Origin of the sequence: Caballeronia sp. GAFFF1 (assembly GCF_023630705.1) — a bacterium.
GTDB lineage: Bacteria > Pseudomonadota > Gammaproteobacteria > Burkholderiales > Burkholderiaceae > Caballeronia.
Genome location: NZ_JALQEM010000036.1, coordinates 115,344 through 172,491 on the forward strand (window position 1 = coordinate 115,344; position 57,148 = coordinate 172,491).

Genomic DNA, 57,148 nt, shown 5'->3' on the forward strand with positions numbered 1-57,148 from the left:
GAGCCGCTCAAGATAGGCGTGATCAGCGAGGAATCGTCGGTGGCGGGCGCGTCGATCAGCAAGTCCGCGCAGATGGCCGCCGACGAGATCAACGCGCACGGCGGCGTGGATGGCCGCAAGATCGAGATCGTCGCCTACGACGACCACTCTTCCGCGTCCGACGGCGTGCGCGCGTTCCAGCGCGCGGCGAATCAGGACAAGGTGGTCGCGATCATCGGCAGCTATATCAGCGAAGTGGCGCTCGCCATGGAGCCGTGGTCTGCGCGCCTCAAGATGCCGTTCATCACGCCGGGAGCGGCGAGCAACGAGATATCGAAGCACGTCCACGACGACTACGAGCACTACAAGTACACATTCCACGGCTGGATGACCTCCGCGTTCATCGCGCAATCCATCTGCGACTTCTCGCACGATATCCTCGTCGGCCAGTTCAAGATGAAGACGACCGTGGTGATGAGCGAAGACGCCGCGTGGACCAAGCCGCTCGACGAACGCTATCTGGAGTGTCTGCCGAAGGCGGGGCTTCAGGTGCTGGACCACATTCGCTTCAATCCGGATACGTCGGACTTCACGCCCATCTTCAACCAGATCGAGGCGAAGCATCCGGATACGATCACGACCGGCATCAGTCACGTCGGCGTGCAGCCGACCGTGCAATGGCACGATCAGCAAGTACCCATTCCGATGACGGGCCAAAGCTCGCAAGCCACGACGACGAGCTTCTGGAAGGACACCAATGGCGCGACCGAAGGTGTGATTACCGCATCGGCGGCGGCGCCGGGCGTCGCGGTCACGCCGAAGACGGTGCCGTTCGTCGACGCGTATCAGAAGAAGTTCGGCGTTTCGCCGGCGTATGACGGCTTCACGAGTTACGACCTCGTCTATATCCTCGCGGATGCCATTCATCGCAATCAGGGTTCGACGGATCCCGACAAGATGGTCGATGCGCTCGAAAAGACGGACTACGTGGGCACCATCGGGCGCTGGCAGTTCTACGGCAAGAACGATCAGTTCACGCATGCGCTGAAGTACGGCCCGGGCTATATCACCGGCATCAATCTGCAATGGCAGGACGGCAAGCAGGTGGCGATCTGGCCGGCGTCCATCGCGAACGCGAAGGTCAAGTTCCCGGCTTTCGTCAAGGTGCAGCAGGCGGCGAAGTAGGGCATTGCCGGATGCATGGGCGCGCGGGCGCTTCGTATGAGATGAACGCCCGCATCCATACGCGTGTTCACATCGAAGGCCGGGTATGCTGCCACTGCAGATTCTCATCGACGGTTTCGCCATCAGCTCGCTCTATGCGCTCGGCGCGATAGGCTTCACGCTCATCTTCGGCGTGTCCGGCGTGCTCAATCTCGCGCATGGCGGCGTGATGCTCGTCGCCGCGCTGCTCGGCTGGATGTTCGCAGGCGAGGCGGGCCTCGGCACCTATCTCGGCACGCTGCTCGGCGTCGCATGCGGGATGGTCGCCGCCTACATCACCTATCTGATGGTGGTGCGGCCCATTCAGCGTTCCGCCGCCATACCGCGCGAGGAGAAGGAAATCTTCGTGCTCACCGGCACGCTGCTCTGGGGCATCATGATCCAGCAGGGCATGGCGTATCTCTTTACCGACAACCCGATCACGATGCGCCCGCTCATCGGCGGCGTGCTGAGCATCGCGGGCGTGCGCGTGCCCTACAACGAGATCATGATCGCAGTGGTGTGCTGGGTCGTGATCGGTCTACTGTGGCTCTTCGTCAATCGCACGCGGGCGGGCAAGGCGCTGCTTGCCGCGTCGATGAACCCGCGCGGCCTCACGCTGCTCGGCTTCGAACTGTCGCGCATCTATCTGCTTGCGTGGACCATCTACGGCGTGCTGGCGGGCATCGCAGGCGTGCTGCTGGCATCGTTTCTCGGCGTGAGCACGAACAATACGGGGCAGCTCACGGCGAGCGCGTTTTCCATCGTGGTGCTGGGCGGGCTCGGCAGCGTGTCGGGGTCGCTCATGGCGGCGTATGTCGTCGGCTATCTGGAGACGGTCACGGCTTATCTGATCGCGCCGACGCTGCGGCCCTTGCCCGCGTTGCTGCTGCTGGTGCTCGTCGTCTATGTCCGGCCGCAAGGCTTCCTCGGGCGGCGTTAGCCGGAGCACGCACATGAACAACGTCAATCGCCTGTTCCGTTCGCGCGTGCTGTGGGCCGCGGTGCTGCTTGCCGTCATCGCGACGACTTTGCCGTGGTGGCTGTCCGGCTACATTCTCGGCGTGCTGACGGTCGCGTATTACTTCGGCGTCTTCGCGATGTCGTGGGACCTGCTCTTCGGCTTCGCGGGCGAAGTCAATTTCGGTCCGACGTTCCTGATCGGCCTCGGCGCGTATTCCGCCGCGATGCTCAACGCGCACTGGAGCGCGCCGATTCCGGTATGCGTGATCGCGGGCGGTCTTGTCGCGCTGATCGGCGGGCTGCTGCTCGCCGTCCCCGCGCTGCGCCTTCGCGGTCCTTATTTCGGGCTCGTCACGCTGGTGGCCGTGCTGCTGTTGCAGAACGCGATCGTCATCTTCGCGGGTCTCACCGGCGGCGAGATCGGCATGATGGTGCCCGATGTGATGTCGGTCGATGCGAACCACAACTACTGGATCGCGCTCGCGTTCCTCATCGTGTGCGCGATTCTTTTGTTCGGCTTGTCGCGTTCGGCGATCGGCTTGATCTTGCAGGCGAGCGGACAGGACACCGTCGGCGCGCAGGCGCTCGGCTTCAACGTGACGAAGCACAAGCTCGCGGCCTTCTGCATCAGCGCGGTGTTCTCGGGCGTCGCGGGCGCGATGCTCGTGTTCTATCAGGGCACGGCTTCGGTGAGCACGGTGGTCGATCTCGGCGTGGGCGTGCAGATCATCATCGCGGCCGTGCTAGGCGGCCGGCGCACGATACTCGGCGCGGTGCTCGGCTCCATCTTCCTGATCGTCGCGGGCGAGTTCCTGCGACCGCTCGGGCAGATCAACACGTTCGTGGTCGCGGCGGTCGCGCTCGCGGTCATTCTGTTCTTTCCGGACGGACTGCTCGGCAACCTGCTGCGCGTGAGGGAGCGCGAATGAACGAAACGCCTCTGCTTTCCGTGCGCGGACTCACCAAGCGCTTCGGCGGACTCGTCGCGGTGAAGGACATCGGCTTCGACATCCGTCCCGGCGAGATACTCGGCCTGATCGGGCCGAACGGCTCCGGCAAGTCGACCGTGATGAAGCTCATCATGGGCATCGAGCGTCCCAATGCGGGATCGGTGAAAGTCGGCGGCGTCGAGATGGCCGGGTGGCTGCCGCATCGCATTGCAAGGGCGGGCGTCGGTATCGTGTTTCAGCATTCGCGGCCGCTGCATCGTCAGACGGTGCTGGAGCACATCAAGCTCGCGCTCTTGCCGGATTCGCTTCTCAAGCTCGCGGCCGATCCGCACGTCAACACGCGTGCGCGCGAAATCGCCGAGCGCGTCGGCCTCGGCGCGGTGATGCATCGCCATCCCGCGACGCTGCCGTTCGCCGATCTGCGCCGCATGGAAATGGCGAAGGCGATTGCGCGCGATCCGAAAGTCGTGCTCGTCGATGAGCCTTTCGCCGGTCTCACGCAAGCGGAATCGCAGGCGTTTTCCGAGCTGATTCGCGGCTTTCGCGCGGAGGGGCGCGCGGTGCTGCTCGTCGATCACAACGTGAAGAGTCTCGCGGCGCTCGCGGATCGCGTGCTCGCCATGTATCTCGGCGAGTACGTCGCGGAAGGCTCGGCGGCCGACGTGATGCGCAACGAAACCGTGCGGCGCGTCTACCTCGGCGGCAAGATCGAAGCGCGCGAACGCACGTCGGAGGTATCCAGCACGAAGGCGCCGATTCTCGAAGTCGAGGACGTGGGCGTGCTTTACGGCAAGGCGCGCGCGCTCGACGGCGTAAGTCTTCATGTTCGCGAAGGCGAGTTCGTGTCGGTGGTCGGCCTCAACGGCGCGGGCAAGACCACGCTTTTCAACGCGATCTGCGGGCTCGTGCCATCGAGCGGCACCATCCGCTTCGGCGCACAGCCGCTCAAGGGCATGAGCGGCGCGGCGATTGCGCGGGCGGGCATCGTGCAATGTCCGGAAACGCGCGAGCTTTTCGGCGACATGACCGTGCGCGAGAACCTCGATCTCGGCGGCTATCATCTGGCGAGCACGGCGCGCGACGAGCAACTCGCCTGGCTCTTCGAGCTCTTTCCGATTCTCGAATCGCGGCAGTCGCAAACGGCGCGCACGCTGTCAGGCGGCGAGCAGCAGATGCTCGCCATCGCAAGGGCGCTGATGATGCAGCCGAAGCTCCTGATTCTCGACGAACCGACGCTCGGTCTTGCGCCGGTGATTCTGGAGCAGCTATCGAAGGCGCTCGACAAGCTGCAGAAGACCACGCCCATTACCGTGCTCCTCGGCGAGCAGAACGTGACCTTCGCGCTGCCGCACGCGGACCGCGTGTATGTGCTGGAACATGCGCGCATCGTGTGGGAGGGCAGTCCCGCGCGTTTCGAGCAGGAGATGGGCGAAGGCTTTCTGGATGCCGCGCCGTCCGGCGCGGACCGCCCCGTGCGAGCCTGAATCTCGTGCGACAAGCGTTGCGCAAAACACCACAAAGAGCGCTTCCGTTTGCATCAATCCGTGCACTGCGATATCTGGTGTGATAAAAGTCCGCGTGCTTTTTTTCGGGCGCGCGCTGGCTGTGCGCCGAAAACGAGCGCATCACATCGATAGAAATAGACGCAGACGACACCCATGAAGACGATCACCTCGCGCGCGGCAAGCGCGTTCGCCGCATCGGCCATTGCATTGGCCTGCCAGTCCGCTTTCGCGCAAAGCTCGGTCACGCTGTACGGCGTCGCCGACGTCAGCGTGCGCTATCTTACGAACGCCAACGCCAACAACGACGGCAAGGTATTCATGACCAACGGCGCCGTCACCAATAGCCGCTTCGGGCTGAAAGGCACCGAAGAACTGGGCGGCGGCCTGAAGGCGGTCTTTCGGCTGGAAAGCGGCGTGGAACTGCAAAACGGCCAGTACTCGGACAGCCAGCGGGAATTCAACCGCGCGGCCTACGTGGGCCTTGCGAACCAGTACGGCGCGGTGACGCTCGGCCGCCAGAAGACGCCGCTCTTCGACATGCTCGGCGATGTCTACGACCCGCTCACCGTCGGCAACTACTTCGAGAACGCGTGGCTGCCGGTCGCGCTCGGCGCGGGCCTCTATGCGGATAACGCGGTGAAGTACACCGGCACGTTCGGCGGCCTCACGCTCGGCGCGATGTACTCGTTCGGCACCAACTCCACGGCGACGGGCGCAGGCGGCTTCTCCGGTCAGGTGCCGGGCCATATGGGCGCCGGCAACATGTACGGCTTCACGGCGTCGTACACGGTCGGGCCGCTTTCCATCGACGGCGGCTATCAGCAGAACAGCGACAACGCGAGCAACAAGCAGAAGATCTGGAACGCCAACGTGGTCTATGCCATCGGACCGGCGAAAGTGTACGTCGGCTATCTGCATTCGACCGATGACACGGGCTTCGTGGACAGCGTGCTCGCGCAGCGCAATCTGGTCGCGGGCGTCGATATTCTCAAGGGCTCGGGGCGCCGCGACGACGGCCCGTTCGGCGGCGTTACGTGGCAAGTGACGCCCGCGCTGCTGCTCACCGGCGCGTTCTACTACGACCACATGAAGAACGCGGCCATCGGCGGCGGCGCGACGGGCAGCGGCAATCGCTACACGGGCGTCGCGCTCGCGGAGTACGCGCTTTCCAAGCGCACGGAAGTGTATGGCACTGTGGACTTCAACAAGGTCACGGGCGCGGGCGTGGTCGAACTTCCGGGCCGGTCGAACCAGACGGGCGTATCGGTCGGACTGCGCAACCTGTTCTGACGCGCCGGGCGCGGGTGCGGATTTTGCGTCTCCGGCATCAAAAACCGGAGACGACCATGCCCGATACGGCACACCATGACCCTTGCAGGCTCGGTGTCGCGTTCATCGACGCGCAATTGATGACGCTCTACACGCACGCCGGCCTGCTCGCCGACTGGATCGACCACGGCGAGCGCGCGCCGGACTTAAGCGCGGTCGCGCGGCTCGTCGCGCAGCGCCATGCGCGGCCGGAAGCGCACACGCACAGCGAAGACGGCATGCCGATGAAGCACGAGCCGTCAGACGACGTTCCCGCGTGGCCAACATTCGAAGACGCGCGAGCGCGCACGGCGTTCGCGCTGCATGTGCCCTGCACGAACGCGATCCTCGCGGTGGCAGATTTCTTCGATGTGCACCGGCTGTCGAATTCACGTACCCCCGAAGTTCAGTTCCTCATGCGTCTGCGCGATGCGGCGGTGAACGGGAACCGCTTTCATATCGCCGAGAACGAGTACATGCCGCATGCGGCGTACGGCGGTCTCATCATCGACAAGACACTGGACGGCAAGCCTCTGATGAGCGAAGGCGCGCAAGAAGGCTTTATCGCGTTCGGCGATGTAGTCGGACTGCTTCGCTATTTGCGCAAGCTCCTGACGAGCATGCAGTCGGTGATCAGTTCGGGCGATGCGGGTTGAAAGCGAAAGCGGCCGCTGACCCTACGTGGTCAGCGGCCGCCTTGCTCAGCGCTCGATCGACTCCGGCTTACTCCGCCGATTTCTTGTGATGTTTGTGATGCTTATGCGTCTTGCTGTAAGCGGGGCGCTTCTGGTTGGCCGGATATTCGGCCGCAGCGAACGACAGCGTAGGCGCAGCGAACGCCGCGAGCACGAACAGAACGAGAGTCTTTTTAACGGCAGTTTTCATCGGAAGCTCGCAGAATAAAAGTGGTGGACGGCGGAGCGGCGAACGGTCGTTTGCCGGCATCGCACGTCACAGGTCACATGGAGAACTACGGAACTGCGCTCGGCAGTGTACCTGCGCAAAAAGACAGCGTGCCACGTCGATGTGACGCTGTTGCGAATTTGCCCGTGCCCGGCCGTTCGTGCTTCGCCGCGCTTGTCTGGAAGCGCGCTTCATGCGTTGGGGCCGTCGGGCAACTTGCGCTGCCACGCGACCACGATCGCGCTTCCGACGATCAGCACGATGCCCGTGAGCGACAGCGGCGCGATGACTTCTCCCCACACCGCATAGCCGAACAACGCGGCCCACACGATGCTCGTGTAGTTGAACGGCGCCAGCGCGCCGGCATCCGCGCGGCGATACGCGACCGTACACAGCAATTGCCCGGCGGTGGCGAACACGCCGATCAGCGCCATGACGCCGAGCGCGTGCAGCGTGGGCGTCTTCCAGTCGAACGCGAGCGTGCAGCCGGTCACGACCGTGCCGACAGCCGAGAAGAAAAAGACCGTGGTGCGTGAATCGTCCGTGGCGCGAATCCGCTTGATCTGAATGAGCGACAGCGCGCCGAAGAACGCGCAGCAGAGCAGCAACGGGGGCCCGAGCCAGTTCGATTCGCCGCCGCCGGGACGCACCACGAGCAGCACGCCGACGAAGCCCGCGAATGCGGCGCATGCGCCGCGCGGCGTCATCTTTTCGCGCAGCAGGAAAGGCGCAAGCACGACCACGATCAACGTCTCCGAATAGGCAATCGCGACCGCTTCGCCAAGCGGCATGTACGGTAGGCCGGCGAAGAAGAACGCCGACGCGCCGAGGAGCGTCAGCGCGCGCACGGTCTGGCCTTTGAGGTCGAGCGTCCGGATGCGTTCGCCGAGCGACCGCGTGCCGGTGCAGCACATCGCGAACGCGGGCACGAGGCCGAAGAACATGCGGAAGAACGTCACTTCGTTGGCCGGATACTGTAGCGCGACGATCTTCGCGAGCGCATCGACGATGGCGAAGCAGAACATCGACGCAAGAATGCAGCCGATGCTCGCAAGCGGAAGGTGGCCGCTGCGTGCGGCGATGGAAGTGGTCATGTCGGTTCGACGTCTTGGGGCTTGCCCTTGCTTCGCGACCTGCGCGGTTTCGGCTCCACGCCGATGCGCGCATCCCGCGCGAGAACGAGTGCCGTCAGGTGTTGCGCTACCGTCTCAAAGTCCGGATGTTCCTGCGCCACATAGAGCCATTTCCCGAGCACCGGATGCGGCTCTAGCGCGGGGATGGCATCGACGAGCGCGGCGTGCCGTTCCTGCGACGTGCATACGAGCAAGCCGTTCCACGGCTTCCCGCGGTCCGCCGCGACGAGACACAGCATGCCGTCGAGATACGCGGCGTCGCATCCGAACATGCGTTTGCGGATGAACGTGGCGTCGCGCTCGAACGGTTCGAAGATCCAGGCGAGCGAATTGCGAATGGAAGCGGGCATGTGCGAGATCGTCCTGTAGCCGCAAGATTCTCGCACGGCTTTACGCGCTTTCGATGACGCAGCGCGCCTACGGCCGCGCGGCCACTTCGTCGAGATGCGCGAGCAGATCCGCCGGGTCTTCGTAGACGCGCAATGCGCCCGCGCGTTCGAGTTCGTCGCTGCCATAACCGCCCGACAAGAGACCGACGCCGAGCGAACGGCAGCGGCGCGCGGCCAGCATGTCCCAGATGCTGTCGCCGACGACCACCGTATGCTCGATCGGCACGTTCAGCCGCTCCGCTGCGGCAATGAACAGATCAGGATCGGGCTTCGCGTACTTCACGTCGTCGCGCGTGACAACGACCTGCTTCGACGCATCCACGCCGAGCGCCTCCAGATTCATCGCTGCGGTCTCCATGCGGCCGCTCGTCGCGATGGCCCAGCGCGTGCCGGCTTCGGTCAGCGCGGCGAGCAGTTCGCGCGCGCCCGGCAGCGGGCAGACCTGCGCGCGCAGCCGCTGATACGCCTCGGCATGCAGCCGCCGCAGATGGTCGACCCGCTCCGCGCTGATTTCGCCGTGCGTCTCACGCAGCAACTGGTTGGTGAAGAGCCCGCCGCTCATGCCGATCTTGCGATGAATGCGCCACACCGACAGGTCGATGCCTTCCGCATCCAGCGCTTCTTTCCACGCCAGCACGTGCTGATACACGCTGTCGACGAGCGTGCCGTCGAGGTCGAAGAGAAACGACGTTTCGATTCGCATGGTGTTCTCCCTGGATGAAACACCATCATACGCATCGATTGCGGCTCGCGTTCGCGCGCAACGTCATCAATGCGATAATCGAACTTCGCAACGAAAGACCGCAAACGCGCGCGAAAACCGCATCGCCCGCGCGGATCACGCTTAGATAACGCATGACGGAGCCTACATTGAGCCGCATCGACAATCCCGCCCGCGACCAGGAAGCCGGCGTGGCCGACTCCACGCAAGACACCACCCGCATCGACGACACGCGCATCGGCGCAGTGCGTCCGCTGATCTCGCCCGCGCTCCTGCTCGACGAACTGCCGGTCACGCCCGCCGTGCAGACGCTCGTCGAGGCGAGCCGCGCCGCGATCGCCGACATTCTGCACGGCCGCGACGACCGCCTCGTGGTCGTGGTCGGCCCGTGCTCGATTCACGACCACGGCCAGGCGATGGACTACGCGCGGCGTCTCAAGACCGTGGCCGAGCGCCTGCGCGACGACCTGTTCATCGTCATGCGCGTGTACTTCGAGAAGCCGCGCACGACGGTCGGCTGGAAAGGCTATATCAACGATCCGCGCCTGGACGGCAGCTTTCGCATCAACGAAGGGCTGCGCCGGGCGCGCGAGCTTCTGCTCGATCTGAGCGGCCTCGGCTTGCCCACGGCGACCGAGTTCCTCGACCTGCTGAGTCCGCAATACATCGCGGATCTGATCGCGTGGGGCGCCATCGGCGCGCGCACGACGGAAAGCCAGAGCCATCGGCAGCTTGCGTCGGGGCTGTCGTGTCCGATCGGCTTCAAGAACGGCACGGACGGCGGCGTTCAGGTCGCGGCGGATGCCATCGTCGCGGCGCGGGCGAGCCATGCGTTCATGGGCATGACGAAGATGGGCATGGCGGCCATCTTCGAGACGCGCGGCAACGACGACTGCCATGTGATTCTGCGCGGCGGCAAGAAAGGCCCGAATTACGATGCCGAGAGCGTGGCCGCGAGTTGCGCCGCGCTCGCCGCGCTCGGCCAGCGCGAACAGGTGATGATCGACTGCTCGCATGCGAACTCGAACAAGTCGCATCTGCGTCAGGTGGATGTCGCGCAGGACATCGCGCGTCAACTGTCGGCGGGCGAGAAGCGCATCACGGGCGTGATGATCGAGAGCCATCTCGAAGAAGGGCGGCAGGACCTGAAGCCCGGCGTGCCGCTCAGGCACGGCGTCTCGATCACGGACGCCTGCCTCGGCTGGACGCAGACCGAGCCCGTGCTCGAATTGCTCGCCACGGCCGTGGGCGCCCGCCGCGCGCGCCAGACAGCGCAGTAAGGACATGGGCGCACCCGCGCGGTGCATCGCTTCACGAAAGCTTCATTCAAGTTCGTGAGACGCGCACCGTTACCTCGGACGATAGCCCGCTCATCGAAAGGCCCATGTCCGCCAGCCTCTGCGCCAATGAAGCATCGTGTCCCAGCATCGAAGAACTCATCGCGTGCAATGCGCTGACGGCCGTGTTCCAGCCGATCGTGCGCTTCGCGGACGGCGAGGTCATCGGCTATGAAGGTCTCATTCGCGGGCCGGCCGGCAGCGCGCAGGAATCGCCCGCCGTCCTCTTCGAGCAGGCGACCCGCGAGCGGCGCGGCGTCATGCTGGAGCATGCGGCGGCGCGCGTCTGCATCGCGGCGTTCGCCCAGCTCGCGCGCAGCGGCCTGCTCTTCATCAACTTCAGCGCGGCCGCCATCGAGGCCGCGGTAGGCGAACGCGAGACGCCCGGCTATCTCGCCGGCGACAGCGGTCTGGATGCGAAGCGGCTCGTGATCGAGCTGACCGAACAGAGCGTGATTGCGGACGCCGAGCGCTTCGGCGCGACTGTGCGCGCGCTGCGGGCGTCGGGTCCGCAATTCGCGCTCGACGACTACGGCAGCGCCAATGCCTCGATGAATCTGTGGGTGCGGCTCGCGCCGCACTACGTGAAGATCGACCGCTTCTTCGTCTCGGACATCGCCCGTGACCCGCTCAAGTTCGAAGCCGTCAAGGCGATGGTCGCGTTCGCGAACGCAAGCGGCGCGCTTCTGATCGCGGAAGGCATCGAAAGCGAAGCGGATCTGGAGATCGTGCGCGATCTCGGCATTGCTTGCGCGCAGGGTTTCCTGCTCGGCAAGCCCGCCGCGACGCCGAGCGCGCGCGTGCCGGATGCCGTCGCGCGTGCGTTGCGCTCCGCGCAGATTTCGGTCTATCCGGCGCGCACGCGCACGGGCGCGACCGCCGACATGAACGCCGTGCTGCTCGAACGCATGCTCGTCGAAGCGCCGACGCTTACCGTCAAGTCGCGCAACGACGACGTCGCGCGCCTTTTCAACGAGAGGCCGTCGCTGCATGCCGTGGCGATCGTGGACGACGGCCGTCCGGTGGCGCTCATCAATCGGCGCTCGTTCATGGATCAGTACGCGCTGCCGTATCACCGCGAAGTGTTCGGCAAGCGGCCTTGCATGCAGTTCGCGCATCTCGCGCCGCTGATCGTCGAACGCGGTTCCACGCTCGAAGAGATCGCCCGCCTTTTCACGAACGACGATCCGCACGATCTGTCGGATGGCTTCATCGTCACGGAGAACGGGCGTTATGCGGGGCTCGCGACGGGTGCGAGCATGGTGCGCGCCGTGACCGAAGTGCGCGTGGAAGCGGCGCGCTATGCGAACCCGCTCACGTTTCTGCCGGGTAACGTGCCGCTCAATTCGCACATCGACAGGCTGATTGCGAACGGCTCCGCATTCGTCGCGTGTTACTTCGATCTCGACCACTTCAAGCCTTTCAACGATCGCTACGGCTATTGGCAGGGCGACGAAGTGCTGAAGACCGCCGCGAACGCGCTGGCCTCGGTGTGCGAGCCGACGCGCGATTTTCTCGGCCATATCGGCGGCGACGACTTCTTGCTGCTTTTCCAGAGCGACGACTGGCGCGAGCGCGTCACGCGCGCCATGCACGCGTTCGACGAGCTCGTGATGCGCTTCTACTCGCCGGAAGAACGGCTCGCTGGCGGCATTCACGGCGAAGACCGGTTCGCGCGCCCCGCGTTTTTCGGCTTCGTGCGGTTTTCGGCGGGCGCGGTGCGCGTGGCGCCGGGCACGGCGCGCGGCAGCGCGCACGTCAGCGCGACGGCGGCAGTCGCCAAGCGCGCGGCGAAGGAAGAGGCGAGCGGCTTCGTAGTGATGGACATGCGCGAAGCCGAATGAATCAGCGCGCCGACGCCGCGCGCAGCGCTTCCATCAACGCGTGCGGATCATAAGGCTTGCGCAGCCGGATCGCATGCGGGAGCGCCTGCCGTTCCTCGTCGCTCAGTTCGAGGTCGTAGCCGGTGACGAACACGACGCCCAGACGCGGCGCCTGGCGCGATGTCTCTTTCGCCAGCTCGACGCCGGATTCGCCCGCCAGATTCACGTCGGTCAGCAGCACGTCGAAGCGTTGTTCGCCAAAGAGCGCGCGGGCTTCTGCGACGCTCGCCGCTTCCGTGAGATCGAGGCCCATCGTGCGCAGCAACTCGGCGCTGCTCGTGCGGACCATGTCGTTGTCTTCGACGAAGAGCACGCGCAGGGTGTCGGTGGACTCGGGCGTGGCCGCATCGGCGGCATCCGTAGACGCAGTAGCGGGCGCGCGTTGCCCGAGCACATGGCGAATCTTGCGAGCCAGCGCCTCGTGCGTGTACGGCTTGCTCAACAGGTCGATGCCTTCGTCGAGCCGCCCCGCGTGAACGATCGCGTTATCCGTGTAACCCGAGGTGAACAGCACCGCGATGCCCGGCACGCGCTCGCGCGCCTTGCGCGCAAGCTCGGTGCTGCGCAACGGGCCGGGCATCACGACGTCCGTGAAAAGCATGTCGATCGGCACGCCGCTTTCGACGATGGCGAGCGCGCTCTGCGCGTCCTTCGCCCGCAGCACGCGATAGCCGAGGTCCGCGAGAAGATCGACGACGGTCGCGCGCACTTCCTCGTCGTCTTCGACCACCAGAATGGTTTCGCTGCCGCCTTTCGCCGGTCCGGCGTCGACGTTGGTTTCGAGGTCTTCTTCCTGCCGCGCGCGCGGCAGGTAGAGGCGCACCGTCGTGCCGTGGCCTTCCTCGCTGTAGACCTTCACGTGCCCGCCGGACTGTTTGACGAAGCCGTACACCATCGACAGGCCGAGGCCGGTGCCGTGACCTTCGCGCTTGGTCGTGAAGAACGGCTCGAATGCGCGTTCCTGCACTTCCGGCGACATGCCCGAGCCGGTATCGGTGACGGCGACCATCACGTACTGGCCGGGCGCGACGTCGGCGTTGCGCATGGCATACGTCTCGTCGAGCGATGCGTTGCCGGCCTCGATAGTCAGCTTGCCATGCCCGTTCATGGCGTCGCGGGCGTTGATCGCAAGGTTGAGCAGCGCGTTCTCGACCTGGAACGGGTCGACGAGCGTGTTCCACAGGCCGCCCGACACGATGGTCTCCACTTCGATGCCGTCGCCGAGCGCGCGGCGGAACATGTCGTCCAGACCGCGCACGAAGCGGCCGAGATTCACGACCTTCGGCGCGAGCGGCTGGCGCCGCCCGAACGCCAGCAGTTGCGAGGCGAGGTTCGCGCCGCGCGCCACGCCGGCGAGCGCACTTTTCACGCGCTGCTCGGGCTTGTCCTGTCCGGCGACGTCTTTCGCGAGCAATTGCAGATTGCCGCCGATCACTTGAAGCAAATTGTTGAAGTCGTGCGCGACGCCGCCCGTCAGCTTGCCGATGGCTTCCATCTTCTGCGCCATGCGCAACGCTTCTTCGGTGTGCCGCAGCGCGTCGGCCGTTTCGCGGTCCGCCGTCACGTCGCGCCCGACGCCGTGGATGCGCCGCGTGCGCGGATCGAGCGAGAGCGTCCACGCGATCCAGCGCCAGCCGCTGTCGATGCGCCCGAGGCGGCACTCGTAGCGCACCGGCGCGCCGCTCGCCCGCAGCTTGTCGAGCGCGAGCGCGACGGCGGCGCGGTCGTCCGTATGCACGATGTCGAGCATCGTGCGCGCATGCAGCCGCTCGGTATCGATGCCGAGCACCGACGACCACGACGGGCTCACGCGCAACAGCGCGCCATCGAAGCTCGCGATCACGAACAGGTCTTCGCTCAGTTCCCACAGCCGGTCGCGGTCCGCGACGACTTCGGTCACGCGGCGCTCCAGCGTCTCGTTGAGATCGCGCAGCGCGGCCTGCGCCTTGGCGCGCTCGGCGATTTCGTTCTGCGCCGCCTGGAAGAGCCGCGCATTGTCGATGGCGATGGCCGCCTGCGCCGCGATGCCGTTCACGATGCGCTCGGCGCGAGCAGTGAACACGCCCGGTTCCGGATGACCGAAGAAGAGGCCGCCGAGCACTTCGCCCGTGCGCGAGACGACCGGCGCCGCGAGATAGCTGCGCACCGGAAGATGGCCCTTCGGCATGCCGAAATGCGGCGAGTTGTGGCCGTAGCGCGGGTCTTTGGTGATGTCGTCGGAGCGTACGATGCCGTGGCCGCCGAACGTCGGCCCGAATACGGCCGTATTGCGCGGCATCGGAAACTTCGCGAAGCTCTCCTTCGACGCGCCGGAGAGCGCGTACAGCATGTAGCTGCCGCCTTCGTCGTCAAGCACGTTGTAGAAGAACGAACCGAACGCGGCGCCGGTCAGCTCGGTGGCGGCATCGGTCACGACCTGCACGACGCGCGAGAGATCGAGCTCGGCGGCGACCGTCGTGCCGACGCGGTTGAGCACTTCGAGCACGCGCGACTCTTCGCGCAGGCGCTGCTCGGTCTCGCGGCGCAGCCGCGAGAGCCGCAGGTTGCTCGCCACGCGCGCGAGCAGTTCGCGCGCCGAGAACGGCTTGGTCAGATAGTCGTCCGCGCCCGCTTCGAGGCCGCCGACGCGCGCTTCTTCGCCCGCGCGCGCCGATAGCAGCACGACCGGCGTCTCGCGCAGCGTCTCGTCGTCGCGCAGCGCGCGCAGCAGGCCGAAGCCGTCGAGGCGCGGCATCATCACGTCCGAGACGATGATGTCCGGACGCAGCGCGACGGCGGCGTCGAGCCCGGCGCGGCCATCGGCGGCGACGCTTACGTCGTGGCCCGCGGCGGCGAGCAGGCGGCGCATGTACTCGCGCAGATCGGCGTTGTCGTCCACCACGAGCACTCGGCCCGTCAGCGCATCCGATGGCGCGGCGGCTTCCGCCGCTTCCGCGAGCGGCGAGTCGAGATCCGCGACGTCGAGCGCGGCCGCGTCGGCGGCGGCGTCCTCATCCGGCGTCCAGCGCAATGCGGCATCGACGAAAGACCGCGCGCGGCTGCTGGCCTCGGCGCGCGGGGCGTCGGCGCGCACTGCTGCGTTTTCCTGCGCAGCCGGCAGCGTCACGGTGAAGCACGTGCCCTCGCCGAGGCGGCTCGACACCGCGATGCTGCCGCCGTGCAGCTTGATGAGTTCCTGAACCATCGCGAGCCCGATCCCGCTGCCTTCCACCGAGCGCCCCGCCGCGCCGGCCACGCGATGGAACCGCTCGAAGACGCGCGCCTGCTCGTGCTCGGCAATGCCGATGCCGGTATCGCATACGCTCGCTTCGATCACGCCGCCGCGCGCGGAGAGCGCCACTTCGATGCTGCCCTCGAAGGTGAACTTGAACGCGTTCGACAGCAGGTTCATCACGACCTTCTCCCACATGTCGCGGTCGATGTCGGCGAGCACCGGCGTATCGGGAATGTTCGTGCGAAGCCTGAGGCCGGCCGTCTCGATGGCCGAGCGGAACAGCGACGCGAGTTCGGCGGTGAACGCAGCGATGTCCGTGCGCTGGCGATGAATCTCGATGCGGCCCGCCTCGATGCGCGAAAAGTCGAGCAGCGCGTTGACGAGCGTGAGCAGCCGCATGCCGTTGCGATGCATGATCTCGACGAGCCGCAGGTCCTCGGGCGGCACGCGGCCGTGGTCCGCGAGCATCTCTTCGAGCGGGCCTAACATCAGCGTGAGCGGCGTCCGGAATTCGTGGCTGATGTTGGAGAAGAACGTCGTCTTCGCGCGGTCGATTTCCGCGAGCGCCTCGGCGCGGCGGCGCTCTTCGTCGTAGGCGTGCGCGTAGCCGATCGCCGCGCCGATCTGACCGGCGACGAGATTGATGAAGGTGCGATAGCCGTCGTCGAACAGACGATACGGATTGAGCGCCGCGATCAGCACGGTCGCGTGACCGGTCTCGCCGGTCGGGGCGATCGGGACCATGACGGCGGTGGTCGGCGCGGCCTTCCACGCGCCCGTGGGCAAGGACGCGCCGACGTGCTGATGCAGGTTCGTCACGAGCAGCGCGCGGTTCTCCCGCAGCGCGTCCTGGAACGGCCAAGGCTCGCGCCGGTCTGCGTTCAGCGTCGCGGGCGCCGCCGGATGCCCCGGCGCGATGCCGCACGCGCCGACCAATGTCGCGGTCTCGTTGCCGGGGCCGGCCGCGTAGAGCACCGCGAAGGGCAGATCGCGCGGCGCGCTTTTCAGCGCGTTCATCGAGCGTTCGCAGGCCTCGCGCCAGGTGCGCGCATCCGCGGCGGAGGTCGCCAGTTCGCGCAGCACCGTCAGTTGCCGTTCGCCCAGCACGCGCTGTGTGTCGTCGCTGTTCGCGCAGATGATGCCGCCCGCGCCGCCACGGTCGTCCGGAATGGGGCTGTAGGAGAACGTGTAGTAGGTTTCCTCCGGGAAGCCGTTGCGCTCCATGATGAGCAGCTTCTGTTCGACGAAGGTGCCTTCGACGCCGGCGAGCGCCGTATCGAGCAGCGGCCCGATATCGTCCCAGATCTCGCGCCACACGACCGAAGCCGGCTGCCCGAGCGCCTGCGGATGCTTGCCGCCGATGATCGACCGGTAGGCGTCGTTATAGAAGAAAAGAAGCTCGTGACCCCAGCCGATCCAGATGGGCTGGCGCGAGGTCAACATGATGCGAATGGCCGTCTTCAGGCTCTGCGGCCAGTGCTCCGGCGCGCCGAGCGAGGTCTGCGTCCAGTCGAAGCTCCGGATGAGCACGCCCATTTCTCCGCCGCCAAGCAGAAAGCTGGGGTCGAGGCTGCTGGCGCTCGTGTCCGGGGGCAGATTCTCGGGAGTCATCGACGCTGGATCTCCTCGCTAAGGTCTCTCGACCGAGCGGCATGGGGTTGAAAGGCGTGTCTTGGGATGACGCTGACTGAAACGCGCGACCGGATGGGCTTCCGGATTCTCGCACGGAAACGGCTGCGGTCCGTTCCCGCATGCGCGTTCGCAGGGCTATAGCAAGGTTCGTGACCGGGCGGGAAATGTTCGAGGGAATGTGGCCCGCGCTGAAGTCATTCAATGAGTTTTCAGCAATGCCTAGAACGATCCCCCAATTTGTAATCGACATATTTTTTTGCACTATACTCGGTTGAATCCGTTATCGTTCCTTTCTCCGCGAATCTGAATAAGCGAAAAAGGCGTCTTCGCGTCGTCCGTTAAATCGCTTCACGCGGCAATCACTGCACTCGCCTAGTCGGACGGGCGATTGCCGACGCTTTCGTGCGCGCGTTCAAACAACAACGTCCAGCGCGAGCTAAATATCAACACAGTGCCGATTAGCGTTTCGAATTCGCGGACGCTTATTCACGATTATCAATATAGTCATCCGCGGCGTTTAACTTCGTTGCACCTCACGATCATGAACGAACCCATCGATTCGAATATACCCAGCCTCGCCGAACAAGAAGCCATGCTTCGGCAGCAGCTCGCGCTCCGTCCGGACTCGGCCGCCGTGAACAACAATCTGGGCATCGTGCTGCGCCTTTTGGGCCGTCTTTCGGAAGCGGAGCAGATGTTCAGGCAGGCATTGGCGCTGCAACCCGATTCGGCCGATGTTCACGTGAACCTCGCCTTGGTCGCACTCGACGAAAACCGGTCAGACGACGCTCGGGCGCTGTTGGACAAGGCGCTGGCCCTTCGCCCCGATTCACCGGCGGCGATGTTCGTGCTCGGCGGCATGCTCCAGACTGACGGACACCTGGACGACGCCGCTAGGGCATTCTCCGAGGCAATCGCCGCGCAGCCCGACTTCGCGCAGGCGCATGTCGGCCTCGGCCACACGTTGTTCATGCAAGGCCGCTTGCCCGAGGCGGAGACGGCGTGCCGTCGGGCCATCGATCTCGCACCGCAGGTCATCTACGGTCATCTGACGATGGGCGATATCCTCTGCGCGGCAGGCCGGCTGACCGAGGCCGATGCCTCGTTCAATCGGGCGCTGGCAATCAATCCGCAATCGGCCGAAGCGCATTGCGGCCTCGGCAACGTGGCTCACCGCCGCTACGATCTGCCGAGCGCGGAAGCCGAATTCCGCCAGGCGTTGGCATTGCGTCCAGTGTTCTTCGAAGGGAGCCGCGGTCTCGGCCTCGTGCTGCTTGCAATGGACCGCGGGCAGGAAGCGGAAGGTGCGCTGCGTCAGGCCTTATCGCTCAAGCCGGAAGATGCTGGCCTGAAAAGCGCCTTGAACGCCGCGCTCGCGTTGCCGCGCGCGCAGCCGCGTCCGGGCGTGCAGACGAGCGTCGACACGCTGATTGCCCCGCGCAAGCCGTCCGCTTGAGCCGCAATCGCTAACTGTGTCGGAATGTTCCTGAAAGGAACGGCTCTTGCTTGGCGCCCTTCTGAAACGAAGGGAGGAGAGCATGAACAGCAAAGCACAGACCTCGACGGACCAACTCGAAACCATTCCCGACACGTCCAGCCCCGCCTACGCCAAATCGCACCCGTTGATGCGCGCGTTCGACAGTTTCGCGAGCCTCGTCACGCGCTGGGCGGGTTCGCCGTTCGCCTTCGGGCTGGCGGTGGCGAGCATCGTCGCGTGGGTCGTCACCGGGCCCATCTTTCACTATTCCGACGGCTGGCAACTCGTCATTAACACCGGCACGACCATCGTCACGTTCCTGATGGTGTTTCTTATCCAGCAGAGTCAAAACAAGGACAGCGTCGCGCTGCATCTCAAGCTCAATGAACTGCTCGCGACGCATCGCGCGGCGAGCAATCACCTGATCGGCATCGAAGACGCGAGCGAGGAGGAATTGCGCAGGCTCGCGGCCGCGTATCTGCGGCTGGCATCGGAAGGCGGCGAGGCGGCGGCCGGCGCGTCGCCCCGCAGCGCGGAAAAGAAGAATTGAGCGTCGACGCGGCGGTTCGCGCGCCGCGCGACGCCGCTCAATGCGTGACTTTCGCCGGCACGACGCGCCGGTTCAGCACGCGCGCTTGCAGAACGATCACGAGCAACAAGAAAAGCCCGCGAATCACGGACTGCCAGTAAGCCGACAGGCTGATATACCCGAGCCCGTTTTCGAAGTTCAGCAGGTTGAAGACGAGCCCGAGCAGCGCGACGCCTGCAATGGTCATCGCGATGGAGCCTTCGCCGCCCGTCAGCCGCGTGCCGCCGAGCACCACCGCCGAGATGGCGAAGAGTTCCCAGCCGACGCCTTCGTTCGGCTGTCCCGCGCCGAACTGCGCCGCGAGAATCGCGCCCGCGATGCCCGCGAGCAAGCCGCTCAACGCATACACCGCGACGAGCGTGCGATCGACGTTGAGGCCCATCAGCCGCGATGCCTCCTCGCTGCCGCCGATCGCGAGCGCATGACGGCCGAAGCGCGAGCTGCGCAGCGCGATCCAGCCGAGCGCCGCAGCGACCAGCGACACGATGCCCGGAATCGGCAGGCCGAACAGGTCGCCTTGTCCGAAGGCGGCGAAGTTCGTGTCCGACGCGATCGCGACGGCATCGTTATGGCCGAGCAGCAGCGCGAGGCCATGCGCGCCGAGGCTCGTCGCAAGCGTGACGATGAAGGGCAGAATGCGCATGTGCGTGATGACGATGCCGTTCAACACGCCCACCGCCAGCCCCGCGAACGCTCCCGCGAGCACGCCCGCCACGCCGCCGTGCGGACTCGCCAGCGCGGCGACCACGCTGGCGAGCGCGGCCACTGCGCCCACGGACAGATCGATGCCGCCCGTGATGATGACGAACGCCATGCCGATGGAGATCAGCGCGAACATCGAGTTGTATCGCCAGAATGACGTCACGTTGTAGGCGGAGGCGAAATGCTCGTAGCGCACGACGCCCAAGACCAGCAATGCGACGAGCGCGATCAGGATAGGAAGGTTCTTCTTCATGTCATGAGCCTCGGCGGCGCTGCACGTACACGGCGGCGATGATGATCGCGGCCTTCAGCACGAGCGCGGCGGCGTCCGGAATGCCGTGCGCGAGCAGCGTGTAACGCAATAGCTGGATGATGAGCGCGCCGATCAGCGTGCCCGTGATATACGCCTTGCCGCCTGTGAGCGCGGTGCCGCCGACCGCGACGGCCGCGATGGCGTCGAGTTCGACGCCGAGGCCCACGACGTTCGCATCCGACGATGAATTCACCGAGATCGAAATGAGCCCGGCGAGACCCGCGAGCGCGGCGCATGCGGTGTACGCGATCAGCTTCACGCGCGCGGTCGGAATGCCCGAGAGATACGCGGCGTCCTCGTTGCCGCCCGTGACGAGCAGATACTTGCCGAAGAGCGTCTTGCGCACGATCCACGTGAAGACGGCGACGAGCGCGAGCATCAGCAGAATCTGGAACGGCACGCCCGCAACCTTGCCGAGCGCGATCCACTGAAACGCGGGATTGTTGAACGCCTGCAGGCTGCCGTCGGTCACGACTTGCGCGATGCCGCGTCCCGCGATGAAGAGCACGAGCGTCGCGACGATGGGCTGCACGCGAAGCCGCGTCACGAGCAGTCCGTTGGACACGCCGCACAACGCGGCGGCCAGCACGGGCAGGGTGAAGGCGAGCAAAATGCCGAGCGGCCCTTCGATGTTCATGAAGAGCATCGGCGCCAGCGCGCCGGCAATTGCCATCGACGCGCCCACGGACAGGTCGATGCCGCCTGTCGCCACCACGAGCGTCATGCCGATGCCGACGATCACGATCGTCACCACCTGCGTGAGGTTCACGTTGAACGTCTGGAGCGACCAGAAGTGCTCGGTGAAGAACAGGTTGAACAGAATCATCGCGACGAGCACGATGATCTCGCGCTGAATCGCGACGCCGCGCCGCTTCTTGACGGGCGCGGCTTGCGCGTCCGCGGCGAGCGGCGCTACGGGTCGTGCAGCAGGTTGCGTCTTGTCGATCATGAGTCGTTTCCTTGCGCGGCCGTCGCTTGCGCGAGCGTCGATGTTTCACCCGAGCCGTAGGCGATCGCATCCATGATCGATGCCTCGTTCATCTGCGCGCCATCGAGTTCCGCCACGGTTTCGCCGTCGCGGATCACGACCGCGCGGTCGGCCACGGCGGTCAGCTCTTCGAGTTCGGACGCCGACAACAGCACGGCCATGCCCGCATCGCGCAACTCGCGCACGATCTTCGCGACGTCCGCTTTCGCACCCACGTCGATGCCGCGCGTCGGCTCGTCGAGCAGCAGAAGACGCGGATTCGTCGCAAGCCAGCGCGCGAGCAAGACCTTTTGCTGATTGCCGCCCGAGAGTTCGCGTATCGGTTGATCGGGCGAGCGCAGCTTGATGCCGAGCGACGCGATGAAGCCGTCCACGATTTCGCGCTGCTTCGCGACATCCACGACGCCGCGCTTGGTGAGCGCGGGCAGGCAGACGAGCGTGAGGTTGTCGCGCACGGAAAGCTCCGGCACGATGCCTTCGGCCTTGCGGTCTTCGGTGAGATACGCGATGCCGCGCGTGATCGCATCTTTCGGCGACTTGAACGCGGCGCTTTCGCCCGCCACCGTAAGCGAACCGCGCGAAGGACGGTCCGCGCCGAACAGAAGGCGCATCGTCTCCGTGCGGCCCGAGCCGAGCAATCCGGCAAGACCCACTGCTTCGCCCGCATGCACGTCGAGCGATACGTTCGTGACTTTCGCGCCCGCGGCGAGCGACTGCGCGCTCAACGCAACCGCGCCGCGCTTCGCCAGATTCTCTTCTTTCACCGCGCTGTCTTCATGCACGACGGCGGCGAGCGTGCGGCCGAGCATGGTCGTCACGAGCTTGAGCTTGTCCATCTCCTGCATGGTGCTTTCGGCGACCGTCTGGCCGTCGCGCATCACGGTGACGCGGTCGCACAGCGCGTACAGTTCGTCCAGCCGATGCGACACGAAGATGACCGCGCGTCCGTCGTCTCGCAAGCGGCGCACCACGCCGAAAAGCAGCTCGACCTCCCGCTCATCGAGCGATGACGTCGATTCGTCCATGATGACCATCTTCGCATCCGACGAGACGGCTCGCGCGAGCGCGACCATCTGCTGAATGGCGGTCGAGTAGTCGCGCACGGGCTTGCGCACGTCGATATGCAGCCCGAACGATTCCAGCAATTCATTCGCTCGCCGCTGCACCGTTTTCCAGTCGATCAGGCCGAAGCGGCGCGGCTCGCGTCCGAGAAAGATGTTCTCGGCCACCGAGCGGAACGGCACGAGATTGATCTCCTGGTAGATCGTGCTGATGCCTGCTTCGCGCGCTTCCTTCGGCGTGCGGAAATCCACTTCGCGTCCGTCGAAGCGAATCGTTCCTCCGCTCTTGCGATACGCGCCGGTCAGAATCTTGATGAGTGTCGACTTGCCCGCGCCGTTCTGGCCGATGAGCGCGTGTACTTCGCCGGCCGCCACGGTGAGGCGCGCGTGCTTGAGCGCCGGGACGCCGCCGAAGGCAATGTCGATGTCCTGCATGTCGAGTAGGGGAGCAGTGGCCATGCGGCGCTTCCGTCCTTTGAAAAAGCGAGCGCCCGAAGGCGCCCGCGAACCAACGAGACTGCTTCGCTCAATAGCCGTACTGCATGCTGGCGTCGACGTTGCTCTTGTCGTAGAAGCGATCCGAGACCTTGACCCACGGCGGAATGGTCTCGCCCTTCGCGTATTTCTGCGCGACATCGCACGCGAGCGGTCCGAAGAACGGGCTCGACTGCACGCTCGCGCCCAGTTCGCCCGCCTTGATCGCTTCGAGGCCGCCCTTCGTGCCGTCGATGGTCACGAGCACGATGTCCTTGCCCGGCTGCTTGCCCGCCGCCTTGATGGCGGCGATCGCGCCGAGCGCCATTTCGTCGTTGTGCGCGTAGACGGCGGTCACGTCGGGATGCGCCTGCAAGAGCGTTTCCATGACCTGGCGGCCCTTGTCGCGCGCGAAGTCTCCGCTTTGCGACGCGATGATCTTCATGCCCGGATTCTTCGCGATGACTTCGTCGAAGCCCTTCTTGCGGTCGTTCGCAGCGGACGCGCCGGTCGAGCCTTCGAGCTCGATGATCGTCGCCTTGCCGTTGGTGGCTTTCACGAGCCAGTCGGCGGCGCGGTGGCCCTGATCGATGAAGTCCGATCCGATGAACGTGATGTAGTCGCGCCCGGCCTTCGCCATCGACTGATCGATGTTGCGGTCCACGAGAATCACCGGAATGCCGGCCTTCTTCGCCTGCAACACGACCGGCGCGAGCGGCTTTTCTTCGCGCGGCGGGAACACCAGCAGATCGACGTGCTGCGCGATCATGCTCTGGATGTCGGACACCTGCTTGGCGGCGGAGCTGTTCGCGTCGGTGATGATGACCTGCCAGCCGCACTTCGATGCGACGTCCTTGAAACTCTTGGTCTCCGCGAGCCGCCACGGGTTGTTGCTCTCCGTCTGCGCGAAGCCCACGCGCAGCGGCTTCTTGTTCGGGATCTTCGGCAGCGCGTCGTCGGCGGCGTGCGCGGCCCCGGCTGCGAGCGTCAGAACGGTGAGCGCGGCGGCGAGCGGGCGCAGGCCCGAGCGGAGCTTCTTGTTTAGCGACAGCATGTCTTCCTCCGATAGGATGATTCGTCTTGTTGGTAATGCCGATGCTTGTTGTTGCCCGGTCTGTCTGATGCGAGAGATGCTGCTGCCTTTCGCGCTGTTTTTAGCGCTGTATTAGCGGCTAATCACTAATATTATTAATTGCAAGCTGATTCGCTTCGGCAATGACCTTCACCGATCCGCGCTCGACCAGCGGGCCGTCGAGCTTGACGGTGCGGCGCCGTAACGGCGCGCCGACGGCGCGGTTGTGTTCCTCTTGCAGAAGCGTTTCGACCGCCCAGCGGCCGAGATCGTAGTTCGGCAACACCACGGTCGATAACGGTGGATGCGTGTGGCGCGCGATCTCCTGATCGTCGTAGCCGACCACGGAGACGTCGTCGGGCACGCGCAGCCCGAGTTGCTTGAGCGCCTCAATGGCGCCGAGCGCCATCAAATCGTTCGCGCAGAAAATGGCCGTCGGCGGATTCGGCTCGCGCATGAGCGAGAGCGTCTGCTCGAAGCCGGCGCCCGAACTCCAGTCGCCTTCGCGCACGAGTTCCGGCGCGAACGGCAAATCCGCCGTGGCGAGCGCGGTGCGGTAGCCCTTAAGCCGGTCGCGGGCCGCGTCCTGATACGGCTCGCCGTTGATATAGCCGATGCGGCGATGCCCCGCCGCGAGCAGATAGTCCGTCGCCGTGTGTCCGCCCGCGACTTCCGCCGGCACCACCGACGACAGATTCGCCTCGCTCGCGTAGCAGTTGAGCAGGACCGTCGGCACTTTGGCGAGCGCCGCGGGCAGCGCGACGAGCCGCGTGTAGACGGTCGCGTAGATCACGCCGAGCAGGTTGGGATGGTCGAGCGTCGCGGCGAGCACGCGCGCTTCGATCTCCGCGTTGCCGTGCGTCGAATAGACGGCGAGCAGGCGGCCATGCGCGAACGCGGCGTCGCGCGCGCCGTCGATGCAGACCACCGGATGCGGGCTCGTCGAAATCTCATCGGCGAGATACACGATCAGATTGCGTTCGCTCTGCGCGCCGGGTGTGTCGAACGCATCCAGCGCGGCGGGCTCGCGCGGCGTCATGCGATAGCCGAGTTCCTGCGCCGCGCGCAGCACCTTGTCGCGCGTGACGTCCGAGAACTTCGCGCCGCTCGCGTTGTTGAGCACGAGCGACACCGTCGACTGCGAAACTCCGGTGAGCTTTGCAATGTCGGTCATCGTCGGGCGGCGCTGCGTGGTTTTCTTCATCGGACGGATGCGGCGTATGAGGCTTGGCGACAGACCTTAACACTAATATTAGTGATGAACAACACGGAAACCACCTAGCCAGAACATGAGCGGCACAGGGTTTTCACCGAGTATTACTAATAATATTGACGACGCTATTACTGCCGTGCGATTCTCTTTCCGACCGATTGACGACCGAAAGGAGCGGCGCATGGGCCGATACGACGAGACGACGAGAGACGCGCTTGCACAAGCGTTCGAGAGAGACGGTTTCGTGCTGTTGCCGGATCACTTCGAGCGCGCGAAGCTCGAAGCATGGCGCGAGGCGTTCGCGCCGCTGTTGCAGCCACATGTCGATGCGGCGCGCGAGGCATCGGCGAGCGGCAACCGCGGGCCGGGCCGCTATTACGTGACCTTGCCGTTCGAAGGCGAGTTCGCGGACCCGTCGATCATCTGTAACGAGGACATCATCGCCATCGTCGAGCGCGTGGCGGGACGCGATCCGGTCATGTGCCAGCTCGCGACCGACACGCCGGTTCTGGGTTCGGACTTCCAGGACTGGCATCGCGATACGCCGCCGCTTTTCGACGACGCGCCCGAAACGCCGTCGTTCCAGCTTGCCGTCAACTTTCCGCTCGTCGATGTAGACGAGCGCAACGGCTCGCTGGAGACGACGCGCGGCACGCACCGCGTCTCGCGCGAAGAAGCGCTCGCCGGTCTCGCCGATGGACGCTTTCCTCCCGAGCGCGTGCCGATGCGCGTCGGCGACGTGATGATCCGCGATGTGCGCGGGCTGCATCGCGGCACGCCCAACTACATCGACGAACCGCGGCCGATGGTCGTGATCGGTTATAGCCGCGCATGGTATTTCCGGCCCGAGGTGCATATCGACGTGCCGCGCGCCGTGCTCGCCGACCTGCCGCCGCGCGCGAAACGACTGCTGCGCTACAACCCGGTGGTCGAGCGCACCGAGCGCATCTTCGACGAAAACTACCGGCAGTTCGCATATTGAGCGCCGATCGAACCCCGTCCGGCCGCGCGGACGAAGCGCTCGTGGAGTTGCGCCACGGCGCGCGGCGCGTGCTGCTCGCCCCGCATGTCGGCGGCGCGATCGCGGCTTTCTTCGACGCCCGCGAGCCCAATGAAGGCGGCGCGCTGCACTGGCTGCGTCCCGCCACCGTCGATGCGCTCGCCGCGCGCAATCCGCTCGGCATGGCGAGCTTTCCGCTCGTGCCGTATTGCAACCGTATTCGCGATGCGCGCTTCACATTCGACGGCGCGCTCGTCGATCTATCCGGCGACGGCAATGCGTTCCCGCACGCGCTGCACGGGAACGGATGGCGGCGGCCGTGGCGCGTCGATGCCGTCTCGGAGGCGAGCGCCCGTCTCACGTTGTCGCATGTGCCTTCGCAGGAACCGGCGCATCATTGGCCGTTCGCCTTCGAAGCGGCGCAGGACATCGCGCTGGATGCGCAGTCGCTCACCGTGACCATGTCGCTGCGCAATCTGTCGGACCGGCCGATGCCCTTCGGCCTCGGACATCATCCGTACTTTCCGCGCACCGGGCACACCGTTGTGCGCACGCGGGTCGGGTCGATGTGGCATACGACGCCCGATCCGTTGCCGACGCACGCTGGCCCGCATCCGTGCATCGACGCGCTGGCATCGCGTGAGGGCATGTCTGCCGATGCCTTCGATCTCGACAATAACTTCACGGGCTGGTCGCGCGAGACCTCGGTCGCGTGGCCGCGCGAGCATCGGTCAGTCACGCTGCGAGCGGAAGCGCCGTTCGACTTCACGGTGATTTATGCGCCTTCGTCGTTCGGGTCGCTGCTGTGCGTCGAGCCGGTCAGCAATGTCGCGGATTGGGTGAATCTCGATGTCGACGAGTCGCTGAAGGGCGGCGGCGTGCTCGCGCCGGGCGAGTCAGTCAGCGCGCGGTTCTGGCTGACGCCGGAGGTCGAGTAGGGTGGATCGTGGCTGGCGCGACGAGCGCCTGTGCTTCTGTCCTGCACGTCGCTGGTCGCGCCGCCATAGTGCTTAATGACCGAAGAACACCTCGCATTGGGGCAGGCCGCTGCATGTCTCCGTGGTGCGCCCGCCAGCCGACATGCTCGTCCCGGCTTTCGTGCCGCCGTAGGCTTGTTCACCAGATGCGGAGTCGGTCGTCGCGACGTCGGCTTGCCGTGCAGTGTGTGACGTATCCATTGGACGCATCGTCTGGACGACTTGTTGCGTCGTGTCGGGCATGCCTTGCGCGCGTGCGTTGCCGATGCTCGCGGCCAGCGCACAGGCCGCCATCATCGCGATGAATCTCGGGTTGACGTTCGTCTTCATGTTCCAGCTCCTCGAAAGCGAATGCACAAGCAGCCGGCAACACGTTTCCGGACTCCTTGCAGCGGTGGAAAAATGGCGCGCTGCGACCGTGCGAAGCCGGCGCGTTCGCCGGCCGAAAGCGACCAACCACGACGCAGACGGCACGACTGACCCCGTGTCATGCGATGCCGGGAAATCGCTCGTATGCGGCGGCGCGATGAGAAACCGCGCAGGCACACATTAGGGTCTGGGGAGAAGACGCGAAATCCCTATGTGGAAGGGATGCGTATGGGGGGAATGAGAAAGCTCAGGAGGGATGACGCCCGGCCCGCGCAAATGGACGACGCGAACCGGGCGGCCTTGCAATAAGCGAACGCGTTATTCCGAACTCGACGTGCCGCTACCGGACGAGCCCGACCCGCTCTTCTTGTGCATCTTGTTCATCTTGCTGCTCGAACCGCTGCCCGAGCCCATGGTGGAGGAGCCGGTCGCGCCCGACGTTGCGCCTGTCGCGCCATTCGCGTTCGGCGTGCCCATGCCGGTGCCGCCCTGTCCCGCGCCGTTGCCGCCTGCCGTGCCGCCTCCCGTTCCGCCGCCGCCCGCACCACCACCGGCGCCGCCGCCTGCGCCCTGCGCGAACACGGCGCCCGACAGGCTCAGAATCATTGCGGACACGAGCAAACTCTTCTTGGCGATTTTCATGGTGCCTCCCTTGAATTGATAATTTGACGCGCCGCTTGGGTTCGCCTGCGCGGCGTCGCGCCCTACATCGTGCAATCCGTGTGCCGCAGCTGTAAGCGTTCGCGCTCCCCAGCGCGGCTACCGGGAAGACAGTCCGATTCGCTTACGCTAGCGCCTCGTCGCACCATTCAATGGCCCACGCCCGCGCGCAATGCAGCGCGTCCCACTCGTTCGGGAAAGAGTCGAGATCGCCGGATTCGTGGACTTCCACGTTCGGCGTGTGCTCGTTGGGCGCGCTGGTGATTCGGGCGCGCGCATGAAAGCTGCCGTCTTCATCATGGCGAGCGGTGCAGTCGATGTGAAAATTCTTGTAGTCAAAACGCATGGGAAGTTCTCCACAAGAGAGTGCGTGGCGTCGAGGCTGACCTTCCGAAGCCGGGCCAGACACGCGTGCGGTAACCACCGCTGGAGCGGTGCTTGCTCGACGTCAGTGATGCGGCTGATCTGACCAACGGAGCGCGCTCATGGCCACGCACCAAAACACGCAAGAAAAGACGCAAGAGAAGCATGCACAATCGGCGGACGCCGAAGACAAGGCGACCTTCGACGAGTTCAAGGCGCTCGTCAACATGACGGCGCACCAGCTGGAAAAATGGCTGGCGACGGATGAATCTCAGGCCGTGGGCCAAAAAGACGGAAACGCGGAGTCGGTCGGGCATCAGTCCGGGCGGCGCATTATCGAATTGCTCGGCGCGAAGAAGAGCGAATTGCATGCCGACGATTACGGCCACATGCGCAAGGTCATTGGCTATGTCAAGCGCCACCTCGCGCAACGCCCGGAAGGCGATATCGAGCATACGAAGTGGCGCTACTCGCTGATGAACTGGGGTCATGATCCGTTGAAATAGCAGGTGACGCCGCAATGTTTCCACTAACGCGCGGTTTGCAAACTTCCCGCCACACGATTAGCATACTGTATGTATATACAGTATCATAGCCAAGATGGAACTGTCCGAAAAGCTCGAAATTCTTGCGGATGCCGCGAAGTACGACGCATCGTGCGCGAGCGGCGGCGCGCCCAAGCGCGAATCGCGCGGCGTCGAAGGGCTGGGCGCGAGCACGGGCTCGGGCATTTGCCACAGCTTCACGCCGGACGGCCGCTGCGTGTCGCTGCTCAAGATTCTGCTCACGAACTTCTGCCTGTACGACTGCCAGTACTGCATCAACCGCCGCTCCAGCAACGTCCCGCGCGCGCGGTTCACGCCGGAAGAAGTCGTCACGCTGACGCTGGACTTTTATCGCCGCAACTACATCGACGGCTTGTTCCTGAGTTCGGGCGTGATTCGGTCTTCGAACTACACCATGGAGCAGCTGGTGCTCGTGGCAAAGACCCTGCGCGAGAAGCATCAGTTCCGCGGCTACATCCATCTGAAGACGATTCCGGACGCCGATCCCGGCCTCATCGCGCAAGCGGGGCGCTATGCGGACCGCCTGAGCGTGAACATCGAGCTTCCGACGGAGATCAGTCTGGAACGCCTCGCGCCGGAGAAGAGCGGCCGCACCATCAGGCTGGCGATGGGCAACATTCGCGTCGCGCGTGAAGAGTCGGAAGCCGAGCCGCGCGCACCGCGTTTCGCGCCGGCAGGCCAAAGCACGCAGATGATCGTCGGCGCGGACGAGACCGACGACCGCACCATCCTCGGCACCGCCGAAACGCTGTACGGCTCGTATCAGCTGAAGCGCGTCTACTATTCGGCGTTCAGCCCGATTCCCGACAGTCCGTCCGGCGTGCCGTCCAAGGCGCCGCCGCTTCTGCGCGAGCATCGGCTGTATCAGGCCGATTTTCTGATGCGCGGCTATGGCTTCAATGCCGCCGAATTGCTCGGCGATGCAGGCAATCTGCCGCTCGATGTCGATCCGAAGCTCGCATGGGCGCTCGCGCATCGCGAGCGTTTCCCGGTCGATCTGAACACCGCGCCGGTGCGCATGATCGCGCGGGTGCCGGGCATCGGCATGCGCAACGCGAAACGCATCGCGGAGCTGCGCCGGGCGCGGCGCGTGCGTTACGCGGATCTCGCGCGGCTGCGCTGCGCGATGGACAAGGTGAAGCCTTTCGTCGTGACCGAGGACTATCGGCCGCCGCTCGCCGAAGCGTCGTCGGAGCATTTGCGAAAGGCGCTTTCCACGCAGCCGGTGCAGCTTTCGCTCATCTAGCGATGCACGTCATCACCATCGACGACGACTTCGACGCGTGGCGCAGCGCAGCGCTCGACGCGCTCGCTCGAGACCTGAAGCCCGAGTCGATCGAATGGCGCACGCAGCAAAGCGACACGCCCGCGTTGTTCGCGGCATCCACCGAAACGGCCGCGCCGGCCGCTGAAGCAGCGCCAGTGCGCGTGTCGCGCGAACTCGCCGCGTTGCTCAAGGACGCCGCGCATTTCCGCGACGAGCGGCGCTTCAGCTTTCTCTATCGCGTGCTGTGGCGCTGGACGCATGGCGACCGCTCGGTGGCGTCGGCAGCCGATGAAGACGGCGCGCGTCTCTACAAGATGGCGAAGGCGGTGCGCCGCGCGCAGCACGACATGATCGCGTACGTGCGTTTCCGGCAGCGCGAGGCGTCGCTCGGACCGCCGGAATTCGTCGCGTGGTACGAGCCGGATCACGACGTGCTCGCCTGGGGCGCGGAGCACTTCGCGGCGCGCATGGGTCAGTCGACGTGGCTCATCACGACGCCGGACGGCGCGGCCATGTGGAACGGCGAGCGTCTGCAGATCGAACGACGCCGCGCGCTCGCCTCCGACCATGCGTCCGACACGCCCGACGCCGCCGAAGACCTGTGGATGACGTACTACCGCAGCATCTTCAACCCTGCGCGCCTGAATGAATCCGTGCTCCAACAGCAGATGCCGGTGCGCTTCTGGAAGGGATTGCCGGAAGGCGCGCTCATTCCGCAGCTCGTCAGCGATGCGCGCGGCGGCGCGCGGCGCGTCGCGCAGGCGCGGGCGGTCGGCGCGCTCGGCGGCAAGATCGTGCAGGTGGAGGCGCAAGACGCGCAGCCGGAACGCGACGCGCCCACGTCGCTCGACACCTGCCGCCGCTGCGATCTCTGGCGTCACGCGACGCAAGCCGTCCACGGCGCGGGCCCGGCCGATGCGCGCATCATGCTGCTCGGCGAGCAGCCGGGCGATCAGGAAGATTTGAAAGGCGAGCCGTTCGTCGGCCCGGCCGGACAGTTGCTCGACGACGCCATGCGCCAGGCGCAGGTGCCGCGCGAGCACGTCTATCTGACCAATGCCGTGAAGCACTTCAAGTGGGAGCCGCGCGGCAAGCGGCGGCTGCACAAGACGCCCGCGCAGCAGGAAGTCGAAGCGTGCTCGTACTGGCTCGAACGCGAGCTGGAGCAAACCGGCGCGCGCGTCATCGTCACGCTGGGCGCGACAGCGCTGACCGCGCTGCTCGGCAAGCGCGCGACGTTGCGGGCGCATGTCGGGCGCGTCACGCCCTATGGCGACAAGCTCATCGTCGCCACGTATCACCCGTCGTATGCGCTCAGGCAACTCGACGACACCGCGCGCGACAAGACCATCGCCGATATCGTCGATGCGCTTGCCAAGGCGCGCTCGCTGGCCGCGCAGACGCAGCCGCGCTAGAACGCGGCGCGCACCACGCCGCCGTCCGCGCGCAACGCCGCGCCGTTCGTCGCCGATGACAACGCCGAGCACACGTACACGACCATGTTCGCGATTTCCTCCGGCGCGATGAACCGCTTGAGCAGCGAACTCGGCCGCGCTTCCTCGAAGAACGACTTCTGGACATCCTCCATGCTCTTGCCGCCGGAGAGCTTCTCGACGAACTCGGTCACGCCTTCCGAACTGGTCGGGCCGGGCAAGACGGAGTTGACGGTGACGCCGGTGCCCGCGCACGTTTCGGCGAGCCCGCGCGACAGCGCCAGTTGCGCGGTTTTGGTCAGACCGTAGTGGATCATCTCCACGGGAATCTGGATGCCGCTCTCGCTGCTGATGAACACCACGCGGCCCCAGTTCTTCTGCTTCATCTTCGGCAGATAAGCGCGCGACAGCCTCACGCCCGACATCACGTTCGCGTTGAAAAAGCGCATCCAGTCGTCGTCGGAGATCTCTTCGAACGGCTTCGGCTCAAAAATGCCCATGTTGTTCACGAGGATGTCGACCTCGGGGAAGCGTTGCACGAGCGCGTCGACTTGCGCGGCGTCGGAGACATCGCCTGCGAAGCCTTCGGCCTGCGCGCCGGGAACGAGCTGGCGCAGCTTGTCGAGCGCGGCATCGACGGACGATTGCGAGCGTCCGTTCACGATCACGCGCGCGCCTTCGCGCGCGAGCGCCACGGCAATGGCATGGCCGATTCCCTTGGTCGAGCCGGACACGAGTGCGAGCTTGTTGGCGATTTGCAGGTCCATCGTTGCTCCTTCGAAGCGTGGGTTGAATGGCGGCGCTTGAGCGCGCGTTCGACGCATGGTAGCGAGACTCGCGCGTTCATGCTCAAAAGCGGCTCTGGCCCCGCCTGACACCCGGCGACATAAATGTTGGATGGCGTGCGCGCCGGGCATCGTCCATAGTGGCGCCACGGTGATCGACAGCCACGCCGCAGACCCGCAGACCGTAAGTCTCAGCCAACGAACCCAGGTGCCGACATGTCCAACGCAACGAACTTCTCCTCGCTCGATTTCCTCCTCCGCCACGCCCGGCGCGCGCTCGTCGCGGGGCTCGTGACCGGTGTCGCGCTGTTCGCGGGCTCGGCGAACGCGGCGGGCGCCAGCGGTCAGACGGCGGCCGCCGCCGCGGTGCGCGCGGACACCACGATCTATGTGTATCCCTTCCAAAGCGAAGCGGGCGACGTGAAGCTCGACAATCACGGCCTCGCGTCCAAACTCAAGACCGCGATGTCCGGCGACACGCAGGCGCAGCAGCAGGCGCAAGACGCGATCGCGGCGCGCGAAGAAGTGGCCGACGAAATCGTCGCGAAACTCCAGTCGATGAGTCTGCGCGCGGTCCGCGCCGATGTCGCGCCGCCCGATGACCAGAACGCGCTCGAAGTCGTCGGCAGCATCGACAATATCGACGCGGGCAATCGCCGCCGCCGCATGTTGATCGGGCTCGGCGCGGGACAAAGCAAGGTCACGGCGACCGTGCAGCTCGTGTTCAAGCCGGCGCACGGTGCGCCGCAATTGATCGAACAGTTCGATGCCCGCGCGGACAGCGGCCACGCGCCGGGCGTCGCGGAAACGGCGGGCGTCGGCGCGGTGGCGGGTCACGCGGTGAGCTCGCTCGCCGTATCGGGCGGACTGCACGCGGTTTCCGAAACGAAGCGCGCGGGCGTTTCATCCGATGAACAGCGCCTCGGCGACGCCATTGCCAAGCAGATAGGGCAATCCGCGCAAACCTGATGGCCCGCGCGTTCCGGAACCACATACACTACCGGTTCCGGACGGATGTTCGCTTCGCGAGGCCCTGCATGCCCACGCTTGCCCTGATTGCGTTGACCGTCGTCGCGACTGTGATCGTGGTATTGGTGATAGCCAACCTGACGAGCGGTGAAAAGAAGATCGAGCACAAGATCGAGCGTCTCTACGCGAGCGACGATCCGCAGTTCCTCCGGTCGATGGGCCTGCTGCTCGGACCGCCCGTCGTGGACGGCAACCGTTTCGAGGTGCTCGTGAACGGCGACGAAATCTTTCCCTCGATGCTCGAAGGCATCCGCTCGGCGAAGAAGACGATCACCTTCGAGACCTTCATCTACTGGTCGGGCGCGATAGGCGAGCAGATCGCCAACGCGCTGGCCGAAAAGGCGCGCGCAGGCGTCTCGGTGCATGTGCTGCTCGACTGGGTCGGGTCGTCCAAGATGGACAAGCGCTACATGCAGACGCTGCGCGACGCGGGCGCCGAGGTCATTCAGTATCACAAGCCGCACTGGACGGGACTCGGCCGCATGAACGACCGCACGCACCGCAAGCTGCTCGTGATCGACGGCCGCACGGGTTTCACGGGCGGCGTCGGCATTGCGGACGAATGGACAGGCCATGCGCAGGACGAGAAGCACTGGCGCGATACGCACTTTCGCGTGCAAGGTCCGGCGGTCGGGCATATGCAGGCGGTCTTCATGGACAACTGGGTCAAGGCCACCGGCAACGTGCTGCACGGCGCGGACTATTTCCCCGAGATAACGCGCGCGGGCGACGGTCTCGCGCACATGTTCAGCAGTTCGCCTTCGGGCGGCAGCGACGACATGCAGCTCATGTATCTGATGGCAATCACCGCCGCGACGCATTCCATCCACCTGTCGAGCGCGTATTTCGTGCCGGACAAGCTGACCATCAACGCGATCGTCGAGGCCGCGCGGCGCGGCGTGCGCGTGCGCATCATCACGCCGGGCAAGCGCATCGACACGCATACGGTGCGCGAGGCGTCGCGCGCGTGCTGGGGCGATCTGCTCGCGGCGGGCGTCGAGATGTACGAATATCAGCCGACGATGTTTCATTGCAAGCTCATCGTCGTCGACGAATTTCTGGTCTCGGTCGGCTCGACCAACTTCGACAGCCGGTCGTTCAAGCTCAACGACGAAGCGAACCTCAACATCTACGACCGCGATTTCGCGCGCCAGCAAACCGCGATTTTCGATTCCGATATCGAGCGTTCGAAACGCATCACGCTGGAAGACTGGCAGCGGCGCGGGCTTGGCGAACGCATGCTGGAACGCGTTGTAGCATTGTTGGACCCTGAACTGTGATGCGCCGGCGCATGGACGAAAAGTGTTCTTGCACCGGGCTTTCGAGCGGCCTAAAGATTGGCCAGTGTGCGCCGATAAGACGCTTACGCAAACACGCCCCTTCGATCCCGGCACTTCATGCACGGCACTTATAACTTCTGGCTCGTCGCGGCATCGCTCGTCGTCGCCACGCTCGCCTCGTACACGGCCCTCGACATCTCCGGCCGCATCGCGATGCTGTCGCATTCGCGCATGCGCCATGTCTGGCTCGCGGGCGGCGCGGCCTCCATGGGCGTCGGCATCTGGTCGATGCACTTCGTCGGCGTGCTGGCGTTTTCGCTGCCGATCAAGCTCGGCTACGACTTCCGCATCACGGCGGCGTCGCTCGCGATCGCGATGCTGGTCTCGTTCTTCGCGCTCTCGGTCATCAACCGCGTGCGGCTGACCTTCCAGCGCCTCGCCGCGAGCAGCATGCTCATGGGCGCGGGCATCGCCGCCATGCACTACACGGGCGATGCCGCAATGCGCATGCATCCGGCGATACAGTACGACCCGCTGCTTTTCGCTGCGTCGATCGTGATCGCCGTGGTGGCGTCGGGCGCGGCGCTGTGGATCGCACGCGTGCTGTCCAACGCGAACCAGGCGAACATCACTCGGAAGCGCGGGGTGTCTGCGCTCGTCATGGGCGTCGCGATCACCGGCATGCACTACACGGGCAACGCCGCCGCGAACTTCCTGCCGGGCGCGATCTGCGGCGCGGCCAACGACGTCGATGTGCATTGGCTCGCCACGACGGTCATGCTGTTCACGTTCGCCATCTTGATCATCACGCTCGTGTTGTCGCGTTTCGATGCGCAGAACGAGTTGCTCGCGGGTTCCGTGTCGCGCCTGCATGGGCAGATCGTTCACATGGCGACCTTCGATACGCTCACGGACCTGCCGAATCGCCGGACGGTGACGGAGCGCATCGGCCGCGCGGTCAGGAACGCGACGAACAACGGCAGCCGCTTCGCGATTCTCTTCATGGATCTCGACGGCTTCAAGACCATCAACGATTCACTCGGCCATTCGATCGGCGACGAAGTGCTGCAAGCGTTCGCCAAGCGCCTGCTGCAATGCGTGCGCGGCGGCGATGCCGTCGGCCGCCTGGGCGGCGACGAGTTCGTGGTCGTGCTCGAAGGAATAGGCACGCCCACGGATGCCGAGAAGCTCGCGGAACGCATTCTCGAGGCCATGAGAAAGGGGCTCGTCGTCGCGGATCATTCGCTGCAAGTGATGCCGAGCATCGGCATCGCGCTTTTCCCCGAAGACGGCGACAGCGTCGAAACGCTGCTCAAGCATGCGGATGTCGCGATGTACGAAGCCAAGCGCGGCGGACGCAGCACGTATCGCTTCTTCGAGGCGAGCATGAACGAGGCGGCGGTCCGCACGCTGCAGATTCAGCAGGCGTTGCATGAGGCGTTGACCGAAGGCTACTTCTACCTGCTGTTTCAGCCGAAGTTTCGCGGGGACGGCGAGCTTGCGGGCGCGGAGGCGCTCATTCGGCTGAATCATCCGGAAATCGGTCTTTTGACGCCGATGGAATTCATTCCGATTGCGGAGCGCTCGGGGCAGATAGTCGACATCGGCTACTGGGTCGTGCGCGAGACGTGCCGGCATATCGTGCGGTGGCGCGAGTCCGGGCGGGCGGCGGTGAAGGTCGCCATCAATCTTTCGCCGCGGCAGTTGAACGAAGCGGACCTTGTCACGCGCGTGCTGCAGATCGTGCGCGAAGAGGGCGTGCGCAGCGATCAGCTGATGTTCGAGATCACCGAGTCCGTCGCGATGCAGGACGCGCCGCGCACGACCGAAATGATTCGCGCGTTTCAGGACAACGGCTGCGAGATCGCCATCGACGATTTCGGCACCGGTTATTCCAGCCTCGCCTATTTGCAGCGGTTCCGCGCCAAGCAGCTGAAGATCGACCGCTTCTTCACCAACGGCCTGGATGAAAACGGGCAGGAAGGCCACGCTATCGTGTCGGCGATCATTGCGCTCGCGCATTCGCTCGATATGGATGTCGTCGCGGAAGGCGTGGAGACAGGCACGCAGCTCGGCCGCCTGCAAGACATGCGGTGCGACGAAATGCAGGGCTTTCTGCTGGCGCGGCCGCTTTCATCCGACGCATTCGCCGCGCTGCTCGAAAGTGGTCGCGTGAATGTGTGAGACAGGTCGCTGTCGGAGAGTCGTTAGGAAACCGTAGTAATCCAATGTGCGCCAGTGCGCGCACGGTCGCCGCGCTCGTCCCTATAATCGCGCGATGGAACCTCAACTCGACAAGCGCTTCGGCTTTCTGATTGCGGACGTAGACCGCCTGTGCGGAAACCGCTTCGACGAACTCGCGAAATCGTCGCTCAATCTCACGCGCGCGCAATGCCGCGTGCTCGCGTACCTGTCGCATTACGGCGAAGTGAATCAGGCGCGGCTCGCGTCGCTGCTGGAAGTCGCGCCGATCTCCGCAGGCCGCCTGCTCGACCGCATGGAAGAGGGCGGCTGGATCGCGCGGCGGCACAATCCCGAAGATCGCCGCGAGCGTCAGGTGCGCATGACTCCGAAGGCGCAGAAGGCGCTCGACAAGGCGCGGCGCGTCGGCGACGAGATCGCGGCGGAAGCGCTCGCCGGTCTCGGCCGCCAGGAGAAAGATCAACTGATCGGGTTGTTACAACGTGTGCGGAGCAATCTGAGCCGGATCGTCGACCGATGACGGTCGCGACCGCTGTATGGGACCGCTTCTTGCAAGGCGTTCACGTCATGCAAAAAAACGGGCCGTCCGACGCCGGCGGTCTCCACACCGGAGAATCTCATGCTGAACGTTCGCACCGCACCGCTCGCTGTCATTGCGCTGGCCGCCGCCGCGCTCGTCACCATGCCGTGCACGCCCGCGCACGCGCAGGAAGCGGGCGCTTCCACGCCGAAGCAGATCAAGAAGGCAGAGCGAAAGGCGGCGCGCGCAAAGAAGAATGCCGAACTGAGCGACCTCGAAAAAAACGGCTACAACCCGGCTGGCGAGCAGACCGACTATCCGCAGAACTTGCAGAATGCGCAGCGGCGCGTGAACGCCGAAAAGGCCGGGCAGCCGGCGCCGGCGTCAGCGCCTTGAGGACGGTCCACATGTTCGCGCACGCCCCTGCGAGCGTGCGCATGATTCAGGCGGCGTCCGCGAACGGCACCGCGCGATGCTGCGCCGCCTCGGCCGGCCGTGCGATGCGAGCCCCGGGTACGCTGCCGATGCCGAACACCGGTCGCGCGAGATAAAAGCCCTGCGCGAGAACATGCGGCCACTGCGCGAGCCATTGCGCCTGCGCGGCGGTCTCCACTCCTTCGACGACGACCGACAGCTTGAGCCGCGTCATGAGCGAGAGCACCGACGAGAAGACAGTCCGCGCGTCCGCATTGCGCGGCGCTTCCGCCAGCAGTTCCTTGGCGATCTTCACCGTCCCGAAGCTGATCGGACCCAGCGCGGCAAGGCAGGCGAAGCCGGTACCGAAGTCGTCCATCGCCACATTGATGCCGCGCGCGCGCAAACGTTGCACGACCTTCGAGATCGACGGAAAGCGGGCGAGGTCCTGACTCTCGGACAGCTCGACTTCGATTGACGAAGGCGCGATGCCGTGATCGCGACACACAGCTTCGAGCCGGTCGGCGAAGCCTATCCGCGCGGCAACCGACGGCGGGACATTGATCGCAACGGGATATGTCGCGCCGCCGTTGGCCTGCCAGATCGAGATGTCGAGCGAAACCGCGTTCATCACGAAGTCGGTGAGCTCGATCATGACTTCTTCGTCATCGAGCGCTTCGTGGAATGCGCCAGGCAGCAACAGGCCGAATTCCGGATGACGCCAGCGAATCAGGGCTTCCATCTGCGCGAGTTCGCCGCTGTCGACCCGGTAGATTCCCTGATAAGCCATGCAGAATTCGCCGGCTTCCAGCCCTTGCAGCACCCGCGCTTTCAGCGCGTGACCGGACTTCAGCGCGACATTCGGCGCGTGCGAGCGGAGTGGAGTTGTTTTCATGCTATGCCGCCTTGCCAGTGGACCAGGCGCTTAAATGCACGAGTCATGCCCGAAAGCGTCATTTGTCGGGCAAATTGGTGTCGAGGAGGGCAAACCCTTACCTATGCTTCAAGTCAGTGCACGATTCGCACCGGTAACGTTTCAACGGCGACACAGATGGCGGGGCGCCATATAAAAAACTACGGCGCGGCGAACGGCAGAGGTAATAACTATCCTTGCGCCGCTTTATCGGCAGCGGCACAGTTTGCAGTTTCTGCTGACGTTTCAGCAATGGTTTGTAATCCGCACTAGCGCAATGACTTGCGCAATCAGATGGTCGCGGCTTGCGCGACGGAGCGAACCCGCGCGAGCGCCTTGCCGTCTTCGCCGAAGAGATGCACGTGCCGTATGCTGAAGCCGACGTTCAGCCGCTGGCCATCGACTGCCGTGGACTCACCCGAGCCCTTGACCTGAATCACGAGATCGTTCGGTAATCTAACGTGCAGCAGCGTCTCGCCGCCAAGGTGCTCGATCACCATGACATCGCCGACGAGACCGCTGTCGATATCGCCGCCTCGCTCTTCGATGAAATGCTCCGGCCGTATGCCGAGCGTGAGTGTTTCCCCCACCTTGACCGACGACGCATCGAAAGGCAGCGTCAACGGCTCGCCCCCCGGCAGCTCGATGGTCACGCCCGCGTGATCCGCGCGCAGCACGCGCACGTCGATGAAGTTCATCTTAGGCGAACCGATGAATCCCGCGACGAAGCGATTCTCCGGTGTGCGATACAACTCCAGCGGCGAGCCGATCTGCTCCACGCGGCCATGATTGAGCACGACGATGCGATCGGCCATGGTCATGGCTTCGGTCTGATCGTGCGTGACGTAGATCATCGTTGCGTTCAACTGCTTGTGGAGCTTGATGAGTTCGAGCCGCATCTGAACGCGCAGCGCGGCGTCGAGATTGGAAAGCGGCTCGTCGAAGAGAAAGACTTTCGGCTCGCGAACGATGGACCGCCCAATGGCGACGCGCTGACGCTGGCCGCCCGAGAGCGCCCGCGGACGACGCTCCAGCAATTGCCCGATTTGCAGGATCTCCGCTGCGCGCTGCACCCGCTCCTTGATTTGCGCTTCGGGAAGCTTCAGCATGCGCAGTCCGAACGCGATGTTCTCGTAGACCGTCATGTGGGGATAAAGCGCATACGACTGAAACACCATCGCCACGCCTCGTTGCGACGGTTCGAGGTCGGTCACGTCTTCGCCACCGATCATCACCTGTCCCGAGTCGCTTCGCTCAAGGCCCGCGATGGTGCGCAGCAAGGTGGACTTGCCACACCCCGACGGACCCACGAAGACCATGAACTCACGGTCGGCTACTTCGATGTCGATGCCCTTCAGCACATCGGCGCCCGCAAAGGACTTGCGAATCTGCTGCAAATGGACTGCGCTCATGCGTGTCTCCTACCGGAACGAGTGCAAGGCTGACTGCTCGATCGCGCGCTGCGCATCGGACTGCTTCCGTCGATTTAGTTCTTGACAAGCTGTTCGGGCCCAAATATACAATTGTAAAACGCAAATTACAAGTGAAACGGCGCAGCGGGACGCGCTTTCGACTTCACTCGGTCACGGTGGGACGCAAGAAAAGAGACGAAGAATCAGACGAAGAATCCGCAAGCCATTAGCTCAAGAAAAACAGGAGACAGGCATGAACAATCGCTTCATCCCGGCCAAGCACGTTGGCCCGCTCAAACACGTCGCGGCTATTGCGTTGCTTGCCGCAAGCGCCGCGTTCGCCGCATCCAACGCTCATGCCTGGACACTGAAAGAAGCGGCGCAGCCGTACTCGGGCACCACGATCAAAGCCATATTCCTCGATCGTCCGGGATACAAGGCAGCACAAACCCTGATACCGCAGTTCGAAAAGGAAACCGGCATCAAGGTGCGCTGGGAAGTCATTCCGTACGAGAACACGCGCGAGAAGGAAGTGCTGAACTTCGTCGGCGGCGGAGATCAGGACGTGGTGCTCGTCGACGTCGTGTGGATCGGCGAATTCGCGAGCAACAAGTGGCTCGTGCCGATCAAGAAGTTCACGGACGATGCGAAGCTCGCGGACCCGAGCCTGAATCTGAAGGGCTTTTTCCCGATCCTGCTCGATTCCTTCGGGACGTGGGACAAGGTCACGTACGGCCTGCCGTTCGATAACTATTCGGGTCTCATGTTCTACAACAAGTGCATGTTGAAGGACGCAGGCTTCGACGAGCCGCCCAAGACGTGGGACGAATTGTTGAACACGTATGCGCCGAAGCTCACGAAGGGCGACAAGTTCGCCTTCGCATTGCAGTCGCGCCGTGGCGAAACGCAATCGGCGGATAGCTTCATGCGCGTGCTGTGGCCCAACGGCGGCTCGCTGCTCGATGCGAAGTTCAAGTCGAATCTGATGTCGCCGCAATCGCAGGCGGGCCTGGAATATCGGCAGAAGCTGATGAAGTACATGCCGCCGGGCATCGTGGACTTCGATCACGCCGAAGCGGTGAACGCGCTCGCGCAAGGGCAGGTGGCGATGATCACCGAATGGTCCGCGTTCTACCCGACGCTGACCGATCCGAGCAAATCGAAGCTCGGCAACTGCCTCGCCATCACGACGGAGCCTAAAGGTCCGGCGGGTCTCAAGCCGGCGCTCGGCGGCTTCTCGCTTGCGGTCAACGCCAAGTCGAACGCGAAGAAGCAGGCGGCTTCGTGGCTCTTTATCCAATGGATCACGTCAGAAGCAATGGCGAAGCCCTACCTCGACGCGGGCGGCGTGCCGGCGCGCATGGCGGTCTATCAGGACAAGGCCGTGCAGGACAAGTATCCGTTCGTGAAGCCGATGGTGGAATCGTGGCAAGGCGGCGTGCCTGATTACCGTCCGCGCTTCCCGGAATGGCCCGCTGTGTCAGAAGTGATCGGCGAATGGGGCAGCAAGATGATGCTCGGACAGGTGACGGTGAAAGAGGGCGCGCAGACCATCGGCCAGAAGACCGAGGACATCCTGAAGAAAGCGGGCTATTACGACGGCAAGAAGCCGCTCTTGAAGTAAGCACGACGATCAGGAACCGGAGACGACGGATGGCGAACAGCACTGCAACTCCCGCGACGCACGCACGAGGTCCGCGCAACGGCGCGCGGCGCTTCGCGGTACTGCCGCGCTCGCCTGCCTTCTGGTTCCTGATCCCGGCTATTTTCGCGCTGGCGGTCATCGGCATCTATCCGCTATTGCTTGCGCTCTACAACTCGTTTCACCAGTACAAGCTCGCGGATCTCGCATCGGGCACGCCATTCGTCGGCTTCGACAATTACATGGCGACGCTCTCGGACCCTTCGTTCTGGGGCGCGCTCGGACGCACGGCGTTGTTCCTTTGCCTGACGTTGCCGATCGAAGTGGCGCTAGGTCTTTTCGCGGCGCTGATGCTGCATCGCACGGACCTGCGCTTCATGCGAGCAGCGGCGCGCGTGAGTCTCGTCATTCCGATGGCGACCACGTATGCGGTCGTCGGCCTGATCGGGCGGCTCATCTTCAACCGCCAGTTCGGCGTGGCGAACTATCTGACGAGCCTTCTCGGCATTCCGCCGCAAGACTGGCTGGCCGATCCGACGCTCGCCTTCGTATCCGTGATGATCATGGAAGTGTGGCAATGGACGCCCTTTTGCGCGCTCATCATGTTGGCAGGGCTTTCGATGGTGCCCAAGGAAGCCGAAGAGGCCGCCCGCCTCGAAACGCCGAAATGGAGCATGATTCTCTGGCACTTGCAGCGGCCGTATCTATTGCCGGGTTTGACCGCCATTCTCATTCTTCGCTCGGCCGACATGCTCAAGATGTTCGACGCCGTCTTCACGATGACGCGCGGCGGCCCGGGCACCGCCACTGAATTCATCAGCGTCTATATACAGCGCGTGGGCTTTCGGCTCTTCGATCAAGGCATGGCGTCGGCGCAGGCCATCATTCTGCTCATTCTGACCATCGTGCTTTCGCGTCTCTACATTCGCTTTGTCTATCGGGAGGCCGCGTGAGTACATCGGCTCTGCAAACGTCGAACAACGGCACGGGTCAGCGCGCGAGACGCGCGCGCGCCGCGCGAAAGCGCGCGACGGTATGGCACTTTCTCGGGCTCGTGGTCGTGTTCTTGTCGTCCGTGTTTCCGTTCTACTGGATGGTGACGACGAGCCTGAAGAGTCAGGCCGACGCGCTCGCGTATCCGCCGAAGTGGTTGTTCAGCCCGACCTTGCATCACTATTCCGCTGCGCTCTTCGAGCACGATGTAGCAGGCAGCTTGCTCAACTCATTCATCATTGCGAGCTGCACGACGGTGCTCGCCATTCTGCTCGGAACGCCTGCTGCGTATGCGCTCGCACGCTATGAGTTTCGCGGCAAGGAAGACCTGTGGTTCTGGTTCATCTCGAACCGCATGGTGAGCCCGGTCGTGCTTGCGGTGCCGTTCTTTCTGATCGCGACGAAGCTCGATCTCGTCGATACGCATATCGTGCTGATATTGCTCTATCTGACGTTCTCGTTGCCCATCGTCGTCTGGATCTGCACCGACCAGTTCCGCAACATTCCTGTCGAGCTGGACGAAGCCGCGCGGCTCGATGGCGCGTCGCCGTGGCGCGTGTTCTGGCGCATCAATCTTCCGCTCGCCATGCCGGGCATCGTGGTCTCCGCGATCTTCGCGTTCATTTTCTCGTGGAACGATCTGCTCTATGCGCTGGTGCTGACTCGTACCGAGGCGATCACGTCACCGGTTGCGGCGACGAGCTACATGAGCGGCTATGAGTTGCCGTGGGGCGAGATCATGGCGACCGGCACGCTGATCGTGCTGCCGATGGTCGTGTTCGCGTTGCTCGTGTCGGGCCGCCTCGTACAAGGGCTCACGATGGGCGCGGTGAAGTAGACTCGCGCCTTTTACAGTGTGACCACAGTGAGAACATGAGCAAGACAGCGCCGTCCATCGCCATTGCAGAGACAGACGAGTCCATCGACTCCGAGGAAGAACTGCAGGCGCGCGTCGCCTGGCATTACTACGTCGGCAATCTGACGCAGCAGGAAATCGCGCAGCGTATCGGCACGAATCGCGTACGCGTCAACCGGCTGCTCGCGGCGAGCCGCGAATCCGGACTGGTGCAGATCACCATCAACAGCAAGATCGCGCCGTGCGTGGCGCTGGAGAGTGCGCTCGAACGGCGGTTCGGGCTGGAATGCGCGGTCGTGGTGCCGACGGGCGCGAATACCGAGGCGAATAACGCGGCGCTCGGCATCGGCGCGGCTTCGTACTTCGCGAAGCAGATCGTCGCGGGGCAGACCATCGGACTGGGCTGGGGCCGCACGATTCGCGCGGTCCTGCGTGCCATGCCGCAACGCAGTTATGGCGCGGTGTCGGCGGTGTCGCTGCAAGGCGGCTTGTCGCATTGCCCGAGCATCAACACGTTCGATATCGTCTCGGACTTCGCGAACATCTGCCGCGCGGACGGGTATCTCTTTGCTGCGCCTATCTATGTGAGCAGCCAGAAGGCGCGTGACGTCATCTTGCAGGAAGGCACAGTGCGCGAAACCTATGAACTCGCGCGCTCGGCGGACCTTGCGCTTCTGACGTGCGGAGATCTCACGGAATCGCTCGTCGTGACGTATGGCATCGACAATCCCGACCAGTTGCGCACGCTCGAAAAAGCGGGCGCAGTGGGGGACATGCTCGGTCATTTCATGGATGAAGACGGCGAGTTGATCGACCATCCGCTGAATCGGCGCACCGTGGCAATCACGCTCGAAGACTTGCGCAAGATTCGCCGCGTCGTCCTCGTGAGCGGCGGGGCGAAGAAGTTCCATGTCACGCGTGCCGCATTGCGCGGGCGCTATCCGTCGGTGCTCGTCACCGATGAAGACACCGCGCGACGTCTGTGCGATGAACCCTGAAGAGTCCATGACAAGCATCGACAGAAACCGCGAATTCGCCGGCAAGACCGTGCTCGTGACCGGCGCAGGAAAGGGCATCGGCCATGCGACGGTGCATTTGCTGGCCGAGCGCGGTGCCCGCGTAATTGCGTTGAGCCGCAGCGCGACGGATCTCGCCGCGCTTGCGAGCGAGACCGGTTGCGAGACGTTGGCCGTCGATCTGGCCGATGCGGATGCAGCCCGCGAGGCGGCGCGCGCCGCGCAGCCGGTGGACCTGCTCGTGAATTGCGCGGGGCTCGTCGAGTTGCAGCCTTTTCTCGACACCACCGTCGATGCCTTCGACCTCACGATGCACGTCAACGTACGCGCTGCGATGATCGTGGCGCAGGAGTGCGCGAGGAGCATGATCGCGCGCAAGGCGGGCGGCGCGATAGTGAATGTGTCGAGTCTGTCGGCAAATGTGGGCTTGCCGCTGCACGCATCGTATTGCGCATCGAAGGGCGCGCTCGATGCCATGACGCGCGTGATGGCGGTCGAATTGGGACCGCACGGCATCCGCGTGAACGCGGTCAATCCCGTCGTGACCCTGACGCCGATGGCCGAAAAAGCCTGGAGCGATCCCGCGAAATCGCGCCCCATGCTCGCGCGCATTCCGCTCAATCGCTTCGTGCAGCCGGTGGAAGTGGCGCGCACCATCGCGTATCTGCTCGGCGACGATTCGATCATGGTGAGCGGCGTGAGCCTCGCGATCGACGGCGGCTTTCAGGCGGGATAGCTCACGACGCATCGAACAGATTCAATCCGACTCAATCGACTCAAACGAACAGCACGAAGGAACGACAATGGAAGCACTGGTTCTAGAAGAAGCACGCCGCATCAGCTTGCGCCCGTTCAGCTTGCCGCAGGTCGTCGGGCCGCGCGATGTGCGCATACGCATTCACACGGTCGGCATTTGCGGCAGCGATGTTCATTACTATCAGCACGGCCGCATCGGTCCGTTCGTCGTCAATGAGCCGATGGTTCTCGGGCACGAGGCGTCCGGCACAGTGGTCGAAGTCGGCGAGGAAGTGACGAATCTGAAGGCGGGCGACCGCGTATGCATGGAGCCGGGCGTGCCCGACATGGAATCGCGTGCATCGCGCGAAGGCATGTACAACCTCGATCCCAAAGTGCGCTTCTGGGCCACGCCGCCGGTGCACGGTTGTCTTGCCCCTTACGTGGTGCACCCCGCCGCTTTCACCTACAAGCTGCCGGACAATGTGAGCTTCGCCGAAGGCGCGATCGTCGAACCGCTTTCCATCGGCTTGCAGGCCGCGAAGAAGGCCGCGATCAAGCCCGGCGATGTGGCCGTGGTGCTCGGCGCGGGCACCATCGGCATGATGTGCGCGCTGGCGGCGCTGGCCGGTGGCTGCAGCCGCGCGATCGTCTGCGATCTCGTGCAGGAGAAGCTCGACCTGATCGGCGGCGTGCAGGGCGTGACGGCGGTGAACATTCGCGACGAGCGCGTGCAGGACGTCGTGGCGCGGCTGACCGACGGCTGGGGCGCGGATATCGTGTTCGAGGCAAGCGGCAACGAGAAGGCGTTCGAAGGCATTGTCGATCTGCTCTGCCCGGGTGGCTGTCTCGTGCTCGTCGGCATGCCGCAGCGCGCCATTCCGTTGGATGTGGTCGCAGTGCAGATCAAGGAAGCGCGTATCGAATCCGTATTCCGTTACGCCAATATCTTCCCGCGCGCGATTCAGTTGATTGCATCGGGCAAGCTGGACGTCAAGCCGTTCATCTCGCGCACGTTCCCATTCGCAGAAGGCATCAAGGCTTTCGAAGAAGCGGCGAGCGGCGTGCCGACCGATGTGAAAGTGCAGATCGTGATGGAATGACCGAGCGCTAACACTACATGACGGGAGACGCGAGCATGAGCACGGCATCGGCTGACAACAGTGACGAAATGACGGCGATCGTATGCCGCGCACCGAAGGATTATCGCGTCGAACGCGTGAAACGTCCGCGCGCAGGACGCAATGAGTTGGTGATCCGCATTGCTGCGTGCGGCATATGCGCGAGCGATTGCAAGTGCTGGTCGGGTGCCAAGATGTTCTGGGGCGGCCCGAATCCCTGGGTCAAGGCGCCGGTCATACCGGGCCATGAATTCTTCGGCTACGTGGAAGAGCTCGGGGACGGCGCGGCCGAGCACTTCGGGGTGCAGGTCGGCGACAGAGTGATCGCCGAGCAGATCGTGCCTTGCGCGAAGTGCCGCTATTGCAAGTCCGGTCAGTACTGGATGTGCGAAGTGCACAACATCTTCGGCTTTCAGCGCGAGGTCGCCGACGGCGGCATGGCCGAATACATGCGCTTTCCGCCGACGGCCATCGTCCACAAGATACCGGACGGTATCTCGATCGAAGACGCGGCCATCATCGAACCGCTCGCTTGCGCGATCCATACGGTGAACCGCGGCGATATTCAACTGAGCGATGTTGTCGTGATCGCGGGCGCAGGCCCGCTCGGACTCATGATGGTGCAGGTGGCGCATCTCAAGACGCCGAAGAAACTCGTCGTCATCGATCTCGTCGACGAGCGCCTCGCGCTCGCACGCGAATACGGCGCAGATGTCACGATCAACCCGAAGAACGACAACGCGCTCGAGATGATCCGCTCGATCACGGATCAATACGGTTGTGATGTGTATATCGAAACTACCGGATCGCCTTCGGGTGTGTCGCAAGGTCTCGAACTGATTCGAAAGCTGGGCCGCTTCGTCGAGTTCTCGGTATTCGGAAGCGATACGACCGTCGACTGGTCGATCATCGGCGATCGCAAGGAGCTCGACGTACGCGGCGCGCATCTCGGGCCGTATTGCTATCCGATCGCCATCGATCTTCTGGCGCGCGGACTGGTGACGTCGAAGGGCATCGTCACGCACGGCTTCACGCTCGAAGAATGGGATACGGCTATCGAGGTCGCCAATTCGCTCGATTCGATCAAGGTGCTCTTGCGGCCCAAGTAATCGCCGTGCAAGGACGAGTGAGTGGGTCTTCGATGATCTACTCACATGTCCGATCCGGGGGGAGAACGGCGAGCGCGTTGGGCGCTTCGATTTGGCGCGCGGTTTGCTCCTGTCAGCGAACCACCAACCGCTGGACCGCTCTCCCAGGACACGGCAGTGAACGCGCTCTTCCATATTCGGGTGCTGAAAGACGCACTCTCCGGGTGTGCCGAAGACGGCATCAGAATGCACATTGCGCCCGGCCTTTATGAAGTGCATCAAGAGGACGACACGCTCGTGTTCGTCGATGCCGACCCACGCATGCGCGGCACGGTATCTGTGGATTTGCACGAATACCTGGAGACCACCGTCTTTCCCGAAGAGCTCGCGCGCAAGGGCCTCATAGAGATCATCTGATTCCGGATGGAATGCACCAAGCGAAACTCAGTGATGGAGCGATCCGATCTCTCTCTTTCGAAAGCAACTAACGGTCTCTCGAGAACGCTGCCCTCGACTCAGAACAGCGTACTGGTCCACCTCGCAATTTCGTAAAGCAAGGCCGTTTTTTTCATTCACGCTCATTTCTTAAAGCGGCGCTACAATCTGTCGTCCCTATACAGCCAGCCGCACGCGTCCTTGCGTCGCATGGCGCCCTATAGCGGCGTCAACGCACAGCATCGTTCGGCGCCGACTGCTGTCGCACGCAGCCCCGCGATCGCGCTATTCGCTAAAACCAACGCATAAGCCGGAGCCGCTCATGACTACGCTTTCCATCAATGGTCAGTCACACACTGTCGACGCGCCCCCAGACATGCCGCTTCTTTGGGTGCTGCGCGACCTGGTTGGCTTGACCGGCACCAAGTTCGGCTGCGGCATCGCCCAGTGCGGCGCTTGCACCGTGCATCTCGACGGCGTCGCGGTGCGCTCCTGCGTGCTGCCCGTCGCGGCCATCGGCGACAAGAAGATCACGACGATCGAAGCTGTCGGCGCGACGCCTGCCGGCAAGAAAGTGCAGGACGCATGGAATCAACTCGATGTCGTTCAATGCGGCTACTGCCAGTCCGGACAAGTGATGTCCGCTGCCGCGCTGATTGCAGCAGTCCCCAATCCGACCGACGCCGATATCGACGCCGCCATGACCGGCAACATCTGCCGCTGCGGCACATACAACCGCATTCGCGCGGCCATCAAGCAAGCAGCGAAGGGAGCGTGACATGTCGCGAGGACTACTCGAAGCGGGACGTCATGCGGCTTCCGCCGGATTTTCGCGCCGTTCGTTTCTGAAGCTCGGCCTGACCGCCGGTGTGACCGCGAGTGGCGGCTTTCTCATTGGCTTCAGCTTGCCCGCCGCAAGTCAGGATCAGAGTAAAGGCAAGTCGGTCATCGGCGGCGATGGAAGTGAGCCGGCGCAAGCGGGCGTCTTCGCGCCTAACGCATTCGTGCAGATCGACAAGGCCGGCAAGGTCGTGCTCATCATTCCGAAGGTGGAGATGGGGCAGGGCGTCTACACGTCGTTGCCGATGCTCATTGCCGAAGAACTCGAAGTGCCGATCGATAGCGTCACCATCGACCATGCGCCGCCCGATGAAAAGCTCTTCATGGATCCGCTGTTGGGCGGTCAACTGACCGGCGGCTCCACGTCGGTGCGCTACGCGTGGGAGCCCATGCGCAAGGCCGGCGCGGCAGCGCGCATGATGCTGGTTGCGGCGGCCGCGCAGCAGTGGCAATGCGATGCATCGACCTGTCATGCGCAAGGCGGAAAGGTCGTGCATGCATCGGGGGATCGCACGGCAAGCTATGGCGAGCTCGTGCAAGCGGCGGCAAGCATGCCCGTTCCGCAGGACAAAGATATCAAGCTCAAGGACCCGAAAGACTTCAAGATCATCGGTACGCAGGTCAGGCGCCTGGATTCGCCGGAAAAGGTGGATGGCACTGCAATGTTCGGGCTGGACGTGCGCTTGCCGGACATGGTCTATGCGGCCATCGTCAATTGCCCGGTATTCGGCGGCAAGCTCGCTTCGGTCGACGACAGCAACGCGCGCAAGATTCCCGGCGTGAGGCAAGTGATCAAGTTCGACAACGGCGTTGCGGTGGTCGGCGATCACACGTGGGCTGCCAAGCGAGGCGCCGCGGCATTGTCCATTCATTGGGACGAGGGCGCGGACGGCAATCTATCGACGAAGCAGATCATCGACGAACTGGCGGCTGCATCGCAGAAGTCAGGCGCCGTCGCTCGAAAGGACGGCGATGTCGGCAAGGGATTCAATGACGCCAAGACACGCGTCGATGCCGTCTATCAACAGCCGTTTCTCGCGCACGCCACGATGGAGCCGGTCAACTGCACCGTGCATGTACGCCCCGATGGCTGCGACATCTGGCTCGGCACGCAAGTGCCGACGCGCATCGTCGACGCGGGCGTGGCCATCACCGGGTTGCCGCGCGAAAAGATCGTGCTGCATAACCATCTGCTGGGCGGCGGTTTCGGCAGACGGCTCGAAGTCGACATGGCGACGCAGGCGCTCAAGATCGGCAAGCAACTGGGCACGCCGGTGAAGGTCACATGGTCGCGCGAGGAGGATATCCAGCACGACATGTACCGGCCGTACTACTACGACAAGCTCTCGGCCGGCCTCGATGCGAATGGCAAGCCGATTGCGTGGACGCATCGCATCGTGGGTTCGTCCATCATGGCGCGCTTCGCGCCGCCCGCTTACAAGAACGGCATCGATCCGGACGCGATCGAAGTCGCAGCCGACCTTCCGTATGAGTTCCCGAATCAGGTGATCGAATACGTGCGTCAGGAGCCGCGGCATGTGCCGACTGCTTTCTGGCGCGGCGTGGGCCCGACGCGCGGCACGTTCGTCGTGGAAAGCTTCATCGACGAACTCGCCGTGCAAGCCAAGATCGATCCCGTGAAGTACCGGCGGGACCTGCTCAACAAGACACCGCGCGCGCGCAATGTGCTCGATGTCGCGACGCAGGCGGCCGGCTGGGGCAAGCAATCCATGCCGCAGGGCCAGGGACGCGGCGTATCGGTCATGCATGCGTTCGGCAGTTTCTTTTCGATGGTCGCCGACGTCACCGTCAACAAGGACGGCGAGGTGCGGGTCAATCGCATCGTGTGCGCGGTGGATTGCGGCATGGTCGTCAATCCTAATACGGTGGAGGCGCAAGTGCAGGGCGGCATCATCTTCGGCATCACGGCTGCGCTCTATAGCGAGATCACCATCGAAAACGGCCGCGTGCAGCAGAGCAACTTCACCGATTACCGGATGTTGCGCATCGACGAAACGCCGCCTATTGAAGTGCATATCGTCAAGAGCACCGAAGCGCCGGGGGGAATCGGCGAGCCTGGGACGGCGGCGCTCGCGCCCGCCATCACCAATGCGATCTATGCCGCAACGGGCAAGCGCCTGAGGCAGTTACCGGTCGGCAATCAGTTGCGCAGCGCCTAAGGAGACCCGCCATGAAATTTGCCCTCAGGCCTTTCGCGGCCGCGTTTCTCGCGGCGAATGTCGCGCTTGCGGCAGCACCCTTGACCGCGCACGCGGATGCGTCGAGCGACGCGCTCGTGGCACGCGGTGCTTACCTCGCCAAGGCCGGCGATTGCATCGCCTGTCACTCGGCGCCACGCGGCAAGCCCATGGCAGGCGGCTTGCCCATGACGACACCGCTCGGCGCCATCTACACGACGAACATCACGCCGGACCCGGATACGGGCATCGGCCGCTATAGCGAGGAAGACTTCGCGCGCGCGCTGCGCGAAGGCGTCGCGAAGGACGGCCACAATCTCTATCCGGCCATGCCTTACCCCTCGTACGCGAAGATCAACGACGAGGACATGCATGCGCTCTACGCTTACTTCATGCATGGCGTCACGCCGGTCAAGCAGGCGAATCGCGCAGCCGATATCAAGTGGCCGCTCAACATGCGCTGGCCGCTCAAGCTGTGGAACGCGGTCTTTCTCGACAAAGGCGTCTATAAAGACAAAGCCGGCAAAGACGTGGCATGGAACCGCGGCGCGTATCTGACGCAAGGTCTCGGGCACTGCGGCGCGTGCCACACGCCGCGCGGCATCGCGTTTCAGGAGAAGGGGCTCGACGAAAGCAGCACGGCTTATCTGACGGGCGGCGTGCTCGACAACTGGTTCGGTTCCAATCTGACCGGAGAGCACAACACCGGGCTCGGGCGCTGGTCGGAGCAGGACCTGGTCGCGTTCCTGAAGACGGGCGCAAACGCGCATGCGACTGCATTCGGTTCGATGACGAGCGTGGTCAACAACAGCACGCAGATGCTCACCGATCAGGACGTCACCGCGATGGCGCACTATCTGAAGTCATTGCCGGCCGCGGGCGGCAACGGCAACGCGCCTTATTCATACGATTCGAAGGCGACGAAAGTGTCGTTGACGCGTCCGGCATCGGATTCCGGCGCGCGGGTTTATGCGGCGTTCTGCATGCATTGCCATGGCATCGACGGCCGGGGTTTCGCGCCGATGCTCTCGCCGCTTGCGGGCAATCCGAACTTGCTGGAGAAGGATCCTTCTTCGCTCATCAACGTGACGCTGAATGGCACGGAGAATCTTGTCATTCAAGGCGTGCCCGCGCCGTATCCGATGCCTCGCTACGCGCCCGTTCTGAATGATCAGCAGATAGCGGATGTGGTGACTTTTATTCGCGGCGCATGGAATAACAACATGCCGGCTGTCCAGCCCGAGGACGTGGCGAAGATGCGCAAGGCGACGCAGGCAGCGCGCTAGCCGCCTGTTTTATGGCGCGCGGCGTCAGGAGGAAAAATCGATCACGTCCAGGTGGATGGAATTGGACGGATGCGCCAAAAACTTCCGATGCACGCGCGCGCTGATGCGCTCGTAACCGTCGTTCAGCGCTTTCAGAAGGCGCTCGTCGCTCGCACCGATGGGCGCCCAGAAACATTGTTCTAACGCCTTGCGCGTGATGTTGCAGTGAATTTCCCGCTCACGGGAAAACGCGACGAAGCTGACCGTAGCACGGTCCGCCGAAATGGTCGCATTGATGCAGAGCTTGCTCGTCATGATTCGACAGAAGGTTTGCGGTTCGCTGCGTTTATTTTGTCAGAAATCGGGAAGTGTGCGCATCCTCGTACCGTTGCAACGTACGGCAGCCGCCATACGCGGCTAACGCAGCTTTCGAACGTTCGTTCGCGCAGTAGTGCAGCATGGCGGCTCGACAAAAGCCGGGCAAGAAAGTGAAACGGCGCTTCCTCAGTTGTACTACCCTTAGAACCGTCGTCGTATGAGCGGGCGCAGAGTCGATCCATCGCGCTCGCAGTGTTCATCTACAACGTCAATACGTGATGCGAGACAGGCGCGCATTGCGACAAGCCGGAGCGGAGCATGAAGCATCCCTCGCTATTGGATCCGTGGAGCCGTACCCTCGCCATGCTCGACAATCGTTCGAGCCGCTGCACTCATTCCGCGCAAGCGACATCGCCGGTATCGCGCTCTGTCGAGAGCCGCGGGCGCGGCGACGTTAACGCTTCGAACGGTCAGGTGCCTGCGGCGACCATTCGATTACTCGAGCGGCTGAGCGAATGGACGCTCGCGCTTTCGTGGCACGACCCGACATCGTTCAATTATTCAGAGCAGGTGTGGGCGCTCTGCACTGCGCGCAAGGGCGGCGTCTGCGCGCTGAGCGGGCAGGCCATTCGCCGCGGGCAACCCGTCTATCGGCCGCGGCGGGTCGGAAGCTCAGTGCCGTTGAATAGTGGCGCGATGATCCTTGCACTGGCGCTTGCGCCCGCCGTTCACGAGTCGCGGGACTAGCGTCGGGCTGACAATGTGCCTCGCCTTAGCCGAGCAAAGTGCTGCGCGTTCGTGAATAGCCGCTGGCACGGTCATATGCGAGCCCCATTTGCAGCACGGCAAGGTCCGTCTGCGCCGCGCCGATGATCTGGAGGCCCGTTGGCAGGCCGTTGGGACCGAAGCCGGCCGGCGCGCATAGCGCTGGCAATGAAGCCATCGTTGCGGGCACGACCGCTTCCATCCAGCGGTGATACGTGTCCATCTTTCGCTGACCGATGGAAGACGGCCAGTGCATTTCCGCATCGAAAGGAAAGACCTGCGCGGCGGGCATCACGAGAAAGTCGAAGCGCGCGAAGAGCGCGTTGATCGCTCGATACCACGCCGAGCGTTCGCGCACGGCGTCATACACCTGTTCTCCCGAGAGGCGCAGCCCCCGCTCGATTTCCCACACGGCTTCGGGTTTGAGCAAAGCGCAGCGGGTTTCGTCGCGGTAAAGCGGCGCATTGACACCGGCAAACGTAAAGCTGCGCAAGTCGAGCCAAGCGTGCCATAAGCGTTCGATATCGAAGTCCACGCGCGCCGCTTCGACCGAGCACCCTGCCGTTTCGAAATGGCGCAACGCGGACACGCAGGTTTCGAGCACGCCGGGTTCCATCGGCAAATGACCGTCGAGGTCTGCCAGCCACCCGATGCGCGTGCCGCGCATATCGCGTTCGAGCGCGGACGAGAAGGCGGAAGGCGCGTCGCTCCGACGAGAGAGCGGCGCGCGTGCGTCGAAGCCTGCCTGAACGGACAGCAGCAAGCCCAGGTCTTCCACTGTGCGCGCGACAGGGCCTGCGACGCTGAACTGCTGGAAGAAAACATCGTCGCCGGGACCGTAAGGTACGCATCCGGGCGAACTGCGAAATCCGAACACGTTGTTGAATGCGGCGGGCGTGCGCAGCGAACCCATCATGTCGGTGCCATCGGCGAAGGGCAGCATGTGAAGCGCGACTGCAACGGCCGCGCCGCCGCTGCTTCCGCCCGCCGACCGCGATGGATCGAACGCATTGCGCGTGGTGCCATACACAGGGTTATAGGTATGACCGCCCAGTCCGAACTCGGGCGAGTTGGTTCGCCCGATAAAGATCGCGCCGGCACGCCGCATACGCTCGAACACGATGGCATCCGCCTGACTGACTTCGCCTGCAAAAATGGGCGATCCCTTGGTCGTCACCATGTCTGCGACAGGCAGGATATCCTTCGGCGCTTGAGGAAATCCGTGCAACGGCCCGAGATTGTCACCGCGCGATAACTGAGCGTCACGCTCCTGCGCGAGAGCGAGAAGCGCATCGCGATCTTGCATGGCGACGATTGCATTGACTTGCGGATTCAGGCGGCCCACTTGCGCAAGATACGCCTGCATCACTTCCACGCATGAGACGTCGCGGGCCTGAACGGCACGGGATAGCGCGCACGCGTCGAGGGACACAATATCGTTTTGCGCATGCGAATCAAAGTGTGTTGAGGGCATCGCGTCTTTCCTTGGAGCTGAAGCATTAGCGGACATCAGCGTGTGCTCATCTTGTCGCGCGCTGGCCGGTGAGCATGGCGCGCTTGCCTGCGAAGCCCGGCGTCTTGCGATAAACGAAACCATGTTCGAGAAGCGCCCGCTTGACGAGTCCGGCGCTCGTGTAAGTGGCGAAGGTTGCATCGGGTTTCGCCAGGCGCGCAAGCATGGCGAAGGTGTCGGGTGTCCACATGTCCGGATTCTTTTTCGGCGCGAAGCCGTCGAGATAGATGGCATCCGCGGTGAAGCCAAGTGCCAGCGCCAAAGGCCACGCATCGGCAATATCGGAGAAGACCAGCGTCAATGCCAACGCGCCGGATGCAAACATCAGTCGATGCACGCCCGGACTGAGCGGTGGCCATGCGCAAGCCAATTCATCCGCGAGCGGGTTGATGGACGCATCGTCGATGATGGCCGCATGCGCGCGCCTCAAATCGTCTGCGCTAAACGGATGCTTCTCGATCGAGACGAATTCCAGTCTCTCCGGGCGCGATGGATGCGTGCGCCACATGGACCACGTCGCCAGGAAGTTGACTCCCATGCCGAAGCCGGTTTCGATGACGTTGAAAGAGGCTTGTCCGCGCCAGCGTTCTGGCAGCCCATTGCCTTGCAAAAACACATAGCGTGCTTGCGCGAGCGCGCCCGACGCACTGTGATAGATGTCGTCGTGCCTCGGGCAAAACGGCGTGCCGTCGGCGCGAAAAGCGAGCGACGCGGGCAAGATCGGCGTCGTCATGTCTGCGATGGCTTGTCCAGTGCAATGCCCAACTCACTCGCCATGTGCTCGACCATCGCGCGCAATTGCGTCACCTCTTGAGCAAGCCGCTTGTGGTCCGCCTTCAGTGCCTCGAATTCCGACAAGGAATGCGACGCGACCGCTGACGCGTCCTGAGCAGGCGCATCGCTCAGACTCACTTCGCCGCATAGCAGGTGCATCCAGCGGCTCTCGCGCTCGCCCGGCGTACGCGGAAGTTTGACCACGCGCGGCGGGTTGCTCTCGGCGAGCTCTTCAAGAAAGCTTTCGACTGACGAAATATCGGCAAAGCTATGCAAGCGCGCGCTGTTCGCGCGCAGTTCGGCCGCTGTCTGCGGTCCGCGCAAAAAGAGCGTCGCTAGCAGCGCGACGGACTGGCTGGGAATGCCCATCACGCGATTAATGTTGTGCTCGAAACGCGGCACGCGGCTGCTGCTCCCCTCGATAACGAGCGAAAGGCGCTTGAGTCCGCCGATGGTCGTCAGCACTTCGTCTTCCGTCACGCTCATGACGGGCGAACGCGCCGTCTTCTGATTGCAACCCGCAGTGAGGGAATTCAGCGATAGAGGGTAGGTGTCGGGCACCGTCTGCTGCTTTTCGACGAGCACGCCGAGCACCCGCGCTTCGAGTGGAGTCAATTCGCGCAAGGCGGAACGAGGGGCGCTTTGAGAAGGTGTGTTCATGAACGGTCAGAGTGATTCGCCAAGCTTCCTATGATACCGGCGCCCGACGCGTGCCAATGTTACGCACCGTCGTGCTGCACGGCAGTCTTTGTGGCAGTGTGCATGAAGCGGCAGTGCCGCGCTCTTTTGGTGCAGCGGTGCTTTATTGCGCGATGCGACTCCTATGCGTTCAACGAATTAGCGGTCCGCCATGCGTTGGCATCGAAGTTGCTCGTTCCACTCTCGGCACTGGGCCGCCCGCGCAATGGATGCAAGGACTGCATGCATGGACCGAAGGCATCGCGCTTCGAGGTCGCCTATGAAACAAGCAAGCCGAATGCGTCGCACGGTCATTCGGTGCGCCGCGTCGTCAGGCTCTTCAAGTCATCGCGAGTGCAACCAGAATATCAACCACAAGGGATCCGTTCCCGGGACGCACTTGATAGGAAAGACGCGCCATGACGCAAGCATTCTTCAACGAGATGTTCGAGCGTAGCGAGCTCGAAGCGCGCGGAGTACCGGCGTCGGCATTTCCTGCCGCGGGCGAGCCCCGCATGCACTACCGCGAATTCATGGAGTGGTTGAGCGCGCAAAGCGAAAGACAGATCGATCTCAAGCGCGCGGAAGCCGACCTGAACTTTCGCCGCGTCGGTATCACGTTTGCGGTCTATGGCACGAGCGACGTACCGGGCATCATTCCCGAACGCACGATTCCGTTCGACGTCATTCCGCGCATCTTTCCGGCGGATGA

General features: G+C 64.0%; 52 protein-coding genes and 1 pseudogene (2 of these 53 only partly in view). 33 read left to right on the plus strand and 20 right to left on the minus strand.

Annotated features, from left to right (window positions below; all coding sequences use genetic code 11):
* The 6 genes from NCR37_RS21515 to NCR37_RS21540 form a co-directional block, all read left to right on the plus strand.
* On the plus strand, positions 1-1,164 hold the 3' portion of the coding sequence (locus NCR37_RS21515; RefSeq protein ID WP_250474849.1) for an ABC transporter substrate-binding protein. The gene continues 96 nt to the left of window position 1, outside the view; 1,164 of the gene's 1,260 nt are visible here — the last part of the coding sequence; its start codon lies beyond the left edge, outside the window; the stop codon is at positions 1,162-1,164.
* Positions 1,165-1,249: 85 nt separating this feature from the next.
* Positions 1,250-2,125 carry a branched-chain amino acid ABC transporter permease gene (locus NCR37_RS21520; protein ID WP_248324621.1) on the plus strand — a complete coding sequence of 292 codons (876 nt, stop codon included), beginning with the start codon at positions 1,250-1,252 and terminating at the stop codon, positions 2,123-2,125.
* A gap of 13 nt (positions 2,126-2,138) precedes the next feature.
* Positions 2,139-3,074 carry a branched-chain amino acid ABC transporter permease gene (locus NCR37_RS21525; protein ID WP_250474850.1) on the plus strand — a complete coding sequence of 312 codons (936 nt, stop codon included), beginning with the start codon at positions 2,139-2,141 and terminating at the stop codon, positions 3,072-3,074.
* Positions 3,071-4,579 (plus strand): ATP-binding cassette domain-containing protein, encoded by a 1,509-nt coding sequence (locus NCR37_RS21530; RefSeq protein WP_250474851.1) that lies wholly within the window; start codon positions 3,071-3,073, stop codon positions 4,577-4,579. Before NCR37_RS21525 ends, NCR37_RS21530 begins: the two co-directional genes overlap by 4 nt.
* Before the next feature lie 174 nt (positions 4,580-4,753).
* A complete protein-coding gene (locus NCR37_RS21535) occupies positions 4,754-5,890 on the plus strand; it encodes a porin (RefSeq protein WP_250474852.1) in 1,137 nt (378 codons plus the stop codon).
* 56 nt (positions 5,891-5,946) lie between these two features.
* Positions 5,947-6,564, plus strand: coding sequence for a hypothetical protein (locus tag NCR37_RS21540; protein WP_250474853.1), 618 nt, complete (start codon positions 5,947-5,949; stop codon positions 6,562-6,564).
* A 67-nt stretch (positions 6,565-6,631) separates the two neighbouring features.
* Here NCR37_RS21540 and NCR37_RS21545 read toward each other — a convergent pair whose 3' ends face one another.
* The 4 genes from NCR37_RS21545 to NCR37_RS21560 form a co-directional block, all read right to left on the minus strand.
* Entirely contained in the window at positions 6,632-6,793 is a 162-nt protein-coding gene (locus tag NCR37_RS21545) for a hypothetical protein (protein WP_175945321.1), read from the minus strand.
* A gap of 209 nt (positions 6,794-7,002) precedes the next feature.
* A complete protein-coding gene (locus tag NCR37_RS21550; RefSeq protein WP_250474854.1) occupies positions 7,003-7,905 on the minus strand; it encodes a DMT family transporter in 903 nt (300 codons plus the stop codon).
* Positions 7,902-8,294: a hypothetical protein gene (locus NCR37_RS21555; RefSeq protein ID WP_250474855.1), complete on the minus strand. Its 393-nt coding sequence runs from the start codon at positions 8,292-8,294 to the stop codon at positions 7,902-7,904. The genes NCR37_RS21550 and NCR37_RS21555 overlap by 4 nt, the downstream gene beginning before the upstream one ends.
* A 67-nt stretch (positions 8,295-8,361) precedes the next feature.
* Complete coding sequence (locus NCR37_RS21560) at positions 8,362-9,036, minus strand: HAD family hydrolase (protein ID WP_250474856.1); 675 nt, start codon at positions 9,034-9,036, stop codon at positions 8,362-8,364.
* 167 nt (positions 9,037-9,203) lie between these two features.
* On the opposite strand from NCR37_RS21560, the gene NCR37_RS21565 reads away from it, so the two are divergent.
* Together NCR37_RS21565 and NCR37_RS21570 are read left to right on the plus strand one after the other, a co-directional pair.
* The gene (locus NCR37_RS21565) at positions 9,204-10,334 is read left to right on the plus strand and encodes a 3-deoxy-7-phosphoheptulonate synthase (protein ID WP_250474857.1); all 1,131 of its coding nucleotides are present in this window, start codon (positions 9,204-9,206) and stop codon (positions 10,332-10,334) included.
* Positions 10,335-10,438: 104 nt separating this feature from the next.
* On the plus strand, positions 10,439-12,235 hold the full coding sequence (locus NCR37_RS21570; protein ID WP_250474858.1) for a GGDEF domain-containing protein: 1,797 nt from the start codon (positions 10,439-10,441) through the stop codon (positions 12,233-12,235).
* 1 nt (position 12,236) lies between these two features.
* Here the strand turns inward: NCR37_RS21570 and NCR37_RS21575 are convergent, their stop codons facing one another.
* On the minus strand, positions 12,237-17,099 hold the full coding sequence (locus NCR37_RS21575) for a response regulator (protein WP_250474859.1): 4,863 nt from the start codon (positions 17,097-17,099) through the stop codon (positions 12,237-12,239).
* 562 nt (positions 17,100-17,661) lie between these two features.
* Between NCR37_RS21575 and NCR37_RS21580 the strand changes: the two genes are divergently transcribed.
* Positions 17,662-18,576 (plus strand): tetratricopeptide repeat protein, encoded by a 915-nt coding sequence (locus NCR37_RS21580; protein ID WP_250474860.1) that lies wholly within the window; start codon positions 17,662-17,664, stop codon positions 18,574-18,576.
* Positions 18,577-18,658: 82 nt separating this feature from the next.
* A complete protein-coding gene (locus tag NCR37_RS21585) occupies positions 18,659-19,147 on the plus strand; it encodes a low affinity iron permease family protein (protein ID WP_250474861.1) in 489 nt (162 codons plus the stop codon).
* Positions 19,148-19,184: 37 nt separating this feature from the next.
* Here NCR37_RS21585 and NCR37_RS21590 read toward each other — a convergent pair whose 3' ends face one another.
* From NCR37_RS21590 to NCR37_RS21610, 5 genes are all read right to left on the minus strand, one after another.
* The gene (locus NCR37_RS21590) at positions 19,185-20,141 is read right to left on the minus strand and encodes an ABC transporter permease (protein ID WP_250474862.1); all 957 of its coding nucleotides are present in this window, start codon (positions 20,139-20,141) and stop codon (positions 19,185-19,187) included.
* A gap of 1 nt (position 20,142) precedes the next feature.
* Positions 20,143-21,150: an ABC transporter permease gene (locus tag NCR37_RS21595; RefSeq protein WP_250474863.1), complete on the minus strand. Its 1,008-nt coding sequence runs from the start codon at positions 21,148-21,150 to the stop codon at positions 20,143-20,145.
* The gene (locus tag NCR37_RS21600; protein ID WP_250474864.1) at positions 21,147-22,709 is read right to left on the minus strand and encodes a sugar ABC transporter ATP-binding protein; all 1,563 of its coding nucleotides are present in this window, start codon (positions 22,707-22,709) and stop codon (positions 21,147-21,149) included. The genes NCR37_RS21595 and NCR37_RS21600 overlap by 4 nt, the downstream gene beginning before the upstream one ends.
* A gap of 67 nt (positions 22,710-22,776) precedes the next feature.
* Positions 22,777-23,778: an ABC transporter substrate-binding protein gene (locus NCR37_RS21605; protein ID WP_250474865.1), complete on the minus strand. Its 1,002-nt coding sequence runs from the start codon at positions 23,776-23,778 to the stop codon at positions 22,777-22,779.
* A gap of 118 nt (positions 23,779-23,896) precedes the next feature.
* Complete coding sequence (locus NCR37_RS21610) at positions 23,897-25,000, minus strand: LacI family DNA-binding transcriptional regulator (protein ID WP_250474866.1); 1,104 nt, start codon at positions 24,998-25,000, stop codon at positions 23,897-23,899.
* Positions 25,001-25,190: 190 nt separating this feature from the next.
* On the opposite strand from NCR37_RS21610, the gene NCR37_RS21615 reads away from it, so the two are divergent.
* A complete protein-coding gene (locus tag NCR37_RS21615) occupies positions 25,191-25,991 on the plus strand; it encodes a phytanoyl-CoA dioxygenase family protein (protein ID WP_250474867.1) in 801 nt (266 codons plus the stop codon).
* Positions 25,988-26,947, plus strand: a complete 960-nt coding sequence (locus tag NCR37_RS21620) for an aldose 1-epimerase (RefSeq protein WP_250474868.1) — start codon at positions 25,988-25,990, stop codon at positions 26,945-26,947. The genes NCR37_RS21615 and NCR37_RS21620 overlap by 4 nt, the downstream gene beginning before the upstream one ends.
* Before the next feature lie 72 nt (positions 26,948-27,019).
* On the opposite strand, the gene NCR37_RS21625 is transcribed toward NCR37_RS21620, so the two are convergent.
* From NCR37_RS21625 to NCR37_RS21635, 3 genes are all read right to left on the minus strand, one after another.
* Complete coding sequence (locus NCR37_RS21625; protein WP_250474869.1) at positions 27,020-27,316, minus strand: hypothetical protein; 297 nt, start codon at positions 27,314-27,316, stop codon at positions 27,020-27,022.
* Between the two features lie 357 nt (positions 27,317-27,673).
* The gene (locus NCR37_RS21630; RefSeq protein WP_250474870.1) at positions 27,674-27,997 is read right to left on the minus strand and encodes a hypothetical protein; all 324 of its coding nucleotides are present in this window, start codon (positions 27,995-27,997) and stop codon (positions 27,674-27,676) included.
* Between the two features lie 142 nt (positions 27,998-28,139).
* On the minus strand, positions 28,140-28,361 hold the full coding sequence (locus NCR37_RS21635; protein ID WP_250474871.1) for a hypothetical protein: 222 nt from the start codon (positions 28,359-28,361) through the stop codon (positions 28,140-28,142).
* Between the two features lie 139 nt (positions 28,362-28,500).
* Between NCR37_RS21635 and NCR37_RS21640 the strand changes: the two genes are divergently transcribed.
* The 3 genes from NCR37_RS21640 to NCR37_RS21650 all read left to right on the plus strand — a co-directional run bounded on the left by NCR37_RS21640 (position 28,501) and on the right by NCR37_RS21650 (position 31,626).
* Entirely contained in the window at positions 28,501-28,884 is a 384-nt protein-coding gene (locus NCR37_RS21640) for a DUF3140 domain-containing protein (protein WP_250474872.1), read from the plus strand.
* 94 nt (positions 28,885-28,978) lie between these two features.
* Positions 28,979-30,190, plus strand: a complete 1,212-nt coding sequence (locus NCR37_RS21645; RefSeq protein ID WP_250474873.1) for a putative DNA modification/repair radical SAM protein — start codon at positions 28,979-28,981, stop codon at positions 30,188-30,190.
* Positions 30,191-30,192: 2 nt separating this feature from the next.
* Positions 30,193-31,626, plus strand: a complete 1,434-nt coding sequence (locus NCR37_RS21650) for a UdgX family uracil-DNA binding protein (RefSeq protein WP_250474874.1) — start codon at positions 30,193-30,195, stop codon at positions 31,624-31,626.
* Here the strand turns inward: NCR37_RS21650 and NCR37_RS21655 are convergent.
* Positions 31,623-32,411, minus strand: coding sequence for an SDR family NAD(P)-dependent oxidoreductase (locus NCR37_RS21655; RefSeq protein WP_250474875.1), 789 nt, complete (start codon positions 32,409-32,411; stop codon positions 31,623-31,625). The genes NCR37_RS21650 and NCR37_RS21655 overlap by 4 nt on opposite strands.
* A gap of 234 nt (positions 32,412-32,645) precedes the next feature.
* Between NCR37_RS21655 and NCR37_RS21660 the strand changes: the two genes are divergently transcribed.
* The 5 genes from NCR37_RS21660 (at position 32,646) to NCR37_RS21680 (ending at position 37,856) form a co-directional block, all read left to right on the plus strand.
* Positions 32,646-33,398: a DUF4410 domain-containing protein gene (locus NCR37_RS21660; protein WP_250474876.1), complete on the plus strand. Its 753-nt coding sequence runs from the start codon at positions 32,646-32,648 to the stop codon at positions 33,396-33,398.
* A gap of 68 nt (positions 33,399-33,466) precedes the next feature.
* The gene (gene cls / locus NCR37_RS21665; protein WP_250474877.1) at positions 33,467-34,738 is read left to right on the plus strand and encodes a cardiolipin synthase; all 1,272 of its coding nucleotides are present in this window, start codon (positions 33,467-33,469) and stop codon (positions 34,736-34,738) included.
* Between the two features lie 117 nt (positions 34,739-34,855).
* Positions 34,856-36,922, plus strand: a complete 2,067-nt coding sequence (locus tag NCR37_RS21670; protein ID WP_250474878.1) for a putative bifunctional diguanylate cyclase/phosphodiesterase — start codon at positions 34,856-34,858, stop codon at positions 36,920-36,922.
* A gap of 94 nt (positions 36,923-37,016) precedes the next feature.
* A complete protein-coding gene (locus NCR37_RS21675; protein WP_250474879.1) occupies positions 37,017-37,460 on the plus strand; it encodes a MarR family winged helix-turn-helix transcriptional regulator in 444 nt (147 codons plus the stop codon).
* Positions 37,461-37,559: 99 nt separating this feature from the next.
* On the plus strand, positions 37,560-37,856 hold the full coding sequence (locus NCR37_RS21680) for a DUF4148 domain-containing protein (protein ID WP_502800570.1): 297 nt from the start codon (positions 37,560-37,562) through the stop codon (positions 37,854-37,856).
* Positions 37,857-37,902: 46 nt separating this feature from the next.
* Here the strand turns inward: NCR37_RS21680 and NCR37_RS21685 are convergent, their stop codons facing one another.
* On the minus strand, positions 37,903-38,769 hold the full coding sequence (locus tag NCR37_RS21685) for an EAL domain-containing protein (RefSeq protein WP_250474880.1): 867 nt from the start codon (positions 38,767-38,769) through the stop codon (positions 37,903-37,905).
* A 308-nt stretch (positions 38,770-39,077) separates the two neighbouring features.
* Positions 39,078-40,199: an ABC transporter ATP-binding protein gene (locus NCR37_RS21690; protein ID WP_250474881.1), complete on the minus strand. Its 1,122-nt coding sequence runs from the start codon at positions 40,197-40,199 to the stop codon at positions 39,078-39,080.
* A gap of 253 nt (positions 40,200-40,452) precedes the next feature.
* On the opposite strand from NCR37_RS21690, the gene NCR37_RS21695 reads away from it, so the two are divergent.
* The 11 genes from NCR37_RS21695 (at position 40,453) to NCR37_RS21745 (ending at position 52,409) form a co-directional block, all read left to right on the plus strand.
* A complete protein-coding gene (locus NCR37_RS21695) occupies positions 40,453-41,823 on the plus strand; it encodes an ABC transporter substrate-binding protein (protein ID WP_206470805.1) in 1,371 nt (456 codons plus the stop codon).
* A gap of 29 nt (positions 41,824-41,852) precedes the next feature.
* Positions 41,853-42,794, plus strand: a complete 942-nt coding sequence (locus tag NCR37_RS21700) for a carbohydrate ABC transporter permease (protein ID WP_250474882.1) — start codon at positions 41,853-41,855, stop codon at positions 42,792-42,794.
* Positions 42,791-43,672, plus strand: coding sequence for a carbohydrate ABC transporter permease (locus tag NCR37_RS21705; protein ID WP_250474883.1), 882 nt, complete (start codon positions 42,791-42,793; stop codon positions 43,670-43,672). The genes NCR37_RS21700 and NCR37_RS21705 overlap by 4 nt, the downstream gene beginning before the upstream one ends.
* Positions 43,673-43,707: 35 nt before the next feature.
* A complete protein-coding gene (locus NCR37_RS21710; RefSeq protein WP_250474884.1) occupies positions 43,708-44,688 on the plus strand; it encodes a sugar-binding transcriptional regulator in 981 nt (326 codons plus the stop codon).
* A 7-nt stretch (positions 44,689-44,695) separates the two neighbouring features.
* Positions 44,696-45,442, plus strand: a complete 747-nt coding sequence (locus NCR37_RS21715; RefSeq protein WP_250474885.1) for an SDR family oxidoreductase — start codon at positions 44,696-44,698, stop codon at positions 45,440-45,442.
* 67 nt (positions 45,443-45,509) lie between these two features.
* Positions 45,510-46,544 (plus strand): NAD(P)-dependent alcohol dehydrogenase, encoded by a 1,035-nt coding sequence (locus NCR37_RS21720; protein WP_250474886.1) that lies wholly within the window; start codon positions 45,510-45,512, stop codon positions 46,542-46,544.
* 35 nt (positions 46,545-46,579) lie between these two features.
* Entirely contained in the window at positions 46,580-47,671 is a 1,092-nt protein-coding gene (locus NCR37_RS21725; protein WP_250474887.1) for an alcohol dehydrogenase catalytic domain-containing protein, read from the plus strand.
* Positions 47,672-47,827: 156 nt separating this feature from the next.
* Entirely contained in the window at positions 47,828-48,067 is a 240-nt protein-coding gene (locus NCR37_RS21730) for a hypothetical protein (RefSeq protein WP_250474888.1), read from the plus strand.
* A 340-nt stretch (positions 48,068-48,407) separates the two neighbouring features.
* Complete coding sequence (locus NCR37_RS21735) at positions 48,408-48,863, plus strand: (2Fe-2S)-binding protein (protein ID WP_175945496.1); 456 nt, start codon at positions 48,408-48,410, stop codon at positions 48,861-48,863.
* A gap of 1 nt (position 48,864) precedes the next feature.
* Complete coding sequence (locus NCR37_RS21740) at positions 48,865-51,105, plus strand: xanthine dehydrogenase family protein molybdopterin-binding subunit (RefSeq protein WP_250474889.1); 2,241 nt, start codon at positions 48,865-48,867, stop codon at positions 51,103-51,105.
* Between the two features lie 11 nt (positions 51,106-51,116).
* Positions 51,117-52,409: a cytochrome c gene (locus NCR37_RS21745; protein ID WP_250474890.1), complete on the plus strand. Its 1,293-nt coding sequence runs from the start codon at positions 51,117-51,119 to the stop codon at positions 52,407-52,409.
* Positions 52,410-52,433: 24 nt separating this feature from the next.
* On the opposite strand, the gene NCR37_RS21750 is transcribed toward NCR37_RS21745, so the two are convergent.
* Positions 52,434-52,703, minus strand: a complete 270-nt coding sequence (locus NCR37_RS21750) for a DUF1488 family protein (RefSeq protein ID WP_250474891.1) — start codon at positions 52,701-52,703, stop codon at positions 52,434-52,436.
* A gap of 321 nt (positions 52,704-53,024) precedes the next feature.
* Here NCR37_RS21750 and NCR37_RS21755 point away from each other — a divergent pair, with 321 nt between their 5' ends.
* Positions 53,025-53,453: a DUF3331 domain-containing protein gene (locus tag NCR37_RS21755; RefSeq protein ID WP_250474892.1), complete on the plus strand. Its 429-nt coding sequence runs from the start codon at positions 53,025-53,027 to the stop codon at positions 53,451-53,453.
* 25 nt (positions 53,454-53,478) lie between these two features.
* Here the strand turns inward: NCR37_RS21755 and NCR37_RS21760 are convergent, their stop codons facing one another.
* From NCR37_RS21760 to NCR37_RS21770, 3 genes and pseudogenes are all read right to left on the minus strand, one after another.
* Positions 53,479-54,945, minus strand: a complete 1,467-nt coding sequence (locus tag NCR37_RS21760; protein WP_250474893.1) for an amidase — start codon at positions 54,943-54,945, stop codon at positions 53,479-53,481.
* A gap of 49 nt (positions 54,946-54,994) precedes the next feature.
* Positions 54,995-55,717, minus strand: a pseudogene (mnmC2, locus tag NCR37_RS21765) (tRNA (5-methylaminomethyl-2-thiouridine)(34)-methyltransferase MnmC2); the annotation flags it as partial.
* Complete coding sequence (locus tag NCR37_RS21770; protein ID WP_250474894.1) at positions 55,714-56,418, minus strand: YceH family protein; 705 nt, start codon at positions 56,416-56,418, stop codon at positions 55,714-55,716. The gene NCR37_RS21770 and the pseudogene mnmC2, both read right to left, overlap by 4 nt.
* Before the next feature lie 437 nt (positions 56,419-56,855).
* On the opposite strand from NCR37_RS21770, the gene NCR37_RS21775 reads away from it, so the two are divergent.
* Positions 56,856-57,148: the 5' portion of a circularly permuted type 2 ATP-grasp protein gene (locus NCR37_RS21775; RefSeq protein WP_250474895.1), read on the plus strand. The gene runs 1,180 nt beyond the window's last position; the window shows 293 of its 1,473 coding nt (coding positions 1-293); its start codon is at positions 56,856-56,858; its stop codon lies beyond the right edge, outside the window.

Coding starts and splice junctions, on each gene's coding strand:
- NCR37_RS21520 (WP_248324621.1), top strand. CDS start 1,250: ATGCTGCCACTGCAGATTCTCATCGACGGTTTCGCCATCAGCTCGCTC.
- NCR37_RS21525 (WP_250474850.1), top strand. CDS start 2,139: ATGAACAACGTCAATCGCCTGTTCCGTTCGCGCGTGCTGTGGGCCGCG.
- NCR37_RS21530 (WP_250474851.1), top strand. CDS start 3,071: ATGAACGAAACGCCTCTGCTTTCCGTGCGCGGACTCACCAAGCGCTTC.
- NCR37_RS21535 (WP_250474852.1), top strand. CDS start 4,754: ATGAAGACGATCACCTCGCGCGCGGCAAGCGCGTTCGCCGCATCGGCC.
- NCR37_RS21540 (WP_250474853.1), top strand. CDS start 5,947: ATGCCCGATACGGCACACCATGACCCTTGCAGGCTCGGTGTCGCGTTC.
- NCR37_RS21545 (WP_175945321.1), bottom strand. CDS start 6,793: ATGAAAACTGCCGTTAAAAAGACTCTCGTTCTGTTCGTGCTCGCGGCG.
- NCR37_RS21550 (WP_250474854.1), bottom strand. CDS start 7,905: ATGACCACTTCCATCGCCGCACGCAGCGGCCACCTTCCGCTTGCGAGC.
- NCR37_RS21555 (WP_250474855.1), bottom strand. CDS start 8,294: ATGCCCGCTTCCATTCGCAATTCGCTCGCCTGGATCTTCGAACCGTTC.
- NCR37_RS21560 (WP_250474856.1), bottom strand. CDS start 9,036: ATGCGAATCGAAACGTCGTTTCTCTTCGACCTCGACGGCACGCTCGTC.
- NCR37_RS21570 (WP_250474858.1), top strand. CDS start 10,439: ATGTCCGCCAGCCTCTGCGCCAATGAAGCATCGTGTCCCAGCATCGAA.
- NCR37_RS21575 (WP_250474859.1), bottom strand. CDS start 17,099: ATGACTCCCGAGAATCTGCCCCCGGACACGAGCGCCAGCAGCCTCGAC.
- NCR37_RS21580 (WP_250474860.1), top strand. CDS start 17,662: ATGAACGAACCCATCGATTCGAATATACCCAGCCTCGCCGAACAAGAA.
- NCR37_RS21585 (WP_250474861.1), top strand. CDS start 18,659: ATGAACAGCAAAGCACAGACCTCGACGGACCAACTCGAAACCATTCCC.
- NCR37_RS21590 (WP_250474862.1), bottom strand. CDS start 20,141: ATGAAGAAGAACCTTCCTATCCTGATCGCGCTCGTCGCATTGCTGGTC.
- NCR37_RS21595 (WP_250474863.1), bottom strand. CDS start 21,150: ATGATCGACAAGACGCAACCTGCTGCACGACCCGTAGCGCCGCTCGCC.
- NCR37_RS21600 (WP_250474864.1), bottom strand. CDS start 22,709: ATGGCCACTGCTCCCCTACTCGACATGCAGGACATCGACATTGCCTTC.
- NCR37_RS21605 (WP_250474865.1), bottom strand. CDS start 23,778: ATGCTGTCGCTAAACAAGAAGCTCCGCTCGGGCCTGCGCCCGCTCGCC.
- NCR37_RS21610 (WP_250474866.1), bottom strand. CDS start 25,000: ATGAAGAAAACCACGCAGCGCCGCCCGACGATGACCGACATTGCAAAG.
- NCR37_RS21615 (WP_250474867.1), top strand. CDS start 25,191: ATGGGCCGATACGACGAGACGACGAGAGACGCGCTTGCACAAGCGTTC.
- NCR37_RS21625 (WP_250474869.1), bottom strand. CDS start 27,316: ATGAAGACGAACGTCAACCCGAGATTCATCGCGATGATGGCGGCCTGT.
- NCR37_RS21630 (WP_250474870.1), bottom strand. CDS start 27,997: ATGAAAATCGCCAAGAAGAGTTTGCTCGTGTCCGCAATGATTCTGAGC.
- NCR37_RS21635 (WP_250474871.1), bottom strand. CDS start 28,361: ATGCGTTTTGACTACAAGAATTTTCACATCGACTGCACCGCTCGCCAT.
- NCR37_RS21640 (WP_250474872.1), top strand. CDS start 28,501: ATGGCCACGCACCAAAACACGCAAGAAAAGACGCAAGAGAAGCATGCA.
- NCR37_RS21645 (WP_250474873.1), top strand. CDS start 28,979: ATGGAACTGTCCGAAAAGCTCGAAATTCTTGCGGATGCCGCGAAGTAC.
- NCR37_RS21650 (WP_250474874.1), top strand. CDS start 30,193: ATGCACGTCATCACCATCGACGACGACTTCGACGCGTGGCGCAGCGCA.
- NCR37_RS21655 (WP_250474875.1), bottom strand. CDS start 32,411: ATGGACCTGCAAATCGCCAACAAGCTCGCACTCGTGTCCGGCTCGACC.
- NCR37_RS21660 (WP_250474876.1), top strand. CDS start 32,646: ATGTCCAACGCAACGAACTTCTCCTCGCTCGATTTCCTCCTCCGCCAC.
- cls (WP_250474877.1), top strand. CDS start 33,467: ATGCCCACGCTTGCCCTGATTGCGTTGACCGTCGTCGCGACTGTGATC.
- NCR37_RS21670 (WP_250474878.1), top strand. CDS start 34,856: ATGCACGGCACTTATAACTTCTGGCTCGTCGCGGCATCGCTCGTCGTC.
- NCR37_RS21675 (WP_250474879.1), top strand. CDS start 37,017: ATGGAACCTCAACTCGACAAGCGCTTCGGCTTTCTGATTGCGGACGTA.
- NCR37_RS21680 (WP_502800570.1), top strand. CDS start 37,560: ATGCTGAACGTTCGCACCGCACCGCTCGCTGTCATTGCGCTGGCCGCC.
- NCR37_RS21685 (WP_250474880.1), bottom strand. CDS start 38,769: ATGAAAACAACTCCACTCCGCTCGCACGCGCCGAATGTCGCGCTGAAG.
- NCR37_RS21690 (WP_250474881.1), bottom strand. CDS start 40,199: ATGAGCGCAGTCCATTTGCAGCAGATTCGCAAGTCCTTTGCGGGCGCC.
- NCR37_RS21695 (WP_206470805.1), top strand. CDS start 40,453: ATGAACAATCGCTTCATCCCGGCCAAGCACGTTGGCCCGCTCAAACAC.
- NCR37_RS21700 (WP_250474882.1), top strand. CDS start 41,853: ATGGCGAACAGCACTGCAACTCCCGCGACGCACGCACGAGGTCCGCGC.
- NCR37_RS21710 (WP_250474884.1), top strand. CDS start 43,708: ATGAGCAAGACAGCGCCGTCCATCGCCATTGCAGAGACAGACGAGTCC.
- NCR37_RS21715 (WP_250474885.1), top strand. CDS start 44,696: ATGACAAGCATCGACAGAAACCGCGAATTCGCCGGCAAGACCGTGCTC.
- NCR37_RS21720 (WP_250474886.1), top strand. CDS start 45,510: ATGGAAGCACTGGTTCTAGAAGAAGCACGCCGCATCAGCTTGCGCCCG.
- NCR37_RS21725 (WP_250474887.1), top strand. CDS start 46,580: ATGAGCACGGCATCGGCTGACAACAGTGACGAAATGACGGCGATCGTA.
- NCR37_RS21735 (WP_175945496.1), top strand. CDS start 48,408: ATGACTACGCTTTCCATCAATGGTCAGTCACACACTGTCGACGCGCCC.
- NCR37_RS21740 (WP_250474889.1), top strand. CDS start 48,865: ATGTCGCGAGGACTACTCGAAGCGGGACGTCATGCGGCTTCCGCCGGA.
- NCR37_RS21745 (WP_250474890.1), top strand. CDS start 51,117: ATGAAATTTGCCCTCAGGCCTTTCGCGGCCGCGTTTCTCGCGGCGAAT.
- NCR37_RS21750 (WP_250474891.1), bottom strand. CDS start 52,703: ATGACGAGCAAGCTCTGCATCAATGCGACCATTTCGGCGGACCGTGCT.
- NCR37_RS21755 (WP_250474892.1), top strand. CDS start 53,025: ATGAAGCATCCCTCGCTATTGGATCCGTGGAGCCGTACCCTCGCCATG.
- NCR37_RS21760 (WP_250474893.1), bottom strand. CDS start 54,945: ATGCCCTCAACACACTTTGATTCGCATGCGCAAAACGATATTGTGTCC.
- NCR37_RS21770 (WP_250474894.1), bottom strand. CDS start 56,418: ATGAACACACCTTCTCAAAGCGCCCCTCGTTCCGCCTTGCGCGAATTG.